Annotated in this window: 53 protein-coding genes and 1 pseudogene (1 of these 54 running past the window's edge); 29 read left to right on the top strand and 25 right to left on the bottom strand. The window is 72.9% G+C overall.

Annotation, left to right across the window (positions count from 1 at the left end; all coding sequences use genetic code 11):
* Window positions 1-11: 11 nt before the first annotated feature.
* Window positions 12-1025, top strand: a pseudogene (locus tag Sru01_RS35555) (AfsR/SARP family transcriptional regulator); the annotation flags it as partial.
* A 2046-nt stretch (window positions 1026-3071) separates the two neighbouring features.
* Here Sru01_RS35555 and Sru01_RS35550 read toward each other — a convergent pair.
* From Sru01_RS35550 to Sru01_RS12850, 3 genes are read right to left on the bottom strand one after another with little or no spacing between them, the layout of a single operon-like run.
* Window positions 3072-3911, bottom strand: a complete 840-nt coding sequence (locus tag Sru01_RS35550) for an ABC transporter permease (RefSeq protein ID WP_239137364.1) — start codon at window positions 3909-3911, stop codon at window positions 3072-3074.
* Window positions 3908-4936, bottom strand: a complete 1029-nt coding sequence (locus tag Sru01_RS12855) for an ATP-binding cassette domain-containing protein (RefSeq protein ID WP_203984513.1) — start codon at window positions 4934-4936, stop codon at window positions 3908-3910. The genes Sru01_RS35550 and Sru01_RS12855 overlap by 4 nt, the downstream gene beginning before the upstream one ends.
* Before the next feature lie 46 nt (window positions 4937-4982).
* The gene (locus tag Sru01_RS12850; protein ID WP_203984512.1) at window positions 4983-6626 is read right to left on the bottom strand and encodes an ABC-F family ATP-binding cassette domain-containing protein; all 1644 of its coding nucleotides are present in this window, start codon (window positions 6624-6626) and stop codon (window positions 4983-4985) included.
* 119 nt (window positions 6627-6745) lie between these two features.
* Here Sru01_RS12850 and Sru01_RS12845 point away from each other — a divergent pair, with 119 nt between their 5' ends.
* Window positions 6746-7468 (top strand): TetR/AcrR family transcriptional regulator, encoded by a 723-nt coding sequence (locus Sru01_RS12845; RefSeq protein WP_203984511.1) that lies wholly within the window; start codon window positions 6746-6748, stop codon window positions 7466-7468.
* A 196-nt stretch (window positions 7469-7664) separates the two neighbouring features.
* Here the strand turns inward: Sru01_RS12845 and Sru01_RS12840 are convergent, their stop codons facing one another.
* From Sru01_RS12840 to Sru01_RS12830, 3 genes are all read right to left on the bottom strand, one after another.
* Window positions 7665-8627 (bottom strand): DMT family transporter, encoded by a 963-nt coding sequence (locus Sru01_RS12840; protein ID WP_373869517.1) that lies wholly within the window; start codon window positions 8625-8627, stop codon window positions 7665-7667.
* Window positions 8628-8830: 203 nt separating this feature from the next.
* Window positions 8831-9256 carry a hypothetical protein gene (locus tag Sru01_RS12835; protein WP_203984510.1) on the bottom strand — a complete coding sequence of 142 codons (426 nt, stop codon included), beginning with the start codon at window positions 9254-9256 and terminating at the stop codon, window positions 8831-8833.
* Complete coding sequence (locus Sru01_RS12830) at window positions 9253-9507, bottom strand: hypothetical protein (RefSeq protein WP_203984509.1); 255 nt, start codon at window positions 9505-9507, stop codon at window positions 9253-9255. The genes Sru01_RS12835 and Sru01_RS12830 overlap by 4 nt, the downstream gene beginning before the upstream one ends.
* A 226-nt stretch (window positions 9508-9733) precedes the next feature.
* On the opposite strand from Sru01_RS12830, the gene Sru01_RS12825 reads away from it, so the two are divergent.
* Both Sru01_RS12825 and Sru01_RS12820 read left to right on the top strand, forming a co-directional pair.
* The gene (locus tag Sru01_RS12825) at window positions 9734-10315 is read left to right on the top strand and encodes a TetR/AcrR family transcriptional regulator (RefSeq protein ID WP_203984507.1); all 582 of its coding nucleotides are present in this window, start codon (window positions 9734-9736) and stop codon (window positions 10313-10315) included.
* 22 nt (window positions 10316-10337) lie between these two features.
* Window positions 10338-11423, top strand: a complete 1086-nt coding sequence (locus Sru01_RS12820; RefSeq protein WP_203984506.1) for an alpha/beta hydrolase family protein — start codon at window positions 10338-10340, stop codon at window positions 11421-11423.
* Here the strand turns inward: Sru01_RS12820 and Sru01_RS12815 are convergent.
* On the bottom strand, window positions 11407-11565 hold the full coding sequence (locus Sru01_RS12815; protein ID WP_203984505.1) for a hypothetical protein: 159 nt from the start codon (window positions 11563-11565) through the stop codon (window positions 11407-11409). The two genes, Sru01_RS12820 and Sru01_RS12815, sit on opposite strands and share 17 nt — an antisense overlap.
* Before the next feature lie 282 nt (window positions 11566-11847).
* On the opposite strand from Sru01_RS12815, the gene Sru01_RS12810 reads away from it, so the two are divergent.
* A complete protein-coding gene (locus Sru01_RS12810) occupies window positions 11848-12474 on the top strand; it encodes a DUF6461 domain-containing protein (protein WP_203984504.1) in 627 nt (208 codons plus the stop codon).
* 89 nt (window positions 12475-12563) lie between these two features.
* Here Sru01_RS12810 and Sru01_RS12805 read toward each other — a convergent pair whose 3' ends face one another.
* Complete coding sequence (locus tag Sru01_RS12805) at window positions 12564-14210, bottom strand: bifunctional NAD(P)/FAD-dependent oxidoreductase/class I SAM-dependent methyltransferase (RefSeq protein WP_203984503.1); 1647 nt, start codon at window positions 14208-14210, stop codon at window positions 12564-12566.
* A gap of 75 nt (window positions 14211-14285) precedes the next feature.
* Here Sru01_RS12805 and Sru01_RS12800 point away from each other — a divergent pair, with 75 nt between their 5' ends.
* The 3 genes from Sru01_RS12800 to Sru01_RS12790 all read left to right on the top strand — a co-directional run bounded on the left by Sru01_RS12800 (window position 14286) and on the right by Sru01_RS12790 (window position 16788).
* Window positions 14286-14843, top strand: coding sequence for a helix-turn-helix domain-containing protein (locus Sru01_RS12800; protein WP_239137363.1), 558 nt, complete (start codon window positions 14286-14288; stop codon window positions 14841-14843).
* Between the two features lie 168 nt (window positions 14844-15011).
* A complete protein-coding gene (locus tag Sru01_RS12795) occupies window positions 15012-16145 on the top strand; it encodes a methyltransferase domain-containing protein (protein WP_203984502.1) in 1134 nt (377 codons plus the stop codon).
* A 211-nt stretch (window positions 16146-16356) separates the two neighbouring features.
* The gene (locus Sru01_RS12790; RefSeq protein WP_203984501.1) at window positions 16357-16788 is read left to right on the top strand and encodes a DUF5980 family protein; all 432 of its coding nucleotides are present in this window, start codon (window positions 16357-16359) and stop codon (window positions 16786-16788) included.
* A gap of 133 nt (window positions 16789-16921) precedes the next feature.
* Here Sru01_RS12790 and Sru01_RS12785 read toward each other — a convergent pair whose 3' ends face one another.
* Window positions 16922-17368 (bottom strand): ATP-binding protein, encoded by a 447-nt coding sequence (locus Sru01_RS12785; protein WP_203984500.1) that lies wholly within the window; start codon window positions 17366-17368, stop codon window positions 16922-16924.
* Window positions 17369-17583: 215 nt separating this feature from the next.
* Between Sru01_RS12785 and Sru01_RS12780 the strand changes: the two genes are divergently transcribed.
* Together Sru01_RS12780 and Sru01_RS12775 are read left to right on the top strand one after the other, a co-directional pair.
* Entirely contained in the window at window positions 17584-18360 is a 777-nt protein-coding gene (locus tag Sru01_RS12780) for a helix-turn-helix domain-containing protein (protein ID WP_203984499.1), read from the top strand.
* Window positions 18353-18556: a DUF397 domain-containing protein gene (locus Sru01_RS12775; RefSeq protein ID WP_203984498.1), complete on the top strand. Its 204-nt coding sequence runs from the start codon at window positions 18353-18355 to the stop codon at window positions 18554-18556. The genes Sru01_RS12780 and Sru01_RS12775 overlap by 8 nt, the downstream gene beginning before the upstream one ends.
* 232 nt (window positions 18557-18788) lie before the next feature.
* Here the strand turns inward: Sru01_RS12775 and Sru01_RS12770 are convergent, their stop codons facing one another.
* Window positions 18789-19838, bottom strand: a complete 1050-nt coding sequence (locus Sru01_RS12770; RefSeq protein ID WP_203984497.1) for a polysaccharide deacetylase family protein — start codon at window positions 19836-19838, stop codon at window positions 18789-18791.
* A 469-nt stretch (window positions 19839-20307) separates the two neighbouring features.
* On the opposite strand from Sru01_RS12770, the gene Sru01_RS12765 reads away from it, so the two are divergent.
* A complete protein-coding gene (locus tag Sru01_RS12765) occupies window positions 20308-21180 on the top strand; it encodes a cellulose-binding domain-containing protein (RefSeq protein WP_203984496.1) in 873 nt (290 codons plus the stop codon).
* A gap of 110 nt (window positions 21181-21290) precedes the next feature.
* Here the strand turns inward: Sru01_RS12765 and Sru01_RS12760 are convergent, their stop codons facing one another.
* Together Sru01_RS12760 and Sru01_RS12755 are read right to left on the bottom strand one after the other, a co-directional pair.
* Window positions 21291-21599: a MiAMP1 family antimicrobial peptide gene (locus tag Sru01_RS12760; RefSeq protein WP_203984494.1), complete on the bottom strand. Its 309-nt coding sequence runs from the start codon at window positions 21597-21599 to the stop codon at window positions 21291-21293.
* 53 nt (window positions 21600-21652) lie between these two features.
* Window positions 21653-23206: an FAD-dependent monooxygenase gene (locus tag Sru01_RS12755; protein ID WP_239137362.1), complete on the bottom strand. Its 1554-nt coding sequence runs from the start codon at window positions 23204-23206 to the stop codon at window positions 21653-21655.
* A gap of 76 nt (window positions 23207-23282) precedes the next feature.
* Between Sru01_RS12755 and Sru01_RS12750 the strand changes: the two genes are divergently transcribed.
* Entirely contained in the window at window positions 23283-24029 is a 747-nt protein-coding gene (locus tag Sru01_RS12750) for a TetR/AcrR family transcriptional regulator (RefSeq protein ID WP_203984493.1), read from the top strand.
* Window positions 24030-24038: 9 nt separating this feature from the next.
* Here Sru01_RS12750 and Sru01_RS12745 read toward each other — a convergent pair whose 3' ends face one another.
* On the bottom strand, window positions 24039-24311 hold the full coding sequence (locus Sru01_RS12745) for a DivIVA domain-containing protein (RefSeq protein WP_203984492.1): 273 nt from the start codon (window positions 24309-24311) through the stop codon (window positions 24039-24041).
* Window positions 24312-24455: 144 nt separating this feature from the next.
* On the opposite strand from Sru01_RS12745, the gene Sru01_RS12740 reads away from it, so the two are divergent.
* Both Sru01_RS12740 and Sru01_RS12735 read left to right on the top strand, forming a co-directional pair.
* Window positions 24456-25127, top strand: coding sequence for a TetR family transcriptional regulator (locus tag Sru01_RS12740; protein WP_203984491.1), 672 nt, complete (start codon window positions 24456-24458; stop codon window positions 25125-25127).
* The gene (locus tag Sru01_RS12735) at window positions 25127-26737 is read left to right on the top strand and encodes a hypothetical protein (RefSeq protein WP_203984490.1); all 1611 of its coding nucleotides are present in this window, start codon (window positions 25127-25129) and stop codon (window positions 26735-26737) included. Before Sru01_RS12740 ends, Sru01_RS12735 begins: the two co-directional genes overlap by 1 nt.
* A 48-nt stretch (window positions 26738-26785) precedes the next feature.
* Here the strand turns inward: Sru01_RS12735 and Sru01_RS12730 are convergent, their stop codons facing one another.
* The 4 genes from Sru01_RS12730 to Sru01_RS12715 form a co-directional block, all read right to left on the bottom strand.
* Entirely contained in the window at window positions 26786-27232 is a 447-nt protein-coding gene (locus Sru01_RS12730) for a hypothetical protein (protein WP_203984489.1), read from the bottom strand.
* Window positions 27233-27300: 68 nt separating this feature from the next.
* Window positions 27301-27708, bottom strand: coding sequence for a PIN domain-containing protein (locus Sru01_RS12725; protein WP_203984488.1), 408 nt, complete (start codon window positions 27706-27708; stop codon window positions 27301-27303).
* Complete coding sequence (locus Sru01_RS12720) at window positions 27693-27953, bottom strand: type II toxin-antitoxin system Phd/YefM family antitoxin (protein ID WP_203984486.1); 261 nt, start codon at window positions 27951-27953, stop codon at window positions 27693-27695. Before Sru01_RS12720 ends, Sru01_RS12725 begins: the two co-directional genes overlap by 16 nt.
* Before the next feature lie 115 nt (window positions 27954-28068).
* Window positions 28069-28482 carry a VOC family protein gene (locus tag Sru01_RS12715; RefSeq protein ID WP_203984485.1) on the bottom strand — a complete coding sequence of 138 codons (414 nt, stop codon included), beginning with the start codon at window positions 28480-28482 and terminating at the stop codon, window positions 28069-28071.
* Between the two features lie 49 nt (window positions 28483-28531).
* Between Sru01_RS12715 and Sru01_RS12710 the strand changes: the two genes are divergently transcribed.
* Window positions 28532-28993, top strand: a complete 462-nt coding sequence (locus Sru01_RS12710) for a MarR family winged helix-turn-helix transcriptional regulator (RefSeq protein WP_203984483.1) — start codon at window positions 28532-28534, stop codon at window positions 28991-28993.
* A gap of 167 nt (window positions 28994-29160) precedes the next feature.
* On the opposite strand, the gene Sru01_RS12705 is transcribed toward Sru01_RS12710, so the two are convergent.
* From Sru01_RS12705 to Sru01_RS12675, 7 genes are all read right to left on the bottom strand, one after another.
* A complete protein-coding gene (locus Sru01_RS12705) occupies window positions 29161-30516 on the bottom strand; it encodes a glycoside hydrolase family 6 protein (RefSeq protein ID WP_203984482.1) in 1356 nt (451 codons plus the stop codon).
* 173 nt (window positions 30517-30689) lie between these two features.
* A complete protein-coding gene (locus tag Sru01_RS12700; RefSeq protein ID WP_203984481.1) occupies window positions 30690-32864 on the bottom strand; it encodes a DEAD/DEAH box helicase in 2175 nt (724 codons plus the stop codon).
* A gap of 137 nt (window positions 32865-33001) precedes the next feature.
* Window positions 33002-33877 carry an SAM-dependent methyltransferase gene (locus Sru01_RS12695; protein WP_203984480.1) on the bottom strand — a complete coding sequence of 292 codons (876 nt, stop codon included), beginning with the start codon at window positions 33875-33877 and terminating at the stop codon, window positions 33002-33004.
* Complete coding sequence (locus Sru01_RS12690; protein ID WP_203984479.1) at window positions 33874-34314, bottom strand: nuclear transport factor 2 family protein; 441 nt, start codon at window positions 34312-34314, stop codon at window positions 33874-33876. Before Sru01_RS12690 ends, Sru01_RS12695 begins: the two co-directional genes overlap by 4 nt.
* Window positions 34315-34381: 67 nt before the next feature.
* Window positions 34382-35416, bottom strand: a complete 1035-nt coding sequence (locus tag Sru01_RS12685) for a polyprenyl synthetase family protein (RefSeq protein WP_203984478.1) — start codon at window positions 35414-35416, stop codon at window positions 34382-34384.
* Window positions 35417-35478: 62 nt separating this feature from the next.
* Complete coding sequence (locus tag Sru01_RS12680) at window positions 35479-36585, bottom strand: terpene synthase family protein (protein ID WP_203984477.1); 1107 nt, start codon at window positions 36583-36585, stop codon at window positions 35479-35481.
* Window positions 36582-37841: a cytochrome P450 gene (locus Sru01_RS12675; protein ID WP_203984475.1), complete on the bottom strand. Its 1260-nt coding sequence runs from the start codon at window positions 37839-37841 to the stop codon at window positions 36582-36584. Before Sru01_RS12675 ends, Sru01_RS12680 begins: the two co-directional genes overlap by 4 nt.
* Window positions 37842-38769: 928 nt before the next feature.
* Between Sru01_RS12675 and Sru01_RS12670 the strand changes: the two genes are divergently transcribed.
* The 5 genes from Sru01_RS12670 to Sru01_RS12650 all read left to right on the top strand — a co-directional run bounded on the left by Sru01_RS12670 (window position 38770) and on the right by Sru01_RS12650 (window position 46312).
* Entirely contained in the window at window positions 38770-40227 is a 1458-nt protein-coding gene (locus Sru01_RS12670) for a multicopper oxidase family protein (RefSeq protein ID WP_203984473.1), read from the top strand.
* A gap of 87 nt (window positions 40228-40314) precedes the next feature.
* The gene (locus Sru01_RS12665; RefSeq protein ID WP_203984472.1) at window positions 40315-41925 is read left to right on the top strand and encodes an ABC-F family ATP-binding cassette domain-containing protein; all 1611 of its coding nucleotides are present in this window, start codon (window positions 40315-40317) and stop codon (window positions 41923-41925) included.
* A 113-nt stretch (window positions 41926-42038) separates the two neighbouring features.
* Window positions 42039-42860 (top strand): hypothetical protein, encoded by an 822-nt coding sequence (locus Sru01_RS12660; protein WP_239137361.1) that lies wholly within the window; start codon window positions 42039-42041, stop codon window positions 42858-42860.
* 85 nt (window positions 42861-42945) lie between these two features.
* Window positions 42946-44046 (top strand): saccharopine dehydrogenase family protein, encoded by a 1101-nt coding sequence (locus Sru01_RS12655; RefSeq protein WP_203984471.1) that lies wholly within the window; start codon window positions 42946-42948, stop codon window positions 44044-44046.
* 553 nt (window positions 44047-44599) lie between these two features.
* Window positions 44600-46312 carry a sigma-70 family RNA polymerase sigma factor gene (locus tag Sru01_RS12650; protein ID WP_203984470.1) on the top strand — a complete coding sequence of 571 codons (1713 nt, stop codon included), beginning with the start codon at window positions 44600-44602 and terminating at the stop codon, window positions 46310-46312.
* Window positions 46313-46517: 205 nt separating this feature from the next.
* On the opposite strand, the gene Sru01_RS12645 is transcribed toward Sru01_RS12650, so the two are convergent.
* Complete coding sequence (locus Sru01_RS12645; protein ID WP_203984469.1) at window positions 46518-47045, bottom strand: inorganic diphosphatase; 528 nt, start codon at window positions 47043-47045, stop codon at window positions 46518-46520.
* 98 nt (window positions 47046-47143) lie between these two features.
* Between Sru01_RS12645 and dacB the strand changes: the two genes are divergently transcribed.
* From dacB to folB, 9 genes are all read left to right on the top strand, one after another.
* Entirely contained in the window at window positions 47144-48541 is a 1398-nt protein-coding gene (gene dacB / locus Sru01_RS12640) for a D-alanyl-D-alanine carboxypeptidase/D-alanyl-D-alanine endopeptidase (RefSeq protein ID WP_203984468.1), read from the top strand.
* Window positions 48542-48569: 28 nt separating this feature from the next.
* Entirely contained in the window at window positions 48570-49745 is a 1176-nt protein-coding gene (locus Sru01_RS12635) for an Rv3626c family coenzyme F420 biosynthesis-associated protein (protein WP_203984466.1), read from the top strand.
* A gap of 247 nt (window positions 49746-49992) precedes the next feature.
* Window positions 49993-51135 (top strand): tRNA lysidine(34) synthetase TilS, encoded by a 1143-nt coding sequence (gene tilS / locus Sru01_RS12630; protein ID WP_203984465.1) that lies wholly within the window; start codon window positions 49993-49995, stop codon window positions 51133-51135.
* A 13-nt stretch (window positions 51136-51148) separates the two neighbouring features.
* A complete protein-coding gene (gene hpt, locus Sru01_RS12625) occupies window positions 51149-51706 on the top strand; it encodes a hypoxanthine phosphoribosyltransferase (protein WP_239137360.1) in 558 nt (185 codons plus the stop codon).
* Window positions 51707-51989: 283 nt separating this feature from the next.
* On the top strand, window positions 51990-54032 hold the full coding sequence (ftsH, locus tag Sru01_RS12620) for an ATP-dependent zinc metalloprotease FtsH (RefSeq protein ID WP_203984464.1): 2043 nt from the start codon (window positions 51990-51992) through the stop codon (window positions 54030-54032).
* Between the two features lie 4 nt (window positions 54033-54036).
* Window positions 54037-54624, top strand: coding sequence for a GTP cyclohydrolase I FolE (folE, locus tag Sru01_RS12615; RefSeq protein ID WP_203984463.1), 588 nt, complete (start codon window positions 54037-54039; stop codon window positions 54622-54624).
* A gap of 145 nt (window positions 54625-54769) precedes the next feature.
* Window positions 54770-55627 carry a dihydropteroate synthase gene (gene folP, locus Sru01_RS12610; RefSeq protein WP_239137359.1) on the top strand — a complete coding sequence of 286 codons (858 nt, stop codon included), beginning with the start codon at window positions 54770-54772 and terminating at the stop codon, window positions 55625-55627.
* Window positions 55624-56061: a nuclear transport factor 2 family protein gene (locus tag Sru01_RS12605; RefSeq protein WP_203984462.1), complete on the top strand. Its 438-nt coding sequence runs from the start codon at window positions 55624-55626 to the stop codon at window positions 56059-56061. The genes folP and Sru01_RS12605 overlap by 4 nt, the downstream gene beginning before the upstream one ends.
* A gap of 7 nt (window positions 56062-56068) precedes the next feature.
* Window positions 56069-56302 carry the 5' portion of a dihydroneopterin aldolase gene (folB, locus tag Sru01_RS12600; protein WP_203984461.1) on the top strand. It continues 132 nt past the right edge of the window, so the window shows 234 of its 366 coding nt (coding positions 1-234); it begins with the start codon at window positions 56069-56071; the stop codon falls past the right edge of the window.

The following is a 56302-nucleotide window of genomic DNA, read 5'->3' as shown; positions in this document are numbered from 1 at the left end:
CCGTGCTCGCCATGCACGGGCGCGCGGGGATCGGTGAGGAACGCCTGGTCGAGGAGCTGTGGCCGGACGAGGCGCCGGCCAACCCGGCCAAGGCGCTGCAGGTGGTCGTCTCGCGGACCAGGGCGGCGACCTGCGCAGACGCCGTGGTGCGGCTGCCGCGCGGCTACCGGCTCGGCCTGCCCGCCGAGCAGGTGGACGCGCTGCTGCTCGACGCGCTGGTGGAGCAGGCCCGGGCCGCGCTCGGCGTGGGCGACACCGCGCTCGCGCGCAGCCGCGCGGAGGAGGCCATCGGCCTGGCCGGCGGCCTGGACGGCGCCACCGGCCCGCTCGCCGAGCTGCGCGGCGCCGCGGCGCGGCGGGTCACCGAGGCGCGCCGGGTGGCGGCGATCGCCCGCGGCCGCAGCGGCGCGCACGAGAGCGCGCTGCCGCTGCTGGAGGCGGCCGCGGCCGACCGGCCGTATGACGAGGAACTGCTCGGCTGCCTGCTGCGCAGCGAGGCCGCGGTCCGGGGTGCCGCCGCAGCGCTGGAACGCTACGAGCGGTACCGCGCGGAGGTGGCCGACCGGCTGGGCGCCGGTCCGGGGCCCGAGCTGGCCAGGGTGCACGCCGAGCTGCTGGTCGCCGACCGGCCGGTGCGGGACGGCATCCTGTTCGACGGTTCCTCACTGCTCGGCCGGGACGGCGACATCCGCGCGGTGCACGCCCTGCTGGAGACCGATCGGGTGGTGTCCATCGTCGGCCCCGGCGGGCTGGGCAAGACGCGGCTGGCCCACGTCGTCGGGCGGAACGCCGCGCAGCCGGTGGCGCACTTCGTCGAGCTGGTCGGCGTCTCCTCGCCGGAGGGCGTGGTCGGCGAGGTCGGCTCGGTGCTCGGGGTGCGCGACTCGGTCAGCGGGCGGCGGGCCCTGACTCCCGGGCAGCGTTCCGACGTGCGGGCCCGGATCGCCCAGCACCTGGACCAGGCTCCGGCGCTGCTGATCCTGGACAATTGCGAGCACGTGATCGAGGCGGTCGCCGACCTGGTGGCGTTCCTGACCGTGACGACCCGCGCCCTGCGGGTGCTGGTCACCTCGCGCGCCCCGCTGTCGATCCCCGCCGAACGCGTCTACCCGCTGGGCGAGCTGCCCGCCGGGGACGCGGCCGAGCTGTTCCGCCAGCGGGCCACCGCCGCCCGCCCGGGCGTGCGGATCGACGAGGCGGCGGTCGCGGAGATCGTCGCCCGCCTGGACGGGCTGCCGCTCGCCGTCGAGCTGGCCGCGGCCAAGGTACGGGTGATGTCGGTGCCGGAGATCGCCCGGCGGCTGGCCGACCGGTTCGCCCTGCTGCGCGGCGGTAACCGGACCGCCCCCGACCGGCACCGGACGCTGCTCGCGGTCATCGACTGGTCGTGGAACCTGCTGGCCGAGCCGGAGCGGCGGGCGCTGCGCTGGATGTCGCTGTTCGGCGACGGTTTCACGCTGGCCGCCGCCGAGCAGGTGCTCGGCCCGGACGCGCTGCACGCGGTGGACGCGCTGGCCGAGCAGTCGATGCTGAGCGTCCGGGAGACGGCGTACGGGCTGCGCTACCGGATGCTGGAGACCGTCCGGGAGTTCGGGCGGCTTCGGCTGGCGGAGGCGGGCGAGGAGGCGCCGGCCCGGGCGGCGCAGCGGGACTGGGCGACTTCGTACGCCCTGGAACACGCCGCCGCCATGTTCAGCCCGGCACAATACGCGGCGGTGGACGCGCTGCACGCCGAGGAGGGCAACCTCGCCGACCTGCTCCGGCAGGCGCTCGCCGATTCCGACCCCGGCACGGTGGTCCGGTTGCTGACCGGGGTCGGCGCGCTGTGGTCGATCCGCGGCGACCACTCCCGGATCCTGGTGCACTGGGAGGCGATCAGCCAGGTGATCGCCGGTTGGACGCCACCACCGTCCCTGGTCGAGGAGACCCGGACCTCGCTGCTGATCCTGTTCATGAACGTGGTCGTCATCATCGACCAGCGCAACAGCCCGCTGCGCGATCTGCTCCGCACGCTGCCCACCGGTGAGCGGACCGATCCCCGGGTGGCGGCGATGGTCATGGTGCTGCTCGCCTGTGACGGGTTCGACAACGAGTCCGACATGCGCACCCGGCTGGCGGAGCTGAGCCGCAGCGCCGACCCCGAGCTGGCGCTGGCGGCGACCCAGATGAGCGTGCACGTCATGGAGAACGCGGCGGACGTGACCGGGGCGATCGAGGCCGCCGAGCGGACGCTGGCGATGCTGCCCGCCGACCAGGGGCCGTGGCTCGGCGCCATCATGCACGCCATCCTGGCCCACCTGGTCATCAAGGGCGGCGACCTGGCGCGGGCGGCCGGGCACGCGCGGACCGCGATCCCGGTGCTGAGCCGGCTCGGCGCCATCGACGACGAGACCCAGCTGCGCATGGTGCTGCTGTTCTGCGCGCTCGCCGACGGCGATCTCGGCGCGGCCGAGGCGGAGTTCGCCCGGATCTCCCGGATCAACGACGGCAGGGCGGTGCTCGGCGGGGTGGCGATGGCCTCGGTGTGCGCGGCCGAGCTGGCGCTGGCCCGCGGCGAGACCGCCGCCGCGCTGGCGGAGTACCGCCGGGCCATCCGGCGGGCCCGTGACGTCCGGCTGCCCGGCATGCAGGACGTGGAGTTCACCCCGTGGATGATCATGACGATCTCCGTCGCCCTGACGGCGCACGCCTATCACGCGCGGCCGCAGGACGCGGAGTACGCCGAGGAGCTGTTCGCCAAGGCCCGGGCCTTCGACATGTTCGGCGCGGACAACCCGTTCCTCGACCTTCCGCTGTGCGGCTCGATGCTCTTCGCGCTCGGTGCCTGGGGGCTGCTGCGGGAGGCCATGCCCCCGCGCGACGCGATCGGGCTGCTGGTGGTGGCCGAGCGGTTCGCCTACAACCGGCACATGCCGAGCATGGCGCTCGAGCGGATCGAACCGCACGCCGAGCGGGCCGCGCCCGGGGTGCTGGCCGAGATACGGGCCGGATACGCCGACCGGCGCGGCATCGACCTGCTCGACGAGGCGCGCGGCCTCCTCGAGCAGGTCTCCAGCCGGACCGGGCGGGGCTCACATGTGGCGCCGCTTGTAGCTGCGCACCGACAGCGGGGCGAAGATCACGATGACCACCAGGCAGGCCAGCAGCGTCCAGGCCACCTCACCGCTGACGTTGGCGTCGTTGGCGAGGTCGCGGGCCGCCGTGACCAGGTGTGAGACCGGGTTCACCCGGACGAACGCCGCCAGCCACCCGGGCAGCGTCTCCACCGGGACGAAGGCGTTGGACAGGAACGTCAGCGGGAACAGGATCATCATCGAGATGCCCTGCACGGCCTGGGCGCTGCGGGCGATCGTGCCGACCCAGGTGAACGCCCAGGCCAGCGACCAGCCGGTGACGACCGCCAGCAGGATCGCGGCGAGCACGCCGCCCACGCCGCCGCCCGGGCGGTAACCCATCAGCAGGCCGGTGACGAAGGTCAGAGTGGCCGCGATCGCGTAGCGCAGCAGGTCGGCCACCATCGGCCCGGCCAGCGGCGCGATCCGGGCGATCGGCAGCGACTTGAACCGGTCGAAGACCCCCTTCTCCATGTCCTCGCGGAGCTGGGTGCCGGTGGCCATGCACGTCGTCAACACGGTCTGCGCGACGATGCCGGGGATCATCAGCGGGAGGTAGCTCGCCACGTCGCCGGCGACGGCGCCGCCGAAGATGAAGGCGAACATCGCGGTGAACAGCAGTGGCTGCAGCGCCACGTCGAAGAACTGCTCGGGATTGCGGCGCATCTTCTTCAGCGCGCGCCACGCCATCATCAGTGTCTGCCCGAACGTCTCTCCCAGGGAGACGTGCCGCCGGGCGGCCGCCACCCGCTCGGCGGCCCGCACCGTCTCGCGGGTGGGGGTGATCAGGGTGCTCATCGGCCGTCCTCCTCCGTTCCGGTCTCGTCGCGGTCGGTCCCGTGGCCGGTGAGGGCGAGGAACACCTCGTCCAGGCTGGGCTTGGCCACGCTCACCGAGGCGACCGACACCCCGGCGGTGCGCAGCCCGATGAGCACGTCCGCCGCCAGATCGGCCCGGTCGAGGGCTACGTTGAGGCGGCCCCGCTCCGGGCTGAGGACCGGGTCCACGCCGAGGACCCGCCGGACGACCGCCACGGCGTCCGGCGCGTCGCCCGGCTCGGCGAGCACCAGCTGCAGTGCGGAGTTCCCGACCGTGGTCTTCAGCTCGTCGGGGGTGCCCTCGGCGACCTTGCGGCCGTGGTCGATGACGGCGACCCGGTCGGCGAGCTGGTCGGCCTCGTCCAGGTACTGCGTGGTGAGCAGCACGGTGCAGCCGTCGGCGACCAGGCCGCGGATGGTGTCCCACATCTGGCCGCGGGTGCGGGGATCGAGGCCGGTGGTCGGCTCGTCCAGGAAGATCAGCGGTGGCCGGGTGATCAGGCTGGCGGCCAGGTCGAGGCGCCGCCGCATGCCGCCGGAGAACTGCGCGAGCGGCTTGTTCGCCGCCTCCGCCAGGCCGAACTGGTCCAGCAGTTCGGTGGCGATGCGCCGGGCCCGCTGCGGGGCGACGCCCTGCAGCCGACTGAACAGCCAGAGGTTCTCCCGGGCGGTCAGGTTCTCGTCCACCGACGCGTACTGCCCGGTGACGCCGACCAGCTGGCGGATCACGTGCGGGTTTCCGGCCACGTCCACCCCGAAGATCTCGGCCCGGCCGGCATCGATCTTCAACAGGGTGGCCAGCATCCGCAGCATGGTGGTCTTGCCGGCCCCGTTCGGGCCGAGCACGCCGAAGATCTCGCCGGGACGCACCTCAAGGTCGATCCCGTCGACGGCCCGGTGCTCGCCGAACGCCTTCACCAGCCCCGCGACCCGCACGGCCGGCTCGACGCCTTCGCCGGGGGCCGGGCCGCCGCCCCCGGTGCGTCCAAGTTCTGTGATGCTCATGGCCCCACTCTGGGCGCCCCCGGTTTCACCGCACCCTCACCCGGTTTCACTCCTTGCCGGCGGCCACAGCGCGGCCGGGGCCGGTCTCCTCCCAGATCGGGTCGTCGCTCTCCTGGACCGTCCCGCCGGCTCCGAAGATGAGGAAGCGGTCGAAGTCGGCGGCGAACCAGCGGTCGTGGGTGACGGCCAGCACGGTGCCGGCGAAGCCCGCCAGCCCTGCCTGAAGGGCCTCGGCACTGGCCAGGTCGAGGTTGTCGGTCGGCTCGTCGAGCAGCAGCAGGGTCGCCCCGGACAGCTCCAGCAGCAGGATCTGCAGCCGGGCCTGCTGCCCGCCGGACAGGGTCTCGAACCGCTGTCCGGCGGCCGGGGCCAGCTCGTAGCGGGCGAGCGCGGCCATGGCGTCGTTCAGCGTGAGGGCGTATCCGGAGGTCACCAGCTCGGCGGGGGTACGGCCGTGCAGGTCGGGCCGGTCGTGGGTCTGCGCGAAGTGGCCGGGTACCACTCTGGCGCCCAGCGTGACGGAACCGCGGTGCCGGACCGCGGGCACCGTGCCGTCCGCCGCCCCGGCCAGCGCTCGCAGGAAGTGCGACTTGCCGGAACCGTTCGCCCCCAGCACGCCGACCCGCTCGCCGTACCAGATCTCGGCGTCGAACGCCCGGGTCAGCCCGGTGAGTTCCAGGCCCTGGCAGACGACGGCGCGCTTGCCGGTCCGGCCGCCGCGCAGCCGCATCCGGACGTTCTGCGGCCGGGGCGGCCGCTCCGGCGGCCCGGCCTCCTCGAACCGGGACAGCCGGGTGCGGGCGGCCCGGTAGGCGCTGGACAGCGCGTCGTTGCTGGCGGCGGTCTGCCGCAGCGTCTGGACCAGCCGCCGGAGTTTGGCGTGTTCCTCGTCCCAGCGGCGGCGCCGTTCCGCCAGGCGGTCGATGCGGTCCTGCCGGCCCTGGGCGTAGGTGGCGAACCCCCCGCCGTGCACCCACACGCCGCGCGACTCCACGGTCACGATCCGGTCGGTGGCGGTGGCCAGCAGGTGCCGGTCGTGCGATACCAGCAGCACGGTCTTGGTGGCGGTGCGCAGCCGGTCCTCCAGCCACCGCTTGGTGGGCACGTCGAGGTAGTTGTCCGGCTCGTCCAGCAGCAGCACCTGGTCCGGGCCGCGGAACAGGGCCTCCAGCACGAGGCGTTTCTGCTCGCCACCGGACAGGGTGCTGACCGGGCGGTCGCGGACCGCGTCGAACGGCAGGCCGAGGGCGGCCGTGGTGCAGGTGTCCCACACCACCTCCATGTCGTAGCCGCCGGCGTCGGCGTAGTCGCCGATGGCCTGCGCGTAGGCGAGCTGGGTGGCCTCGTCGTCGCGGCCGGCCAGGGCCGACTCCGCGCGGGCCAGGGCCGCGGCGGCGGCCCGGACCTGGTCGGGGGCCACCGACAGCAGCAGCGCGTGCAGGCTCCGGTCGTCGCGGACGGTGCCGATGAACTGCCGCATCACCCCGAGGCCGCCCGAGCGGACCACCCGGCCGCCGTCCGGCCGCAGATCGCCGGCGATCAGCCGGAGCAGGGTGGTCTTGCCCGCGCCGTTCGGCCCGACCAGCCCGGCCTTGACGCCGTCGCCGACCCGGAACGAGACCTCGTGCAGCAGCAGTCGCCCGTCCGGCAGCAGGTAGGTCAGCCCGTCCACCTCGATGTGCCCCGCCACCGCGCTCCCCTCGGCCGGTCCGGCGATGTATCCGGACCATTGTTCGAGTCACCGGATCATTGGTCCGGTTGGTCGATCACCATACTAGACTCCGGTGAGCGGGCGATGTGGAGGACGGGATGGCGACGAAGAGCACCGGCTCGGCCGGCGAGGTGTGGCTGCGGCCGCCGGGGCGGGCGGCCCGCGAGGCCCCGCTCAGCCGGGACCGGATCGTGGCGGCGGCCGTCGCCCTGCTGGACGAGGAGGGCGCGGCCCGGCTGACCATGCGCCGGCTCGCCGAGCGCCTCGGCACCGGCTCCACCACGCTGTACTGGCACGTCAAGACCAAGGACGACGTCCTGGACCTCGCCCTCGACGCGATCTTCGAAGGGGTGGAGATCCCGGACGGCCCGGACTGGCGGGCCGGCGTCACCGCGCTGATCGGCGGATGGCGGGCGGTGCTGCTGGCGCATCCCTGGTCGGCGGCGCTGCTCGGCCGCCCGATGCTCGGCCCCAACGTGCTGGCTCGCAGCGAGTTCCTGTACGCCGCCTTGGTGCGCGCCGGGGTTACCGGGCCGGCGCTGACCGCCGCCGCCTACGGCCTGTCCAACTTCGTCATCGGCTCGGCGCTCATGCAGGCCACCTGGACCGCCGGCGCCGAGCAGGACACCCGCCGCGCCGCCCGGGAGCACGTCCGTGCTCAGCGCGACCGCTACCCGGTCCTCGCCGCGCACGGCCCGCAGGCCGGCGCGGCGGACTGGGACACCGCCTTCACGCTCGGTCTCACCTGGTTGCTGGACGGCGTCCAGGCCGGTGCCACCGGCACGCCCGGCTCCGGCGGCCGCGGCCCGGAACCGTCCTAGGGTCTCCTGTTCCACGCGCCACCGGCTCCGGTGGCCACCGGTGGGAGCGTCCCAGCCGCGCATCCTGGTCCGCGGGCCACCGGGGCCCGGTCCGCGCCGAGCGGCCGTGCGCTCCGGTCCGGCCTCGTCGGGCCCGGACCGGAGCGGGGCCGGCCGCACGGGATCGCCGGTGGACGCCCGTCGCCTCAAGCGGGGATCAGTGCCGCCTGTTTCGCTCCCGGGTGGGGACGGCCAGCAGGACCAGGCCGAACGTGAGCACGGCCAGCCCGCACCAGGAGACGGCCGGCAGGCGTTCCCCCAGCACGGTCACCCCCAGGACGGCGGCCACCGCGGGCTCCCCGAGGGTCAGCGAGGTGGCCACCGGTGCCGGCGTGCGGCGCAGCCCGTACCCGAACAGCCGGTAGCACAGCAGCACGGTGACCAGCGCGAGATACCCGGCGACCGCCGCGCCGCGCCCGGTGGCGAGCCAGTGCGGGCCGGCGAGCAGCACCACCGGCAGCACGAGCAGCCCGGCGCCGCCGAACAGCACGCCCATCACCGCGTCGGAGGAATGCCCGCGGGTGATGAACCTGCCGCCGATCAGCGCGTACCCGGCGTACGACAGTCCGCTGGCGGCGGCGAGCAGCACGCCGGTCAGGTCGATCGGGGTGGCCTGCCCGGTGAGCCCGGGACCCAGCACCAGCAGGGCGCAGCCGAGCACGGCGGCCGCGGTGGCGGTGGTCCAGCGTGCGGTGGGCCGCGCCCGGCCGATGATCCAGGCCAGCAGCCCGGTGAAGACCGGCGCGCCACCCAGTGCGATCACCGTGGCCACCGCCACGCCGGTCCGGGCCACCGCCGGGTAGAAGGTGACCGGATACCCGGCCACGGTCAGCGCGCCGAGGAGGAGCAGCCACCGCTCGCCGCGGGTGCAGGCGGCGAGCAGGGCGCGGGCGCCGCGTGAGGTGAGGAACAGCAGGATGCCGCCGAGGGCGAGACCGGCACAGCCGACGGCCGCCGCCGGTGCGCCGGCCGGCGCCTGGGACGCGACGGTCCCGGTGGTGCCCCACAGCACGGCGGCGGTGAGGATGGGCACGGGGCCGCCGAGCAGGCCGGCGCGCGCGGGACGCGGGCCGGCGGTCGCCGGGCGCGCGGAAGTACGAGATGTCGTGCGATTCAGCACAGTCGTGATCTTTCATCGTGAGCTCGTCAGGGACCTGATCCGTGACGGGCGCACGACGGCGTCCTCGGACCGCCCAGCGGGCCGGTCGAGGTCGACGATCGAGACGGAGGTGCCGTGCGCCCGGTCAGGCGCGCGGCGGCGGCAGCACGACGTGCCAGTGAGTGCTCACCCGGCGAGCGTACCCGGCCGGGGCGTCACCGGGATCAGTCGTCCAGATCGTGGATATGCACGAGTTCCAGGCGCCAGGGCAGGTGCGCCTTCACCGCCTCCCAGCGCGGCGTGCTCATCGTCAGGATCGGCCAGTCGAGATGCTGAGCGACGGCGATCGTGTGCGCGGCGGCCATGTCCGGCGGCTGCTCCATCTGGGCCAGCACCTCCGACAGGCGCTCGGCCTCGGCGGCCGAGGCGATGACCTCCAGATGGATGTTCTCCAGCGCCTCCATCATGCCCCGGATCAGCCGGCGCTGGTCGGGCGACAGCATCGCCTCGGCCGTCGCCAGGGCGATGGCCGGCACCCCGGTGCGTACCCGCCCCTGATCCAACATGAGGATGAACCGGTGCAGGTCCAGATCGAACCGGCCGAGTTCGATCAGGACGGTGTCGTCCAGGACATATCCGAACGGGATCACCGGCGCGCCTCGCGCTCCCGGAGCACCCTGGCGGCGTTCTCCGCCCGGCGGGCCGCGCGGGCCATGCCCGCCTCGTCGGCCTCGGCCGCCTGGACGGTCTCCAGATACGCCAGCCGGGCACGGGTCTTCTCCACCTCGTGCCGGGCGATGAGCTCGGTGAGAACGTCGGCCAGCGTGGTCCCGCGGCCCCGTTCGTCGGCGATGGCGTTCAGCCGGTCACGCAGGCTCTTGGGTACCTTGATCGTCGTCATCTCCGCTGGCATACCGGGAGACTACTCGGTATTCGGTCGGCATGACAGGTACTTCCGGTCAGGCGCGACAATCGCTATCGAAGCCTGGAAGCGTGCCGGATCCGGCACGTCGTTCCCGTCCTCCTCCGGCCGCTCCGGGCCTGGTGCGTAGTGATCGCGGTAGCCGGATGGGTGGCCGGCCCGATCGAGGTGTACGACGTACACCTCCATGGTTTACTGTGTATACATGCCGATTTCCGAGACCGCGCGGAAGATAGCCGACACCGCGCAGGCCATCCTGGTGAGCGAGGGCGCCCGGGCGGTGACCATGCGACGGGTCGCCGACGAGGTCGGGGTGTCCCCGATGGCGACCTACAAGCACTACCCCAATCGCGACGCGCTGCTGGACGCCGTCGCCCACCGGGCCTTCCGGGAACTCGCCGACGGGTGGGGACGCCGCTGCCCGGACGGTCCCTGGGCGGACCGGCTGTCCGGCCTGATGCACGACTTCCTGGACTTCGCGCTGGGACGGCCGCACCTGTACACGTTCCTCATGACCGAGCGGCGGGAACGCGCCCGCCGGTTCCCCGAGGACTTCGCCGGCGGCGGATCACCGGCCTTCACCCAGGTCGTCGCGCTCGCCGAGGAGGGCATCCGGGCCGGGGCACTGCGCGCGGACGACCCGCTGGAGGTGGCCCTCGCCCTGACGTCGCCGGTCCAGGGGCTGGTGCAACTCTACCACGGTGGCCGGATCGGCCTGGACGAGGCCGGCTTCCGGCGGCTGTGCGAGCGTACGGTGCGGAGGGTCCTCGATGGCGTCCATGTCTGAGCGGCTGAGGCGGAGATTACGGGTGACGGCCGTCGCGGTCCTCACCGTCACGGTCGCGGCGGCGGGGTTCGGCGCCTGGACCGCCGCCGACCAGGCGACGAAGGTCGAGCACTACGGGGCGTACAACACCTACGTGCTCGCCGCCCGAGGCGGTCTGGTCACCCTGACCCGGACCCCCGACACCGGCAAGCCGGGCACGTACTGGCTGGAGTGGACCGGCGCCTACTCCATGCTCGGCGACATCGTGTCCCAGGCGCCGGACCGGGTGACCCGGCGGGTGCTGCGCGGCCCGACGCCGTCCCAGGGCACCCCGGGCTGGTTCGGCAACGTCCCGCCCGGCGACCCGAAGGTCGCGTGGGGCATCGACCACACCGAGGTCATGGTGCCCACCGAGCTCGGGCCGGCGCCCGCCTGGTACGTGCCCGGCAAGGGCTCCACCTGGGTGGTCGCCGTACACGGCCAGAACGGGCGCCGGAAGGCCGAGCTGAAGGTGCTGCCCGTCGTACATGGACTCGGGCTGCCGTTCCTGGACATCAGCTACCGCAACGACGAGGGCGCGCCGCCCTCGCCCGACGGGCTGATCCACCTGGGCGACTCCGAATGGCGCGATCTGGCCGCCGCCGTGCGCCACGCCCAGACCCTGGGCGCGCGCCGGTTCATCCTGTACGGCACCTCGATGGGCGGCCAGATCATCGGCCAGTTCCTGGCCCGGTCACCGCTCGCGAGCCTGGTCGACCGGGTCGTGCTGGACGCCGCCATGATCGACGTGCGGATGACCGCCGAGCAGGCCGCCCGGAACCACCACCTGCCCGCCTTCATGACGGCCCTGGCCAAGCCGATCATCGAGTGGCGTACCGGGATCGACACCGACCGGCTCAGCCTGATCCACCACCCGCCCAGGATCAGGCCGCCGCTGCTGCTGATCCACACCGTCCCGGACACCGACCACCCGATCCAGGAACCCCGCGACCTGATCACCGTCGCCCGGCGCCTCGGCTGGGACGCCCGGCTGGCGGAGTTCGCGGAAGGGCAGCACACCGAGGCCTGGAACGTGGACCGCCCCCGCTACGACCGCCTCATCAACGACTTCCTCACCCGCCGGCCCTAGCGGCCGCTTCTTGCGCGGGATGCGCGGTTCTGATGAATTCCAGGGCGACGGCGTGCAAGGCCTTCACCTGGGTGAGCGTCAGCCGGTCGATGAGGCGATGCAGATCGGCGTACGCGTCGGATCCCGCGCTCATGGTGACCACGTTACTGATCGTGCGCCATAGCGCATGGCAAACCTCATAGAGCGACAGATTTGTCCTAGCCTGCCGGTACCTTGATCGCTATAGCGATCACGTGAACGGCCTCGACCGTCAGGCAGGAACGCCCGTCCGTGGGAGCCGGACGGTGGAGCCGGCCGCATGCACCGACGCGGCGCCCGGCGGCCCGGCCACCGGTGGAATTCCGTTTTGCAACGTCTTCAGAAACGAGCAGGACACTCCCTAACCCGCGGGCGTCTTACCGGACGCCCCTGTCGAGAGGCGACCATGCAGTCACGGAGCCATCTGCACGACCTTCTGGTCGCGACCATCTTCACCGAAGGACTCGATGCCGAGGTGGACGAGATGGACGAGAAGGACCTGTGGACACTGGGATTCAGCGCCGTCTGGATCAAAGGCGCCGGCATCGACGCCCTTGCCCCGGCCTTCTCCCTGGACCTCATCACCCGTACCCCTTGCTACCTGAGCGAGCTCCTCGAACGCCACTACGACGACGAATCACTCTGGGTGGCCGAGGTCAACGGCTGGATCGGCATCGTGCCGGCGCGTGACGACGATGCGTTCCTGCTGTCCATCACCGAGGCCGGCCGTGAGGCCCTCAGCCTCAGCATGGGCATCACGGGCCATGACTACTTCAAGTACGCGCGCGATGGGCGCATGGTCGTCTCCTTCGAGCCGACCTGTCCAGAGCTACGGTTCGGCGACGATCCGCACGCGCTCGACCATCTGATGGACGGGCTGCGCTTTCAGATCAGTGAGTTCGGCGGCCCCGATGCCGTGGAACCGGACGAGAGCATCAGCTCCGCCCTGGCGCTGATCGGGCGGATCACCGAAACCGACATCGCCACCGACTGGTTCCAGGCCCGGCACTCACGCATCCGCCCCACCTCTTGACGGCTCCCACCAAGGCATCGAGCGTGCTGCCGGCCAGGTCCGCCGGCACGATGGTGCCGTCCGGTGAGCGGCTCGTACCGCACGGCCGATCAGACGACCGCTCGCCGGGTCGCGCGCAGCACGACGTCGCTGACGTGGTGGGTGCTGGCGGCGCCCGGGGGCCGTGGCCGGGTCTCGTGGATCTCGACCTGCCAGGTGCCGGGGTCGGCGGTGAGTGCGGCGGCGACCTCGTCGACCCCGACGAACGCCTCAGGGTCGTACATCCGGGTCTGGGTCGCCACGTCCGCCGGCTCGCGCAGCGGAGTGAGGTCATGATGCACGACCAGCAACGTGCCGCCGGAGGCGACGGCGGCGAGCAGGTTGCGCAGACCGCGCTGGTCGGGCGTGCGCTTGAAAGAACCGTACTGCAGCGAGACCAGGTCGAAGGTCTCGGTGCCGAAGGGGGCGGGATCGTTGGCGTCGCCGCGCACGAGGGTGACGTCGAGTCCCCGGCGCCCGGCTTCGGCGCGGACTCGCTCGAGCGCGTTGCCGGAGATGTCGGTGGCGGTCACCTTCCAGCCGTGCTCGGCCAGCCAGAGGGCGTCGGCGCCCTCGCCGGTTCCGACGTCGAGCGCCCGGCCGGGGGGCAGCGCGGTGACCTCGTGGACGAGCGTTCCGTTGGGGTTGGCGCTCCACACCCGGTCGCGGCCCCCGTAGCGCTGGTCCCAGTCGGCCTCCTCGCCCGAATGGCGCACGGCCGCGCGCAGATCCTCCTCGGCGAGGCTGAAGGAGATCATGGCGCCGACCTGGCTGCCCTGGGCGGCCGACGGCAGCACCTGCAGGCTCGGGTCGGTGATGTTGCCGGCCGCGTAGACCCCCGGTACGGCGGTCTCACCGCGCGGATCGACGGTGAGGACATCGCCCGCGCCGGTCGGGTGCGGGGTGGCGGCGAGCCCGACCCCGGACAGCACGCCGGCGCGTGCCCGGAACCGCGGGCCGACCACGACGGCGTCGGCCTCAAGGACACGATCGTCGCCGAGCTCGACCGCGGACACCGCGCCGTCCGGCCCGGTGCGGACCCGGCGGACCTCGCCGCGCTCGACGGTGACGCCGGAGGCGGCGAGGGCTTCGACGGCACCCTCGTCGAGCCCGGCCGGGTCGTGCAGCACGACGGTCAACCGGTCGGTCAGGTGGCGGAACAGCGGGGCCGGGTGGAGTCCCCAGGGATGCGTGACGATCTGCACCAGGCGCTGGTCGCGCACCTCGAAGCCGTGGCAGAACGGGCAGTGGATCACACCGCGCCCCCATCCCTCGGCGACGCCGTCGATCGCCGGCAGCTCGTCTGACAGACCGGTCGCGGCGAGGACGCGGCGGGCCACCAGCGCGTGCCCGCCGGTGAGGTCGAGCCGGAACCGGCCGTCATCGCGACGGTGTACCCCGACGACCCGGCCGGAGAGCACCTCCCCACCGTGCCTGCGAACCTCCTCGCGTCCGGCGACCCTCAGCTCGCCGGGCGCGATGCCCTCGTGCCCCAAGAAGCCGTGCATGTGCGCGGCCGGGGCGTTGCGCGGGGTGCCGTCGTCGACCACGATGACGCCGCGCCGCTGGCGGGAGATCTGCAGGGCGGCGGCGAGTCCCGCCGCCGAGCCGCCGATCACGGCGACGTCGCAATGACGCTCAAGAGTGGAGTGGTGCGCATGGCCGACGTGCTGCTCAGCGTGCCCTGAACGGGGTGTCTGCGTGGGGTGGTCTCTCATGGTCTCGACGGTACAGCGCCCGGCGGTCTTGGCAAGCAGACTTGCAGAATCTGCAAGGCGTGCCATGATGGAGGCGTGAATGGAGTCACCGATATCGAGGCCCTGGCGCGCTCGCGGCTGCGCAGCATGCGCACCACCCTGGGGTACTCCCTCGACGAGCTGGCCGAGCGCACCAACCTCAGCCCGTCCACCATCAGCCGCGTCGAGACGGGCAAGCGCACGCTGAGCATCGACGTGCTCGTGCCGCTGGCCAACGCGCTGCAGATGAGTCTCGATGTGCTCTTCGAGGCGCCCACCGACGACGACGTCGTCATCCGTCCGGTCGCGCACAGCAGCGGCACCCGGACGACGTGGCCGCTGAGCCGTCCGGACGGCCGCATGGTCGCGGTGAAGATGCGGCTCGAGCCGTCCGACGTGTCGCCCGGCCAGCGGGTACACCCGGGCCACGACTGGTTCCTCGTGCTCGAGGGACGAGTGCGGCTGTGGCTGGGTGAGCGGCAGATCGACGTCGACGCGGGGGAGGCGGCGGAGTTCGCGACCATGGTCCCGCACGCGTTCACCGCCCTGGACGGCCCGGCCGAGTTGATCATGGTTTTCGACCGCGACGGACAGCGCGCCCACGTCCACCAGTGAGCGGTGCGCCAGCTGAAGCCGCGGGTCCCTGGTGCGCGGCGTTCGGGATCACACCTGCCGACCATCCCGTTCGGCCAGGCCACGTGCTTGTGGGTCCCGCTCGTCGAGATCGGCCGATGCCGTCCCTGCCTGGCCTGCTCGTGGGGCTCGGCAGAGGAGACTGAGCTCATGGACTGGCAACCTCATGCCCAGCGTCTCGCCGGTCGGGTCACCCACGCCGGGTCACGGTGGCGGGACGCCGTCGCCGGCACGCCTCGTCACCGGTTCGTGCCCGCCTGGTGGACCTGGAGCGAGAGCCACTGGGAGCGCCGGTACGGCCCGGCCGACGAGGACGCGTGGCTGGCCGCGGCCTACCGGGACCGCACGCTGGTCACCCGGGTCGGCACGCTGCACGCCGACCGGGCCGGCACGGATGACCAACCGGCCGGGCGGCCGACCTCCTCCAGCACGCTGCCGACCCTCGTGGTGCAGATGTACCGGCACGCCCGCATCGGTGAGAAGGACACCGTGCTCGACGTCGGCACCGGCTCCGGGTACGGCACCGCCCTGCTGTGCCACCGGTTCGGCGCCGACCAGGTGACCAGCATCGACGTGGACGACCACCTGGCGATTGCCGCCGGGGAGCGGCTGGCCGAGATCGGTTACCACCCGCGCGTCTCGGCGGTGGACGCCACCGGCGAGATCCCGGGGACGTTCGATCGGATCGTGGCGATGGTGTCGGTGCGGCCCATCCCCGCCTCGTGGCTGAGCGCGCTCAACCCGGGTGGCCGGCTTACGACCACCATCGCCGGGACCTCGCTCATCGTGTCCGCCACCAAGACCCACGACGGGGGCGCCGCCGGCCAGGTGGAACGCGACTGGGCGATGTTCATGAAGACCAGGACGGGCGCCGACTACCCGCCGGGCCTGGCCGACTTGATGGAGTCCGCGTTCACAGTTGACGGTGAGGACATCTCCACCGGCCGGTTCCCCGTGATCGACATCGAGGAGAACGCCTGGGAACTGCGGTCCATGGTGGAGGTGATGGCACCCGGCGTCGAGCACGGCTACCGGGAGGCCGGCGATACCCGGATCGCGGCCCTGGTCCATCCGGACGGGTCCTGGGCGCGGGCCGAGCAGACCGGCCGCGATCTTCCGACCGTGCACCAGGGCGGGCCACGCCGCCTGTGGGACCTCGTCGAGGCGGCTCGTGACCAATGGCTGTGGGAAGGGTCGCTGCCGCTGTACGGGGCGAACGTCCGCGTCACCCCCGACGGGACGATCCATCTCCGGCGCGGCCGGTGGAAGGCCACCATCAGCTGACCTGCAGTATGGGCAGGGAAGCGCTGCGGCCGTCAGGACGTCATTGGCGCGCTGAACTGTGTGCGTAATCGCCGGGTGAGTGAGTTCAAGCCCGACTGCCGGTTCCGCGGGGCGTCTCACAGTGCGGTGGGTTGCTTCTCAAGATACTTGAAACGGTCAATAATGCGCCTGACGGTGAACATCCACCGCGCAAACGTTTCAGGAGGTAGCCGTGAGATCGACTGAACGTATTCTCAGACTGTTACTCGGGGTGGCTGCCGGGCTGGTGCTGGCGTTGGCCGGCGCCCTGCCGGCCGGCGCGGCCACGAAGACGGCCTCGTCGACCTGGACGCTGCTCGACATCGGCCAGCGGATCTGCGTCTCCCCGCAGTACGGCCACCCGGGAACGTACTTCCTGGTGCCCATGAGCGGAAGCTGGACGACGACCCTCTCGACCGGCATCAAGAACCTGCCCCCCGGTTCCACCAGCGTGGGCGGCAACCCGATCCTGCCCGGCTCCAACCACGACGGGACGATTCTGGCGCTCGTCCAGGTGACGGTGGCCCCGGCGCCGGTCGGGGTGTACACCCCCGACCTGTGGGTCTCGGACGGCACGGAGACCCAGACCGTCCCGGTGACCATCGAGTTCCGGCAGGGCTGCTGACCGCCAGCGGATAACAGCCGACCCGTACCGCGCCCGGTTCGAAAACCGCCGTTCCGGCACGAGAGGCCCGCCTTCCGGAATTCCTGGGCGGGCCTCTCGTGTTGTCCGACCGTCCGGCGTCGCGCTTCCGCGCTCATCCGGCACCCGGCGCGCATCCGGTGCCTGCCTGAGAGGTCCGGTCGCCGCTGCCGCGCTGGTAGGCGACCTGGAACCAGAGGGTGCGGCCGGTGGCGTGCCGGCGGACGGCCCAGCGATGGGCCAGCATGTGCACGATGTGCAGGCCCCGCCCGCCCTCGCCGGACTCGTCGTCCCGCAGGTGCGGCCCGTCTCCGCCGCCCGCGTCCACCACGTCGACGTGGACGAAGTCGTGGCAGTCGGCCAGAACGACGGTGATCTTCCCGCCGTGCGCCGAGTCCGAGTGGACGATGGAATTCGTCACCACTTCGGATACCAGCAGCGTCACATCGTCCAGCGCCGGGTGGGTTTGGCCGAGTTTATCGCTCACGAAAGTCCGTGCGAGTCCGGCCGATTCCGGAGTCCCCTTCAGCTCGATGGCGCCGAGCAGCCTTCCCTTTCGCATCCGCCCGCCCTCTCGTCCGTCGTAATGGCCGCCCTGTCCTGGCGACTTCGCCTTATCAGGCTGGCGACGGAGAGCTACCATCGATAGACGTTCCGGCTCACGGACCACCACAATCCTGTGAGCATACGTGAACGCGCTACGATTCCCCCGGCTTGGATGGATGGTGCGGTTTGTCTCGTGTGCGAGAAATAGACCCTAACGAGTCGCCGCGTGCCTTGTTCGCCTTCGAGCTGCGCCGATTCCGGGCGGCCGCCGGGCTCACCCAGGACGCTCTCGGTGCGCGGATGAAGTTCTCCGGGTCGCAGGTCGCCATGGTCGAGACGATGCGGCGTTCACCGTCCGAAGAGTTCGCTCGCGAGTGCGACAACGCCCTGGGGCTGGACGGTGTAATGCTGGGCTTCTACACGCGAACCCTCTGGAAGGAAGCCCCCGAGCACATCCGTCCGTTCCTGGAAGAGGAGCAGGATGCCAGCGGGTTGCGCACTTGGGAGCCGGTGATCGTGCCTGGTCTGTTCCAGACGGAGGCGTACGCACGGGAGATCCTCGGCTCGTCTCCCGGCGTAACAGCGGAGAAGCTGGAGGAACGCCTCGCGAACCGTATGCATCGGCAGGCTATCCTGCGGCGTGCAGATGCGCCCGACCTAATCGTTATCATGGATGAGGTCGTTATCCAGCGAGTTATCGGAAGTGCCACATTAACCTGCGCGCAGCTCACATACCTGCTTGAAGTTTCCCGTCATCCTATGGTGACCATACAAATAGTCCCGTTCGCGTCCTCTGCGCACTGTGGGATGGTCGGTGGTTTCATCGTAGCGGAGCGAAATGGGGTTCCTCAGGCAGCGTATGTTGAAGGGCAGCCGCACGGGCGGACTCTGTACGATCGGGCGAGGTTGGTCCGGCTCATGCAGCGATATGACGCGATCAGGGCCGAAGCTCTACCGTCCAGACAGTCGCTCAGGCTAATCGAGGAAGCGGTGAAGACCTATGCGTGATCTTCGGAACGCTGAATGGCGCAAGAGCAGTTACAGCGGCGACGAGGGCGGTAACTGCGTCGAGGTGGCGGCGAACGTGGCCGGGGTCGTGGGGGTCAGGGACAGCAAGGTTCCGGGCGGGGCGGCGCTGGCCGTCGCGCCGGAAGCCTGGGCGGCCTTCGTCGGCGGGGTGAAGAGCGGCGCGCTGGCCGGCTGATCGCGGACGCGCGGGCGGCCGTCCTGGTGAGCGGCCGGGGTCCGCAGGTATCCGATCGAGGGCGGGGTGGCCGGCGCCGCCGCGGTCGCCCGGAAGGTGGCGTGCGCGGTCGGGGCCGGCCACCCCGGGAGGAACCCTGCTTCCTCCGCGGAGTCCGCTTCGCCCGGGAGCCGCCGGCGAAGCGGACGTAGAGGCCGGCCCGGCCGGTCGGGTGCCGGCCGGGCGAGGGGTGTCAGCTCGCGCTGCAGCTGGCGGTGGGCCAGTTCCAGTTGCCGTTCGGCTGGATGGTGAGGCCCCAGTTGTTGCCGCTGCCGTTCGGCCGGGCGACGAGCACCTGCGAGCTCGGGTAACTGGCGCTGACGTTCCAGGTGGTCATCACCCGCGCGGGCGACGGCAGGGTCAGCGTCACCGTCCAGTTGCTGGACCCGGAGACCGCGACGTTGAGGTTGTAGCGATCACCCCAGCGCTGGCCGGCCGACAGCGTCGCGGTGCAGGAGCCGCCGGGCGGCGGGCCGGACGGGGAGCCGGACGGTGACGGGCTGGACGGGGGCGGGCTGCTGCCGCCGTCGGGGGCGACGGCCCGGCCGGTGGCCGGGGAGATCATGCCGGCGCACATGTTCCGGGACCGCAGGTTCGCCGCGATCTGCGGGATCGCCTGGACGGTGGTGGAGTACTGGTCGTGCATCAGGATGATCTGGCCGTTCTGCAGCCGGCCCGCGGCCTGCACGATCTGCGCGGTGCTCGCGCCGTTCCAGTCCTGCGAGTCGACGTCCCAGATGATCTCGGTGAGGCCGAGCTGCTGGGCGATGGACTTCACGGTGCCGTTCGTCGAGCCGTAGGGCGGCCGGTACAGCTTGGGCGCCGTCCCGGTGGCCTGCTGGATGGCCTGCTGGGTGCGCTGCAGCTCGGACTGGACCTGCGAGCTGCTCAGCTGGGTCAGGTAGGGGTGGGTGTAGCTGTGGTTGCCGATCCACATGCCGGCGTCCTGCTGGGCGCGGACCAGTGACTGGTTGTTCTGCGCGTTCTGCCCGATGTTGAAGAACGTCGCGCGCAGGCCGTTCGACCGGAGCGTGTTCAGCAGGTTGTTGGTGTTGTTCGGGTTGGGCCCGTCGTCGTAGGTCAGCCCGACGTAACCGCCGCTGCAGTCGGCGGCGCGGGCCGGGGACGACAGGCCCGCGAGCAGCCCGGCGCCAAGGACGCCGGCCGCGCCCGCGACCAGGGCCCTGCGGACGGCGGACGGACGCCGGCGGGGACTGCCAGGCGGGACGACACTGTCGATCATGTCTGTTCCTCCACTGGAACGCTGATCGCCGAGATGGCATGGGTGCGGCGGGCCGGCCTGCGCAGGAGTCTGGACATCCGCTCGAAATATGTCAATGAATGGGTGAAACATTTCGGCTGGATGAACCGTTAAAGCAGGCGATTGCCTTGGTGGATGCCGATGAAAGATTCGGCCCGGTCATAGCAGGCAGCGGAGCAACCGAGCACACCGAACATCGACGACCCGCCCGCGCCTGAGTCCGCTGCTGCGGGGGACCGGCCCCGGAGGGGGACCGGTCGCTCGCCAGGGCGTGCGGGTGATCACCTGAAAGATTCATCCGGTCGCCGATGGTGACGGGGGTGCCGCGGGCCGCCACCTGCCCGCACTCCACCGGCCGGTCCGGTCGCCCGGGCCCGCCGTTGACCGGCCGCGGTTCCCCTTCCACGCTCGTGCCGGGACGGTTTCCGGCAAGGCAGGTGAGGGGGAGTTCATGAAGGGACGATGGGCCGCGGCGTGGGCCGTCGCGACGGCGGTCGCCGCGGCCTTCCTGGTGCCGGCGGTGGCGAGCGCCGCCGACGGCCAGGCCGTGCGCGGGGTGACCACGACGACGCCGCCGGGCAGTCCGAGCCCGTCGCCGACGCTGGGGTGGCCGTGTTACGACCCGCGGACCCCGCCGCCTAGCAGCCCGCCGCTGACGCCACCCACCGCGCCGGGCACGCCGGAACTGGTGAGCGCCATCAACATCTACGTGCGCCTGCGCTGGGCGCCCGCCAGCGACCCGGACGGGCTCGCCTGCTACCAGGTGTACGAGGACAAGGGCAACGGGACCAAGGTCAAGGTCGCCACCTTCGGGCCGGACGTCACCGAGGGACAGTTCACCGTGGCCTGGCCGCCGGGCTATGAGCCGAAGCGGATCGCCACCCTGTACGTGGTGGCCGTGGACCGGTGGGGTGCCGACAGCCCGCCGTCCGGGTCGATCCAGGTCACCATCTACAACGACGTCCTCCCGCCGCCCAGCCCTTCCCCGTCGCCCACTCCGACGCCGTCGGTCGCCTGCAAGGTGACGTACAACACCTATGACTGGTTCGGCGGTATGACGGCGTACATGTCCATCGCCAACACCGGGACGACGGCGATCCACGGCTGGGGGCTCACCTTCACCTTCCCGGACCCGGGTCAGCGCCTGACCTCCGGCTGGCAGGCGGACTGGTCGCAGACCGGTTCGGCGGTGTCGGCCAACGCGCTGTCGTGGAACCGCGACATCGCCCCCGGTGGCAGCGTCACCCTGGGCTTCACCGCGACGAACACCGGCGCCAACCCCGCGCCGACCTCCTTCAAGCTCAACGGGGCCACCTGCCGGTGACCTCGCCCGCCGGGCGACCTGCCCGGCCGGGGACGCGCTAAAGGCCCGGCGCCCGGTGGTCCGGGCGCCGGGCCTGGCGCGCTCGACGACGCCCGGGCGCCGCCGGATGGTCAGCAGACGATGAAGATGCTCTGCCAGCCGACCGGGGTGCGCTGCTCGGCGTAGCGGTTGGACGCCAGCTCGAAGTGCATCACGCCTTCGGCGTTCGGCTGGTTGTACATCCGCCCGCTCTGACCGTCGCCGTACCACTTGTACGACCCGTGGAACGGGATGTTGGACGTCCCGCACTTGTCGATGGTCACCGACCGGCCGCTGAAGCCGGGGCCCTCGTAGGCCACGTACTGCGAGGCGAAGGCGGCGCTGCCCATGATCGCGACCAGTGCGGCGGTGGCGGCGGAGACGAAGGCGACTCGTTTCATGTCGGTCCTCTCGGAGGTTGCGGCTGTTTACCGAGAGTATGTTTACCGTGACTCTAGGTAAGCGAAACCTGCGATGTGTCGGGTGATGATGGCGTACTCGCGCCGTACAGTGCCGTCCAGTACTCGATCACCTGGTCCGCGGTCCCGGGGTGCGCGGCGAGTCCCACGTATCCGTCCGGGCGGACCAGCATGAGGGTGCCGCCGGCCGCGTCGTAGCCGGCGTGGGCGTGCCCGTCGCCGTCCAGCACGGCGGCCCCGCCGGCGGGCTCGCCTGGCCGGACCACGGTGTGCGCGCGCAGCGCGGGGCCGTACCGCTCGCCGAGGGCCGCCACGGTGCCGGCCTGCGCCGCGCCGAAGCCGAGCAAGGTCCAGTGCGGGCCGCGGAACAGGTCGAACAGCCGGCCGGGCCGGCCGCCCGGCATGGTCACCGGCGCGTCCGGGGCCCGGTCGCCGGCCCGCACCGCCCCGGGCTCGGCCCGGTCGTCGCGGGACAGCGAGCCGCCGCGGTAGCCGAGGGTGAGCTGGTGCACCTCGGGCCCGCGTACGTGGGCGTCGGCGTCGCCGCGCCGGTGCTTGTCCAGCAGCCGGGTGCTGAGGTCCAGTGCGGCCCGGGCCGCCGCCATCCGCTCCGGCTGGTAGCTGTCGAGAAGTGGCGGCGAAGGGGTGGCGAGCTTCCAGCCGAGGTTGTAGGCGTCCTGGATGCCGGTGTTCATGCCCTGGCCGCCGGTGGGCGGGTGCACGTGGCCGGCGTCCCCGGCCAGGAACACCCGGCCGTCCCGGAAGCGCTCGGCCAGCCGGGTGTTGGCCCGCCAGGTGGTGTGCCAAGTGACCTCGCGCACCACGATGTCCGCCCGGCCGGACAGCTCGGTGATCTGGCGCTGCAGGTGGTCGCGGATCGGCTCGGCGGCGTTCTCCGGCGGCCGGGTGGTGACGACGAACAGCTCGCTGCCCGCCAGCGGGATCAGCGCGACCACGCCGTCTCCGGCCTGCCAGATCCGGCCGTGGTCGCGGCTCACCCCGTCCACCCGGGCGTCCGCGAAGAGCACGGTGCCGCTGTCGTCGGTCTCGCCGGGGAAGGGGACGCCGAGCCGCTTGCGCACGGTGCTGCGCGCGCCGTCCGCGCCCACCAGGTACCGGGCCCGGACGTTCTCGGCCGCCCCCGCGGTGGCCAGGACCGCCGTGACGCCGTCCTCGTCCTGGGTGAAGTCGCCCAGCTCGGTGGCCGTCTCCACCCGCCCGCCGAGGGCGGCCAGCCGGTCACGCAGGATCCGCTCGGTGTGGAACTGCGGCACGAACCAGAGGTTCGGGTACGGCACGGCCGGTGTGGGCTCGGCGGGCTCGCTCATCCGGCCGGTCCACACGACCTCCCTGCCCTGGTAGGCGCGTATCTCGGTGCCGAGGTCGCCGGCGGCCAGGATCGGGTCGATGATCCCGAGGTCGTCGAACACCTCCAGAGTGCGCGGCTGCACGCCGTCGGCGCGTGATCCGCCGGGGAACCGGTCCGCCCGGTCGACGATGCGGAACCGGACGCCGCGCCGAGCCAGCTCGCAGGCCAGCGTCAGCCCGGTCGGGCCGGCGCCGGCGATGAGCACCTCGATGTCGGTCATGACACCACCCATCTGTTCGTACGACGTACCTATCTTTGGTACGGCGTACGAAAAACGGTAACGGTACAGTGTACGAATGGCAAGCGGTGATGATCAGGCGCTGATCTGGACCCGGCCGGCGCCGGGCAGCCGCCGGCCGAAGTTCACCCGCGACCAGATAGCGGCGGCCGCGCTGGCCATCGCGGACACCGAGGGCTTCGCCGCCGTCTCGATGCGCCGGATCGCCGCCGAGCTGGGCGCCGGCACGATGACGCTGTACTACTACGTCCGCAACAAGGACGAGCTGGTCGCGCTGATGGACGACGCGATCATGGGTCAGGTGCTGATCCCGGCCGGCGAGTTCCCGGACCACTGGTACCACGCGCTCACCGAGGTGGCGCTGCGCACCTGGGACGTGCTGATGCGCCACCCCTGGGCGCTGCACTCCCTGCAGAACGCGCAGCCCGGCCCGAACGGCATGCGGCACTTCGAGCAGTCACTGGCCGCGCTGACCGGCACCACGCTGGGCACGGCGGAGAAGTTCGCGCTGCTGGCGCTGGTGGACGACTACGTGCACGGCAATGTGCTGCGCGCCGCGGAGATGTCCACGGCGAACGAGACCTTCACCGACGAGATGTTCCAGGCCACCCGGCGGTACGCCGAGGCGCTGTACGCCACCGGCGAGTTCCCGCACACCGAGGCCCTGTTCGGCGGCCAGGACCCGGTCGAGGTGTTCGCCGGCCTGCTGGCCGGCCGCTCCGCCCGCGACCGCTTCCGCCACGGCCTCGACGTCCTGCTGGACGGCGCCGCCACCCGGATGGGACTCCCGCTACCGGGCCGTTGAACGGCGCCCTCATCCCTCCAGCAGCCGGGCGCACTCCTCCAGCGCGTCGTCGACCTGGTGGCGGTCATAGCCGCGGACCTTGCGCTTGAACGTGACGCCCCGGATGAAGTCCGCCGTGACCCGTTCCTGGTCGTCGGCCGTACCGGCGAAGGTCTTCTCCACCCGGTGGATCAGATGGTGGACCGCGTGGTGGTCATAGCCGCCGAGCACCACGTCGAACTCGAAGGCGGGCGGCGGTCCCGAGGGGAGGTTCGCGGCCTCCGGCCCGTGCGCATGATCCATGCGGTCGACCATGACACGGGCGGGATGGGCTCCTCAAGAGGTGAGCCGAGGTGAGGCCTTCGCCGGTGCGTTCTCGATCGTATTGAGCGGACGCTCAAAATCGATTAGCCTTGCTTGAGCGATCGCTTAAACGGGGGGGGCAGGGTGGCCGGGCAGGCGGGAGACACCAAGGGGCGCCTCGTCGCGGCCACCATCGAGACGCTGCGCTCGCGGGGCATCGCGGGGGTGTCGGCCCGCACCATCGCCGCCGAGGCGGCGGTGAACCAGGCGCTGATCTTCTACCACTTCGGCAGCGTCGACCGGCTGCTGGCCGAGGCGTGCACCACCGCGGCGGCCGAGCGGGTGGCGGCCTACCACGAGCGGTTCGCCGGCGTGCGGTCGCTGCGCGAGCTGCTCGCCGTCGGGCGCGAACTGCACGCGGCCGAGCGGGACGCGGGGAACGTCATGGTGCTCGCGCAGGTGCTGGCCGGGGCGCAGCGCGATCCGGCGCTGGCCGCGGCGGCGGGCGCGGCGCTGCGCCTGTGGACCCGGGAGCTGGAAGGCGTCCTGGACCGGGTGCTGGCCGGGACGCCGCTGGCGGAGATCGCCGACGTGCCGGGGCTGGCGCACGCGGTGGCGGCCGCCTTCATCGGCATCGAGCTATACGAGGGGGCCGACCCGGCGGCGGCCGGCGCCGCGCTCGCCGCCCTCGACCACCTCGGCGCCCTGCTGGACGTGCTCGACGGGCTCGGCCCGCTCGCCACCCGGGCCGTGAACACCGCGCTGCGCCGCGCCAGGCCGGCCCGGCGGCCGCCGACCCCGGGGAGGGCGGGCTGATGCCGGACTGGACCTACCACCCGCTGCGTGGCCTGGCCGGCGCGCTGCTGGGCGAGCGGCACTCCCAGCGGCTGGCGCTGCGGGCGCTGGCCGGCCTGAGCTCGCTCCCCGGCGGCCGCCGGCTGATCCGCGGCGCCTTCGCCCACACCGCGCCGCCGGCCGAGCTGGCCGGGACCGTCGCGGGCGTCGCCGTCCCGGCGCGGATCGGCGCGCTGGTGTCGCCGGCGACGGCCCGCGACGCGGTGCGCGCGCTGTCCGTCCAGGGTGCCGGACTGATCGTGGTGGCCCCGGTCGGCCGGGAGGACGTCGAACTCGTCCGCCGGGCCGCCGCGGGCCGGCGGTGCGCCGTCCTGGCGCGGACCGACGATCCGGCGGTGGCCGCGGCGCTCGCGCCGCACGTCGACGCCGTGCTGGCGGACGACGCGGAGCTGGCCGTCCTGGACGACCCGGCCGTCGCCGCCGCGCTGGCCGCGCTGGATGATCCGCGTAAGGCCGTGCTGGCGACTCCGGCGGTGTTGCTGGCGGCCGGGCCGGGCTGGTTCCAGCGGGTCGCCGAGGCGGCCACGCCGGTCGGACCGGCTCCCGGCCGGACCGGGGCCGGCGATGGCCTCCGGCACCGGCCCGCCTGGTGGTGGGGGACCTGGGTGGGCGCCGGCCTGGCCGCCGCGGGCCTGGGTGCGGCCGCCATCACGCTCGGCCCGGTCCTGCTCTGGTACGACCAGGACTTCCTCGGCCTCGACGTCCACCGGCTGCACGACGCGAACCGGCACCTGGTCGGCTTCCTGCGGCACGACCGGCTCACCATGGCCGGCACGATGGTGGCCCTCGGCGTCCTCTACGTCGGGCTGGCGGCCGGCGGGATCCGCTCCGGCGCGCGGTGGGCGCGCGACGCCTACCTGGCCTCCGGGATCGTCGGCTTCCTCACCCTGTTCTACTTCCTGCGCTTCGGGTTCGTGGAGCCGCTGCACACCGCGGCGGCCATCGTGCTGTTCGCCATGTTCGTGCCGGCCGTCCGCCGCACGCCGGACCGGCTGCGGCGGGCCGTGATGGCGGAGGGACCGGAGTCCGAGCGGCGCAGATCGCTGACCGGCCAGCTGCTCCTGATCGTCACCGGGGCGGGGTTGTCGATCGGCGGCGTGGTGATCTCGTTCGTGGCGCTCACCCGGGTGTTCGTGCCGAGCGACCTGGTCTTCCTGGGCACCACACACGCCGGCCTGCACGGGACGAGCCCGCGGCTGCCGGCGTTCGTCGCGCACGACCGGGCGGGGTTCGGCGGTGCGCTGCTGGCCACCGGGATCGCGGTCACCCTGCTCAGCGCCTGGGGGTGGCGCCGCGGGCACGCCTGGGTCTGGTGGTCGCTGGCCGGGGCCGCGGCGGCCGGTTACCTGCCGCCGGTGCTGGTGCACTGGGGGATCGGCTACACCGACTTCTGGCACCTGGCACCGGTGTACCTCGGGATGCTGCTGACGGCCGCCGCGCTGGTCCTCGCCCGGCCGTATCTCTGCGCCCGCCCGGCGGAGCCGGCCGGCCGGACCCGGCACGGTACCGACCACCAGGCCGGCGGATCGGCGTCCCGATTCCGGGTCGGGGTCCGTCCGCCCGCCCGGTGAGGCCGAACGGGTCACCGGGAGATTCGCCCGCGCGGTGCGGCGGGCGGGTCACACGGAGAGCAGCGCCGCCAGGAACAGCGCCAGCAGGAGGGTCAGCATGATGACGAGGAGCACCAGGAGCGGGATGAAGCACCCCTTCCCGTTCCAGGGCTGCGGCGCCGGGCCGAGAGCGCCCCGGGCGTAGGCCCACAGCGGGGCGCGGTACTCGACGTCGAGGGCCATGGCGGGCTGCAGCCAGATGGTCAGGTCCGCCGGGCCGATCCGCTGGGGCATGACGTACGGCAGATGGACATGCAGGTGGTACTGGCCCGGCGGGAGCGGGATCACGTTCCGGCCCCACCGGCCGAGCATCGGGTACCCGTTCAGGATGATCATCGGCGAGATCATCCTGAGCATGAAGCCGAGCGCGTGCCGCCTGATGTCGAGGACGAGATGCCCCGGCGGACCGGGCGGCGGCTGCTGCTGCCACTGGGCAGGCGGGACAGGCGGCTGCATGGCGGAAATGCTAGGGCATGTCCGGCAAGATCAAGCTATGGGGAATCAGGAGACGGTGGTTCGTTCGATCAGCGAGGAACCACCTGAGCGTGGACCCCGGGCAGGTCGTCGAAGGCGGCCGACGCGTCCATCGTGATCACTGTTCGGGCGGTGGTCGCGGCCGTTGCCGCGATCAGCAGATCATAGGCGCCACGTGACTTACCTTCTTTTCGGACATGTGCCATGAGGCGGGCGTGGACCCTAGCCACATCCGTCGTGTACTCCTCCACGGGGATGAGAGCAAGAACCTCATCCACAAAGGCCTGTCGAGCGGACCGCCGGGCGGAATCGGCTAGTTCCACCCCTACAAGCAGTTCGGCCACGGTGATCGCCGCTATCGCGACGTCGTCCGCGTCCCCGATCACCGTGTCCACGGTCGCCTTCCCTCGTTCGGCCGCGATCAGAACCCCGGTGTCCAGAATCAGGCGTCGGGCCATGTGGCCCTCATTTCGTCCTCGATCACCTCGCGGGCCACCGCGACATCGGTCCCGAAGTCAGCGTCCAATGTCCCGGCACTCCGGGCCAGGAATGCCTTTACCATACGACCCGGTGCGGTGGGCGCCGGACCGATCACGGCGATCTGTTTTCCGCCCCGGGTCACCACGATCGTCTCGCCGTGCTCGGCGTCGTCGAGTACGGCGGCGAAGCTTCGCGACGCTTCGGTGGCGGTCATCACCTTCATGGCATCAGATTATCTGATGAAGAGCGATCTCGCTGCCCGGCTACGCCTTCGGGCGTGATGTCCTGCCGCAGGCCGGTCCCGCCTCGCCGAGCCGTCCGGCGGACGCGGTCGGCTCTCAGGGGGTTCGGTAGGACTGGAATTCGACGAGGTTGCCATCGGGGTCGCGGAGGTGGGCGGTGCGGGCGGTGGGGCCGAATTCGGGCCGGTCGGCGGGCGGCACGGCGATCTCGCCGCCGTGCGCCGCCGCCACCGCGGCCGCCCGTTCCACGTCGTGTACCTTGATCACCAGCATCACCGCCGGGCTCGCCGTGCCGTCCCCGCCGGACAGGTCCAGGCCGGTGACCTTCGCCATGAGGCCGCGGTCCAGCAGGGCGAGCACCCCCTCGGTGCCCTGATCCCAGCTCGCGTACGGCCCGTCCTCGGTGCCGCCGGCGCGGTGCGCTCCGATGCACGCGGTCAGCACGCCGTCGTAGAAGCGGAAGCAGTCGGCGAACCGGGTGGTGAGCAGCCGGGGGTACAGAGCGTCCATCACATTCCTTGGTGAGTACCAATGATTGGGCGACACCTATGCTGCCATCATGACCGAAGTGCCACAACTGCCGCCCTCGCTGCTCGGCATCACCGCGTTCCTGCTCGCCAAGGTGGGGCTGGCCGGCCGGCGGCGGATGGGAGAGCGGCTCCGCGGCCACGGCATCGGCCTGTGGGATCTCGCCGTGCTCGCCGCGCTGGCGGACTTCGGTCCGGCCTCCCAGCGGGAGCTGGGGGAACGGCTGGGCATCGACCAGAGCGATCTGGTGGCCGTCATGGACGTGCTGGTGCCGCTGGAGCTCGTCGAGCGCACCCGGGACGCCGCCGACCGGCGCCGCTACCGGGTGGCCGTCACCCCGGCCGGGCGGGCCACCCTGGCGGCGGCCACCACCGAGGCCACGGGCGTGCGGGACGAGGTGCTGTCGGCACTGGACGAGCAGGAGCGCGCGCTGCTGCACGCGCTGGTCCGCAAGGCGTACGCGGGCCTGGACCCACGGGCGCGAGAAGGCTGAACCCGCGGGCGGCAGGAAGGCCGAACCTGTGGGGTGCGAGAAGGATGAAGCCGCGGGGCCGGGCCCGGCCCCGCGGCGGGTTCCGCGCCGCGAACGCGGCCGGGCCCCCGCGAGATACGCGGGGGCCCGGCGGGCGGAGGACCGTCAGGAGATCCTCGGCGGGGGTGTCAGGAGGTGGTGCAGGTGAACGAGCCGGGGCTGCCAGAGCCGCTGGCGGTGAAGCCGAAGCTCGCCGTCGCGCCGGAGCCGAGGTTGCCGTTCCAGCTCACGTTGTTGACCGAGACGTTGCCGCTGTTGCCGGACAGGTTGCCGTTCCACAGCTGGGTGATCGTCGTCCCGCCGGTATTGAACTGGACCTTCCAGCCGTTGATGGACGAACTCCCGTTGTTCTTCACCGTCACGTCACCCTGGTAGCCGCCCTGCCACTGGCTCACCGACTTGAAGGTCGCGGTGCAGCCCGAGCCCGGCGGCGGGCCGCTCGGGGTGGGCGTCGGGGTCGGGGTGGGGGTGACGGGCGGGGTGGGAGTGGGGGTGGGCGTCGGGTTCGGGCCACCGGTGGGCGGCGGCGCCGCGATGGCCAGGTCGTAGGCGCGCTGCGGGACGAACTGGCCGGCCGGGGCGATGCAGCCGTCCGACTCGCCCGGCGGCTTCACCCACAGGAAGGCGTCGATCGCCGAGTCGCCGGTGTTGGTGGTGCTCCAGTTGCCGGTGGCGCGGCCGCCGGGGTCGCACCACTCGCTGCCGGCCGGCCCGTTGCCGTTGCGGCTGGTGTCGATGACGGCCTTCAGGTTGCCGTTGCCGATGGCGGACAGCACGCTCTTGGCGTACGACACCAGGCCGGGCGTGGACCGGTAGTTGGAGACGTTGACGGCGATGCCGTTCGCGCTGTTGGAGATGTCCGCGCCGCGCAGCCGGTTCGCGGCGTCCGACGGCGACACCCAGGCGTCGTGGCCGATGTCGAAGTACACCTTGACCTGGGAGGAGGTGGACCGGAACTTCTTGCCGGCGTAGGCCATGGAGGCCTGCACCTCGGCCTGCTGCGAGGAGTTCATGCAGTTGGGCATGATCGCCAGGGCGTCCGGCTCCAGGATGATGGTCGCCGGCCGGCCGCCGAGCCCGGCCGCCACCTGGTCGATCCACGCCCGGTACGAGGCGTGGTCGGGGGCGCCGCCCGCGCTGGGCCCGCCGCAGTCCCGGTTCGGCATCTCGTAGACGACCACGATCGGGATCTTGCCCGCTGCCGCCGCGGCGCCGACGTAGGAGTCGACCTGGCCGCGCACCGTCGAGGGGTTGTAGCTGGCGAACCATCTGCCCTGCGGCACGGCGGCGATCCGGTCCCGGATCACCGAGGCCTTGCTGTCTCCGGGGTTGGCCGCCACCCACTTGGCCGCGTTGGTCTGCGGGTCGGTGTAGAAGACCGAGTCGGCGGCCTGGGCGGGCGAGGAGATGAGGGCGGCCGCTCCCGCGGCCGTCGCGAGCGCCACCGTGAGGAGGGCCGCCGGAAGGGGCCGTCTACGAGCCATGACTACTCCTGTCCAATCCGATGTGGGAGCGCTCCCACCATGCCTCGGATCGTAGGGAGCCGTCACCTCGCCCATAAGGGCCCAGGGCCGCGCGAGCCATGAGCGGCCCCATCGGCGCAGGAAGAGTCGCACATCCGATGTTTCCGGCAGGTGAAACTTTCAACATTCCCACGTCACATCGTCGCGTCGCCGGGCACTCCGGCGCGGCCCAAGGTCAGCCGGCGCTGCTCCTCCTCGACGATCTGCCGGGCGATCGCCTGCTCGGAGATGTCGACCGCGTCCGGCGCCGCCTCCGCCAGGTCGCTGCGCCGCGCGTAAGCGTCGAAGAGCCGGGTCTTGGTCCGCAGGATCTCCAGCATGCGCTGGTCGACGCTGTCGGCGGCCAGCAGCCGGTGCACCTGCACCTTGCGCACCTGGCCCATCCGGTGCGCCCGGGCCACCGCCTGGCTCTCCATCGTCGGCTTGACCTGGGGTTCGCACAGGATCACCACCGAGGCCGCCTGCAGGTTCAGCCCGGTGCCGCCCGCCTGGATCTGGGCGAGCAGCACGGCGTGCCCGTCCGCCGCGCCGAAGTCGTCCACCACCTGCTGGCGCCGCCCCGGGCTCAGATCGCCGGAGATCGGCCCGTACGCCGGCCCGTCCAGCGTCTGGCCGACGGTGGCGAGCACGTCGCGGAAAAAGGAGAAGACCACCACCTTGAGCCCGGTGCCCGCCGCCTCGGCCACCAGCTCGCGCAGCCGCTGCAGCTTGGCGGACGTCTCCGGCCGCGCGTAGGCGGCCCGGCGCATCGCCATGAAGTTGCCGGCCGCCACCGCCGCCCGGTACGCCGTGGTGTCGGCCGCGCTGAACTCCTCCCACTCGTCCACCTGCACCAGGTCGGGCAGCTCGGTGAGAACGTCCTGCTGGTTGCGCCGCAGGTAGACCGGGGCGACGGCCCGGCGGAACGCCTGGGCGCCGGCCGCCGCGTCGCTGCCGCGGACCGCCTGCACGAGATCGGGATCCAGGTGGGCGACCAGCGCCCGGAACTCCTCGACCCGGTTCTCCATCGGCGTGCCGGTGAGGAAGAGCACCCGGTCGGCGTGCCGGCAGCAGGCGGCGACGGCCTGCGAGCGGCGGGTCGCCGGGTTCTTCACGTAGTGCGCCTCGTCCACCACCAGCATCGCCGGGACGAGCGCGTCCGGCACCTGGAGCCGGTGCAGCGCGTCGATCGTGGTGACCGCGACACCGCCCAGGCGGACCCACTCGGCCAGCGCGGCCGCCCGGTCCGGGCCGTGCAGCCGGAAGGCGGCCAGCGAGCTGCGCGTCTCGATCTCCCGCAGCCAGTTGACCAGCACGCTGGCCGGGCAGGCGACCAGGAAATGGGTGCCGCCGCGCGCCTTCAGATGGGCGATCGCGGCGATGGCCTGCACCGTCTTGCCCAGCCCCATCTCGTCGCCGAGGATGACCCGGCGCTGCACCACCGCGAACCGGGCGCCGAACGACTGGTAACCGCGCAGCGACACCCGCAGGTGGGTGTCGTCCAGCGGCTGCTCCTGCACCCGCGCGGAGATCTCCTCGGGCAGGAACCCCTCGGCGGCGGCCCGGTCGGGCTCCAGCGCGGCGAACTCGGCGAGCAGGTTGTAGTACTCCGGCGGGCGCAGCTCGAAGTCCGACCACGCCTCGATGGTGGAGGCCGGCGGCCGGAGCAGGTCCACCGACGCCTGGGCCAGCACCGTCCGGGTGCCGGCCGCCCGCGCCTCCGCGAGCACCTCCCGGATCCGCGCCAGCGCCTCCCGCGCCGCGCGCCGGCCGGTCCCGCCGGCCAGTAACCTGGCGAGCCGCCCGCGCGCGGGCCGGGCGGCCGGCAGCAGCGCGCCCAGCCGCTCCGCCGCCGCCCGCGCCGCGCCGGCGGCGTGCGACAGCTCCAGACCGGCGCCGACCAGGCGATGCAGCGCGACGAGCAACGCCGTCGTCTCGGCGTCCCGCAGGTCGACGTCGACCCGGATCGGCGCCACCTCCTCGGCCGCGCGGGCGATCTGCCCGGCCGCCGCGTGCAGCTGCGCCGCGCCACGGGCGCTGATCCCCGGCAGCAGTTGCAGGGCGTACGGGGTGGCGTCCAGCACGTCGAGGACGGTGGCGTACCCGGCCTGCTCCAGCACGCCGATCCGCAGCCGCCCCTCGGTAACGTCCTTGAGCCGGGCCACCGGGATCGCGGCCAGTTCGGCCCGCGCCTCCCGCGCGCGCACGACCGACAGCGCGCCGGCCACCTCGGCGCGGGCCCGCTCGTCGTCGGCGAGCAGCCCCCGGGCGGCGGCGAGCAGTTCCCCCGCCTCGGTCAGGATCGCCCGCGCCTCCCGCGCGGAAGGCATGGCCTGCTCCTGCCCGTCCAACGGCTCCCGTCCCTTCGCGCGATCCCGGCGATGCCGGACATCGTCTCAGGGCCCCGGCGACCACCGTGATCCGCTCCCCCTGCCCGCCCGCCGCCCCGGCAAGCCGGCCGGTTCCCTCACCCCGCCCGCTCGGCGGCGGCGATGAGGTAACCCATGCGCTCGAACGCGGCGAAGGACCGGTCCCACAGCTCCATGGGCAGGTCCACCGACTCGACCGGGATCCCGGAGCCGGCCACCAGCCGCTGGAACAGCTCGACCACCCGGTCGGGGGAGTACCGGGTGCGGTCGCTCACGTCGACGATGTCGGTCAGCCGCAGGCCGGCCGCCGCGATCAGCCGCGGGTAGTCGTCGAACCGGGCCAGGGAGTGCACCTCCCACTCGCGCAGGATGCCCTCCAGCACCGCGCGGTCCTCGGCCGTCTCCGGTGGCGTCTCGGAGATGTCGCAGAGCGCGAGCCGGCCGCCGGGCCGCAGCAGCGCGGCGATGTTGCGCAGCACCTGGAGCCGGTCGGGCATGTACAGCATGGACTCCACCGCCCAGACCCGGTCGAAGGACCCCGCGGTGAACGGCGGGTTCATCGCGTCGGCGTACCGGAAGGTGACGCGGTCGGCCACCCCTTCGGCGCGGGCCAGCGCGGTGGCGGCCGCGACGTCCCGCCGGCTGACCGAGATGCCGACGACCTCCACCTCGGCGGCCTGGGCGAGCCGCACGGCCGGCCGGCCCCGGCCGCAGCCCAGGTCCAGCACCCGGTCGCCGGGCCGGGGCCGCAGCATGTCGATCATGTGGTCGGTCAGCCGGTCGGCCGCCTCGGCGAAGGTGCTGTCGTCGTCCGGGCCGAGCCAGTAGCCGAAGTGGACGTTGCCCCCCATCAGGTCGCCGAGCACGTCCCCCTTCTCGTCGAAGAAGCGCCCCACCCGCTCGGCGGTGGTGTCCGGCCCGGCGGCGTCCACCGCGATGGCGGCGGGAACGGAGGTCATGGTGTCGTCGCTCATTCCGGCACCACGCCGATCTGCCGCAGCACGGCGAAGATGTCGTAGTAGTCCGCCTGCCGCCGGACCAGCCCGTCGTCGGAGAACTCCATCAGGCTGAGGCCGCGGTTCTCGATGCGGCTGCCGCGTACCGCGGTCGCCGGCAGGTGCGGGAAGTGGCCGGTCAGCGTGCCGAGCCCGAGCCACGGCACCGCGGCCCGGTTGCCCGAGATGATGGGTTCGGCCAGGTCGACCCGGGTGTCCGGGCAGGCGGCGACCCACCGGTCCATGAATTCCGCCAGCTCGGCGTGGCCCTTGAAGGTCTGCTGGAGCGCGATGTCCTCCAGCGTGCCGTCGTCGGTGAAGCATCGCACGTAGGCGTCGGTGTCATGGTCGTTGAAGGCGGCGAAGCACCGTGCCACGGTGGCGGCCACCAGGTCGTCGATTCGCTGTCGGGTCATCGCACTGCTTTCTGGTCACGGGCTCGGGCCGAGCCCTGGTCCGGATGCGTCGTGGTCCGCGGCGCGGTCACCACCGGCGGTCGGCGAGCTGCGCGGTGAGCTGTTCCAGTTCGGCGCGCGCGTCGGCGGGAATGTCCAGGCTCACCAGGCGCTCCCACGCCATGTCGATGCGCCGCCGCGCCTCGGCGGCGGCGAAGGCGCGCCCGCCGGCCTCCTCCACCAGCGCGGCGGCCAGTTCCAGCGCCCCGCCGTCCAGCGGGCCGGGGGCCGCGTACAGGCGCGCGAGCCGTCCGGACGCCGCGCCGGGCGCCGACAGCGCCGCGACGACGGGGGCGCTCCTCTTGCGCGCCCGCAGATCGGCGCCGACCGGCTTGCCGGTGAGCAGCGGGTCGCCCCAGATGCCGAGCAGGTCGTCCACCAGCTGGAACGCCACCCCGAGATGGGTGCCGAACTCGTGGAACCGCTCGTCCCACCCGGCGGGCGCGTCCGCCGACAGCGCGCCGAGCCGGCAGGCACAGCCCAGCAGCGCGCCGGTCTTGCCCTCCATCATCGCCAGGCACGCGTCGATCGGCGGGGTCTCGGTCTCCGCGAAGCGCAGGTCGTGGCACTGCCCGGCCATCAGGTGGCGCAGGGTGCGGGCGAGGTGGCGGCAGGCGTCTGGCGGCAGGCCGGCATCCGGCGCGGTGAGCACCTCGAAGGCCAGGCCGAACAGGGTGTCGCCCGCCAGGACGGCCATCGGCACGCCGTACCGGGCCCAGACGGTGGGCCGGTGCCGCCGCTCCCGGTCGCCGTCCATGATGTCGTCGTGGATAAGGGAGGCGTTGTGGGTGAACTCGACGGCGACCGCGGCCGGCACGGCGGCCGCCGGGTCGCCGCCCGCGGCCCGCGCGCACAGCAGCGTGAACGCGGGACGCAGCAGCTTGCCGGCGGCCGTGCCGGTGGGCCGGCCGTGCGCGTCGCGCAGGCCCATCTGGTAGGCGCACATGTCGCGCAGCGCGGGTTCCAGGCCGTCGGTCCAGCGGGCCAGCGCGGGCGGCAGCAGCCGCCTGGCGTCGCCGACCGCCCGCGGTACGGCCGGGGCCGCAGGTGTCCCGATGCTCATGGGGCTCGTCAGGCCTTCCTGTGCGGAGGGGTGCGGTGCGGGTGCCGCGCCAGGCGCGGCGGTCAGGCCTGGACGAGGCCGGTGTCGAGGTAGTCCGCCGGCCGGCCGGCGCCGGCCGGGCCGCCGGGGCGGTACCGCTTGGTGCGCGCCGACCAGTCGAGGTTGCCGCGCATCCAGGACCGCATGCCGGCGAAGTTGTTCGCCAGCGCGACCGCGTCGCCGCGGAAGGCGTGCAGCGTCCGGCCCTCCCACTCCCGGAAGTCGCGGATCCGGGTGGAGATCGCCGAGGCGACGTGCGCCACGGACGCGCCGCGGGTCAGGCCGCGGGCGTGCTCCACCACCGCGACCAGGTTGTGGTACTCCCCGACCGACAGTTCCTTCTCCAGGGAGTAGACGTCGTTCGTCCAGCACACGACGTCGCAGGCGGCGCGCAGCGCCTGCTGGTAGGCGGCGTCGGCGTAGGCGGGCGGCGGGACGGGAGTGCGCTCGGCGATCTCGATCAGGTCCATGCAGACGTAGATGGCCCCGGTGTGCCGCCGCTTGTCGATGTAGGCCGGCTCGCCGGGGACCACGCCGCGCGCCCGGTTCTCCGCCTCCCAGGCCGCGGCCAGGCCGCCCGCCACGATGTGGTCGACGAACCGGTCACGCCATCCCGGCGCGGCCCTGGGCAGGGTGCGGTGCCACAGGTCGGCCAGCGCGGTGACGATGGCGGGCACGCCCTCGGCCCGGCCGGCGGGGTCGCCGTCGCCGCCGAGCACCGCGGCCATCTGGGTCATCAACGTCTCCACCCGGCCGGGATCGCGGCCGAAGACGCCGTCGTCGAACTGGTCGTCCAGCAGGAACAGCCAGGCGAACCAGTCCGCGATCAGGTGCAGTCCCGCCTGGTCGGCGGTGGGATAGGTCACCGCCGCGAACCAGCCGAAGTCGGCGTGCTCGAACCGGCGGCGTGCGGCCGGTTTGCGGACCAGGCCGTGGCGCTCGACCCACCCGGACAGGTGCGAGCGGGCGGACGCCAGATGCGGGCTGACCCGGGGCGGGAAGACGTCGAAGGCGCCGGGCAGGATCTCGTCGAGGAAGCGGGTGACGGCGGCGGCGTCCGCCGGGCCGGCCGGGCCGGCCGGGAAGGCCGGGACCGCGGTGCCGGCGAGCCGCCCGGGCGTGGCGGTCACCGCCGGGCCATCCGCGCGTGGATGCCGCCCTTGGGGTGCATCGTGATCAGCGGCTCGATCTCCACGTACCGGCGCTCCTCGGGGATCTCCACCCGGTAGGCCTGCGCCACCATGGCCAGGATCAGCGTCAGCTCGGTCAGCGCGAAGTGCTTGCCGATGCAGTTGCGCGGGCCGCTGGCGAACGGGATGTAGGCGTGGCGGGGGCGCGCATCCACCTGCTCGGGAGTGAAGCGCTCGGGGTCGAAGACGTGCGGGTCGGGCCAGTACTCCGGATGCCGGTGCAGGGTGAACATGTTGAGGTAGACGTCGGACCCCGCCGGGATGCGGTAGCCGCCCATCTCGTCCTCTTCGATGGCCCGGCGCATCGTCTGCCAGGCGGGGGTGTAGAGCCGCAGCGTCTCGTCGACGATCATCCGCGTGTAGACCAGGCGGGGCACGTCGTCGAAGGCCGGCACCCGGCCGCCGAGCACCTCGTCCACCTCGGCGTGCAGCCGGGCCTGCACGTCGGGATGCTGCCCGATCAGGTGGATCAGCCAGGCCACCGAGTTGCTGGTCGTCTCGTACCCGCCGATGATGATGTTGAGGACCTCGCGGTGCAGCTGGAGCGGGGTCATCCCGGTGCCGGTCTCCTCGTCCACCGCGTTCATCAGCGCGGTGAGCAGGTCGAGGTGGTCCTCGTCGCTGTCGATCCGGCTCCGGATGACGTCGGAGACGAAGCCGTCCATCGTGCGGATGATCTCGTTCAGCCGGCGGTGCGGCCGGGTCGGCCAGCTGAGCGGTGGGAACGGGAAGCGGAAGAAGGCCCCGACGATCTGGTTGGCCTCCAGGAACATCTGCTCGATGGCGTCCCCCCGCGCGCCGACCTCGGCGCCGAACAGCGACCGGAAGACGATCCGCATGGCCAGCTGGCCCAGCTCGGTGCTCACGTTGACCACGTCGTCCGGCCCGTACTGCCGGTCCCAGCGCCGGAGCATCCTGGCGGTCTCGTCGGTCATGTTCTCCGCGAAACCGGCCACCTTCGGCCGGTGGAAGGAGGGCTGCATGATGCGGCGCTGCCGCCGCCACGGCTCGCCGCCGACGTTGCCGATGAGCCCGCCGCGCAGGATCGGCTCGACCGCGCGGAACAGGAAGGTGCTCTTGTCGTAGTTCTCGTGGTTGCGCACCAGCACGCGCTCGAAGTAGTCGGGATGGTTCAACATGATCATCTTGATGCCGAGCACCCGGATGGCGACGATGTCACCGTGTGCGTCGATCATGCGTCCGAGGAATCCCACCTGGTCGCGGCGCATTGCGAGTACCCCGCCGAGCTGATGGAGGAGGCCGGTCTCCGGCACCTTCGCAAGCGGCCGGCCCGTCGTGGCGGCCGGACCGCCGGGCCGTGCGGTCCGTGGTTCCGCGGTGGCGATGTTCTTCATGTCACGACCAGCTCTCTGCCGTCAGCGGGCGACGAGGGTGGATGGCGCCGCGGGCGGAGGCGGGCCGGCGAAGCCTCCAACGCGGCGGGTGCGCTGAGCACCTCGATGCCCTTGACCCTCACATCGGGTATTTCGCTCGGCATCTCTTAAATTGCTGCCTTATCGCAAAATGCTGAATTCGTACCCTTAACCGGAAATCTCGGTTTCCCTGGAATGCCATGGCCGCCGCACTCTTCTCTCCGGTAGCCCCACCCTTTTCTGGGGTTGACCCGCCCTCCCACCCCGCCGCCCCCTCCCGCGACCAGCAGGCCGTTCACCCGCACCCGGCCTACCCCGGTTCGGGCGCGCCGGTGTTCTGAGGAGGAGGGCGGAAGTGCGAGGTACGAGCGCTTCCAACCGACGAACGAAGAACGCCGGCTGAAGGCGCCCGAACCCGCGCGCGCGAAGCGCGCGCCAAAAAACACAGCGCGCCCGAGCCGTAACCCCACCGCCTACCCCGTCAAGTGAGAGCAGGAGGTCACCCACCCACGTCGCCCCCCCCCGCGCGTAGCGAGCCGTTCACCCGTAGCCGCCCCCTCCCGGGCCGGTGCCGGCTGAAGGCGCCCGAACCCGCGCGCGCGAAGCGCGCGCCAAAAAACACAGCATTTTGGAGGAAGACAGCGGCGGTAGCCGGTGACAGGTTTTTCTCGGCGGACATTCTCTCCCGTATGTGGACGGAGTCCCCCGAGGCCAGTCGAATCACTGGGCGCGCCGACGAAAAGGGGATCCTGTGCTCAACCGACGACGCATGCTCGCACTCGGCGCCACCGTGGGCGGGGCGATGGCGCTCCCGCTGGTCCGGGCCGCCGCGGTCGGCGCCCAGCAGGGCGAGCCGCCGCACCGGGGCTACCACGTGGGCCGCCGCACCGCGGCCACCGCGGTGCGGGCCGACGTCACCCCGTTCTCGGTCCGGATGCCGGTGCCGCCGGTGCTGCGCCCGGCGAGTTCCGGCCCGGCCGGCGACGTGTACCGGATCCCGGTGCGGGCGGCCACCGCGGAGATCCTGCCCGGGGTGCGCACCCAGGTGCTCGGCTACGGCGGCGGCTTCGGCGGGCCGACCATCCGCGCCCGGGCCGGCCGCCCGGTGCGGATGGTCTACGAGAACACCCTGGACGCGCCGGTCAACGTGCATTTGCACGGCGGCCACGTGCCCGCGGCCAGCGACGGCCATCCGATGGACCTCATCCAGCCCGGCGGGAGCCGCGCCTACGACTACCCGAACACCCAGCGGGGTGCCACGCTCTGGTACCACGACCACAGCCACGGCACCGAGGCCGAGCACGTGTACCGGGGCCTGCACGGCTTCTACCTGATCGAGGGCGAGGACGAGGCGGCGCTGCGGCTGCCCGCCGGCCCGTACGACGTGCCGATCATGCTGCGCGACTCGGCGTTCGACGCCAACGGTGAGCTGATCTTCTTCGGTGACCCGGCGGAGCGCAGCACCTTCCTGGCCAACGGGAAGGTCCAGCCGTACTTCCCGGTGGCCGCGCGCAAGTACCGCTTCCGGCTGCTGAACGCGGGCAACGAGCGGGTGTTCCGGCTGAACCTGGGCGGCGTCGAGATGATCAGGATCGGCTCGGACGGCGGGCTGCTGCCCGCGCCGGTGCCGGTCACCGAGCTGGTGCTCGCCTCGGCGGAGCGGGCCGACATCGTGGTGGACTTCGGCCGGCACCCGGTCGGCACCAGACTGGTGCTGTCCGACGGCACCACGCCGGTGCTGCGGTTCGACGTCGTGGCCCAGGCGCGGGACACCAGCCGGGTGCCCGACCGGCTGCGCCCGATGCCGTCCTTCCCGGCGGCGGCGGTCGAGCGGGACGTGGCGATGAGCTTCGACCTGTCCGGCAGCTTCCCGGTCGGCCTGGTCAACGGCCGCCCGTACGACCCGGACCGGGTGGACTTCCAGGTGAAGCGGGGTACCACCGAGATCTGGCGGGTCATCAACGCCGACACGATCGGCATCGACCACACCTTCCACATGCACCTGGCGCAGTTCGAGGTGCTGGACCGCGACGGGGCGCCGCCGCTGCCGCAGGACGCCGGCCTGAAGGACACCGTGCACGTGCCGCCGGGCGGCTCGGTGCGCGTCCGGGCGACCTTCACCGACCACCTCGGCCGGTACGTCTACCACTGCCACTACCTGGAGCACTCCTCCATCGGCATGATGGGCCAGATGGAGGTCATCGCCTGACGCCCCCGCGCCGGCGGGCGGAAAACGGAATGTCGGCGGGGGCGGCCGGCGGGTAGCCTGCGCGAGGACCTATGGAGGGGAATCGCGGTGGGGCACGTCGAGGTCGCTCATCTGACGTACGTGCTGCCCGACGGGCGGCCGCTGCTGGACGACGTCTCGTTCCGGGTGGGCGAGGGCGTGAAGGCCGCGCTGGTCGGGCCGAACGGCGCGGGTAAGACCACGCTGCTGCGGCTGGTCGCCGGTGACCTGCGCCCGGTCGACGGCAGTGTCGCCTCCTCCGGCGGCCTCGGGGTCATGCGGCAGTTCATCGGCGGCATCCGCGACGGCCGCAGCGTGCACGACCTGCTGCTTTCGGTGGCCCCCGACCGCGTGCGCGACGCGGCGGCCCGGCTGGAGGCGGCCGAGCTCGCCATGATGGAGCGCGACGACGAGAAGACCCAGATGCGGTACGCCCAGGCGATCACCGACTACACCGACGCCGGCGGCTACGAGATCGAGGTGCTCTGGGACACCTGCACCGTCGCCGCGCTCGGCGCGCCCTACGACAACGTCAAGTACCGCGAGGTGAACACGCTGTCCGGCGGCGAGCAGAAGCGGCTGGTGCTGGAGGCGCTGCTGCGCGGCCCCGACCAGACGCTGCTGCTGGACGAGCCGGACAACTACCTGGACGTTCCGGGCAAGGAGTGGCTGGAGCAGGCGCTGCGCGACACCCCGAAGACCGTCCTGCTGGTCTCGCACGACCGGCAGCTGCTGGCCAACGCCGCCGACCGCATCGTCACCGTCGAGTCGGGCGGCGTGTGGGTGCACGGCGGCGGCTTCACGACTTACGCGCAGGCCAGGCGGGAGCGCAACGAGCGGCTGGAGGAGCTGCGCCGCCGCTGGGACGAGGAGCACGCCAAGCTGCGGCGCCTGGTCGTCATGCTGAAGCAGAAGGCCACCTACAACGACGGCATGTCGTCGGCCTACCACGCGGCGCAGACGCGGCTGCGCCGGTTCGAGGAGGCCGGGCCGCCGGAGGAGGCGCCCCGCGACCAGGCGATCAGCATGCGGCTGCGCGGCGGGCGCACCGGCCGGCGGGCGGTCATCTGCGAGGGCCTGGAGCTGACCGGCCTGATGCGGCCGTTCGACCTGGAGATCTGGTACGGCGAGCGGGTCGCGGTGCTCGGCTCCAACGGCTCGGGCAAGTCCCACTTCCTGCGGCTGCTCGCCGGGGAGGACGTCCGGCACGCCGGGACGGGCCGGCTGGGCGCCCGGGTCGTCCCCGGCCACTTCGCCCAGACCCACGCGCGGCCCGAGCTGCGCGGCCGCACGCCGTGCGAGATCGTCATGACCGAGCACGCGCGGCTGAAGAACGAGGCCATGAAGGCGCTGGACCGATACGAGCTGGCCGGTGGGGTCGCCGAGCAGCGGTTCGAGACGCTGTCGGGCGGCCAGCAGGCCCGGTTGCAGATCCTGCTGCTGGAGCTGTCCGGCGCGACGATGCTGCTGCTGGACGAGCCCACCGACAACCTCGACCTGGCCAGCGCGGAGGCCCTGCAGGACGGCCTGGACCGCTTCGAGGGCACCGTGGTCGCGGTCACCCACGACCGGTGGTTCGCCGCCGGGTTCGACCGCTTCCTGGTCTTCGGCGCCGACGGGCGGGTGCGTGAGACGCCCCGCCCGGTGTGGGACGAGGCCCGGGTGGCCCGCCCGCGCTGACCGCGGCGGTTCGGCGGCCGGCGGGCCGGGTGCGGTCCAGACGGGGTTAAAGACTTCGCCGCGGGCACGCGTGTCGCGGGATCGGGCCCGGCCGGGCGGGCTATGACGGCCTTGTGACGCAGCGTAGCCGAAAGACGACGGCCGTCCTGATCGGGATCGGGACGGCGACCGGTGTGCTCCTCGCCGGGTGCGGCGGCGACCGGCAGCACGACCAGGGGGCGCTCAAGCCGCTGGTGGTCCGCGAGCAGGTCTCCTCGGTGGCCCAGGGCACCGGAGGCTACGTGGTGAGCTGGGCTGGGGTGCTGGCCAACCCCAACCGCTGGCACTTCGCCGAGAACGTCGCCGCCACCATGGTGGGCCGGGACGCCGCCGGCAAGGAGGTCGTCCGGATGGAGCAGCCGCTGGACGCGGTGCCGCCGGGCGGGTCGCTCAAGTTCACCGGGCAGGCGACGGCGTCGGTCCGGCCGGCCCAGGTCAAGGTGACCTACCGCCCGGCGCAGTGGCGGCAGGCGGCCCGGGTCCCCTCGGCGTTCGTGCCCTTCCCGGTGACCGCGACCAGCACCGAGAAGCTCGGCAACGGCTCCTACCTGGTCGCCGGGTCGGTGGCCAATCCCTACCAGAAGGCGGCGACCAGCCTGGTGGTGACCGCGCTGCTGCGCGACCGGGCGGGCCGGCTGATCGGCGGCGCCACCACCTACGTGGACGACGTGCGCGCGGGCCGGCCGCGCCGGTTCGTGCTGACCGTGGAGAACCTGGCCGGTGCCGGTCCGGTGGCGCGCGCGGACATCGCGGCGCGCACCTGGGGTTCCAGCGCCCGGCCGTACGAGGAGCTGGCGCTGAGCGGCGCGCTGCCGCCCAGCACCGCCCGACCGCGGACGCCGCCGTTCGCCCGCGATCGCGGGTCGCAGGCGATGCCCGGCGACCGGCGGCAGTGAGCCCGGAGCCGTCCGGCACCAGCACCGGCCGCGGCCGGGCGCACCCCGATGGATCATGTATCGACCCGCGGGTTACGGTGATCGTATGACCTCCGCGCGCATCGTCCTGTTCGGCGCCACCGGATACACCGGCCGGCTCACCGCGGAGGCGCTGCTCGCCCGCGGCGCCCGGCCGGTGCTGGCCGGGCGCGATCCGGACCGGCTGGCGGCGCTGGCGGCGTCGCTGCCGGTCGAACTGCCCACCGCCGTCGCCGACGTCGACCGGCCGGCCGGCGTCCGCCGGCTGGTGGAGCCGGGCACCGTGCTGATCTCCACGGTGGGCCCGTTCGCCCGCTGGGGCGAGCCCGCGGTGACCGCCGCGATCGAGGGCGGCGGCGTCTACCTCGACTCCACCGGCGAGCCCACGTTCATCCGCCGGGTATTCCAGCGGTACGGCCCGGCCGCGGCCGCCGCGGGCGCGAGCCTGGTCACCGCCTTCGGGCACGACTACGTGCCGGGGAACCTCGCCGCGGAGCTGGCGCTGCGCGAGGCCGGCCCGGACGCGGTGCGGGTGGACGTCGGGTACTTCCTGACCGGAGACATGGCCCGCCGGGCGAGCGCCGGCACCCGGGCCTCCGCGCTCGGGATGATCCTTGAGCCGATGTACGGCTTCCGCCAGGGCCGCATCCGCCACGAGTACGGGCGCACCCGCGTCTTCGAGGTGGACGGCCGGCGCCGGCCCGGGCTGTCGGTGGGCGCCTCCGAGCACTTCGCGCTGCCGCGCACGCACGCCGGGCTGCGGGAGGTGAACGTCTACCTCGGCTGGCTGGGGAACCTGACCCGGGCGGCGGCCGCGCTGTCGCGGGCGACGCCGTTCGTGGCGGCGGTGCCGGGCGCCCGGCGGCTCACCGAGGCGGCGGCCGACCGGGTGGTCCGCGCCGGTCGCCGCGGCCGGCCGCCGGTCGCCGCCGGCCCGATCGTGACCCAGGTGGTGGCCGAGGCCTACGACGGGGCGGGCCGCCGGCTGGCGGGGGTGGAGTTGCACGGCGGTGATCCGTACGAGTTCACCGCGGCCATCCTGGCCTGGGGCGCCGTGACGGCGGCCGGGCCGGACCGGCCGGGCGCCGGTGCGCTGGGCCCGGTCGAGGCGTTCGGAGTGGCCGCGCTGGAGCGGGGCTGTGCCGAGGCGGGCCTGCTGGTCGTCTGAGCAGGACGGGAGGGCGGCGTCCGGGCGGGCCGCAGGCGGGCGTCCGGCTGGATCGGCGCTCGGGCGTCTGCGCGGGATCGGCGTACGGGGCGTCTGGGCGGGATCGGCGTACGGGGCGTCTGGGCGGGATCGGCGTACGGGCGTCTGCGCGGGATCGGCGGGCGGGTGGCTCGGCGGGGCCGGTTCGCGGGGCCGGTCCGCGGGCCGGCCGGGCAGCGCAGGCTGTCGGGCCGAAAAACCGCGGACGGCCGGATTTTTCGCGAATTTCGCCGGAGTGATAGCCGTCTAATGGGAAACGTCGGCCTTTGTGGCGAGTGCCGGGCGGCTCGATCCGCCGACCGAAACCCGCGAAACCGGCAGGCCGGACGTATGCTGCCACCTGGGCTTCCCGTCGACCGGGCCGCCTCATGCGGATATGTCCCACTTTAGTTAATATTTAACCGGCCATCAGCTCCGGGCAATGTTGCTGACTTTCGTTACGGTATTAATACAACGGAGGTCATCGGCCGGAAACGCTGGAGCGAACAGTTACCAATCCTTTACTGTCGGTTATATGAATGACAGCGTCCTGGTCGAGGCACTCCGAGCCCGAGACCCTGGTGCCCTCGCTGCCCTCTACGACTCCTACGCCGAAGGGGTCTACCGGTACGCCTGGGCACGGCTGCGCAGTTCCGACGCCGCGCAGGTCGTGCTCCGCGACACCCTGATCGCCGCCGAGGCGCACGTCCACGCGCTGGCCGACCCCGCGCGGTTGCGGGCCTGGCTCTACGCGCTGGCCCGCGGCGAATGCGAGCGCAGGCGCGCGGCCGTCCCGCTCGACGAGCCCGACGAGCCCGACGAGCCCGACGCGCCGGCCGGGGCGCCGCCGGACGGGCCGGGCGGCGCCGGGCGGGTCGCGGTGCACGCCCTGGCCGGGCTGCCCGCCGACGAGCGCGAGGTCCTCGACCTGCTCACCCGGCACGCCATCGCCGAGGAGGACCTGCCGGACGTGCTCGGCGACACCGCCGAGGAGGTGGCGGCGCGCTGCCGGTCCGCCTGCGACCGGCTGCAGGACCTGGTCACCGTCCAGGTCCTGGCCCGCCGCACCCCGCACGAGTGCCCGCAGGTCGCCGAGCTCGCCGGCGGCCGTCCCGGCCCGCCGGACACCGAGACGCGCGACCGGCTGCTTGATCACCTCGACGGGTGCGAGATCTGCGCCCCGCACCGGGAACGCCAGGTGTCGGTGGCCAAGGTCTTCCAGCACGCCCCCGACACCGGCCTGCCCGAGACCCTGCGGGTCCGGGTCATGAGCTGCTTCATCGACCCCGAGCTCGTCCCCTACCGGCGGTTCGTCGCCCGGCGTACCGGGCTGCTCGGCCCGGACGGGTTCCCCGCCCGCCAGACCAAAGGGGGTGGCCGCCGGCCTCAGGCGCTTGCGGGCGCGGTGGCGGCGATGGCGATCATCGTGGGAGCGGTAGTGCTCTTCCTGCAGGTGCGCGGTGCGCGGGACGACCTGTCCCCGACCGCCTACCGGGCGGTGCCCGCGCCGGCCTCGCCCGGCGCACCCGCGTCCGCCGTGCCCGAGGTGACGGCTCCGCCCGCGGTCACCCCGCCCGCCGGGACCCCGTCCCGCACGCCGCCCGCGGCGCCCACCGGTGTGGTGCGGCCGGTGGCCGCGCTCCGCCAGGGGCCCTTCCCCGGTGCGGCGGTGCCCGCCCGTCCGGCGCCTCCGGTGCGGGCGCCGGCACCGACCGCCGGCGTTCCGGTGCCCCGCCAGGTGCCGTCGCCCACGTCCGCCCCGGTGACCCCGCCGCCGGCGGCCCCGACGGCCCCGACGGTCCCACCGGCCCCGCCGGTCACCGTGCCGCCCGCCCCGCCGCCCGTCCCGCCGTCCGGCCCGGCTCCCGGGCCGAGCGCCGTCCCGTCCGCCGGGCCGGTGCCGACGCCGAGCCACCAGCACCGCCCGGTCCCGACGCCGTGCCCGTCGCGCACCCGGGACGCCGCCGCGCCGCCGGCGGCCCGGCACGTCCGCCACCAGGGGCGGCGATCCGCGGCTGAGGCGCCCCGGCCGCGCCCGAACCGGGACGGGACGGCCGGCGGCGCGTCCGCCGCCCCCGGCCCGGCCCGTCCGGCGCCCGCCACCTCTGCCCCGGTCCGTCCGGCGCCCGCCGTCACATCTGCCACATCTGCCCCGGCCGCGCCCGCGGCACCGCCCGCATCCGCGCCCGCGGCGCCCGCCGCACCCGCGCCGGCGGACCCGGCGGCCGGCGCCGCTCCGAGCGGCTGAGCGCCACGAACGCCTGACCGGCCGCCCGCCGGCAAGGGCCGGTCATCGTGCCAGGACGCCCCGTGCCCGGTCCGGCCGGTACGCAGGGTGGTCATCGTGCCCGGACGCGTCACCCCACCCGGCCGCCGGTCAGGGGTGGTCATCGCGCCCGGGCGCGCGGCCGGCCGGCCGGGCCACCGGACCCGGCCGCACCCCGAACGCGTGATCAGTGGGCGGTGCCGGGTTCTCCGGAGCGCTCCACCGCCTCGGCCACCTGGTCGAGGTGGCGCTTGATCGACCGATGGATCTCCAGCTCCGCCTCGACCCGGCCCACCCAGTTCGCCCCCTCGACCGACTTGCCGGGCTCCAGATCCTTGTAGACCTCGAAGAAGTGCTGGATCTCCAGCCGGTCGAACTCCGGGACGTGGTGGATGTCGCGGATGTGCTCCATCCGCGGGTCGGTGGCGGGCACGCACAGGACCTTGTCGTCGCCGCCCTTCTCGTCGGTCATCCGGAACATGCCGACCGCTCGGCAACTGATCAGGCAGCCGGGGAAGGTCGGCTCCTGCAGGAGCACCAGAGCGTCCAGCGGGTCGCCGTCCTCGCCCAGGGTGTTCTCGATGAAACCGTAGTCGGCGGGGTACTGCGTGGAGGTGAAGAGCATCCGGTCCAGCCGGATGCGCCCGCTCACATGATCCACCTCGTACTTGTTGCGTTGTCCTTTCGGGATCTCAACGACAACGTCGAACTCCACTGCGGTTCCTCCGCTCAGGCCACCGGGCATCCCGGTAGGGCATTAATGTCTCGTAGGCGTCTATCCAGGATGACGCATCAGGGGAAGGGGTCGGTGCGGTGGTCCGTCGAGAACGCCTGGCCGCGGTGGGGACGCTCGCCCTGCTCCAGGTGTTCGTCTGCGCCGCCGGGGCGCACCTGCTGTCCGGCGGGCTGGACCGGCCGGCGCCGGTGCCGCCCGCCGCGACCGCCGCCCCCGCGCCGGTCCAGGTCGCGGTGGCGACCGCCGGGCCGGTGCTGGCACCGGGCGGCGGCGGGCCGGTGCCCGGGAAGGGCAGCCTGGCCGGCCGGCTGGGCCGGGCGATGAAGGACCCGGCGCTCGGCGGCGACGTCGGCGGCGTGGTCGTGGACGCGGCGAGCGGCGAGGTGCTGTTCGGCGCCCGGGCCGACGCCGCGATCACTCCCGCCTCCACCACCAAGGTCGCGACCGCGGTCGCCGCGCTCACCTCGCTGGGCCCGGACGCCAAGCTCGCCACCCGGGTCGTCCTCGCCAAGTCCGGCATGATCGTGCTGGTCGGCGGCGGCGACCCGACCTTGGCCGGCCCCAAGGCCAGGGCGGACGGCTATCCGCGGCGGGCGTCGCTGGCCACGCTGGCGGCCCGCACCGCGCGGGCGCTGCGCGCCTCGGGCGTCACCTCGGTGCGGCTGGGCTACGACGATTCGCTGTTCTCCGGGCCGCGGACCGCGCCCGGCTGGAAGCCCGGCTACATCCCCGAGGGCAGCGTGGCCCCGGTCACCGCGCTGATGATCGACGAGGGCCGCGAGCACCCCGGACGCTCGGCCCGGCAGGCCGACCCGTCGCGGTCGGCGGCGGCGGCGTTCGCGTCCCTGCTCGCCCGCGACGGCGTCAAGGTGGGCCGGTCGCCCGCCCGGGCGAAGGCTCCGGCGGGCGCGCGGGAGATCGCCCGGGTCGCGTCGCCGCCGGTGTACGAGCTGGTCGAGCACATGCTGACCGAGAGCGACAACGACCTCGCCGAGGCGCTGGCCCACCAGATCGCGATCAAGGAGGGCCGGCCGGCCGGCTTCACCGGCGGGGCGCGGGCCACCGAGGCCGTGCTGCGCGACCTCGGGGTGGGGCGGGGCGTCTCGCTGAACGACGGCAGCGGCCTGTCGACCCGCAACCGGATCAGCCCGATGGCGCTGGCCCGCATGGTGGCGCTGGCCGCCTCCCCCGGCCGGCCCCGGCTGCGCGCGGCGATCAGCGGCCTGCCGGTGGCCGGATTCACCGGCACGCTCGGTGGCAGATATGACAAAGACCCGACAAAACCTGCGGCGGGCGTGGTGCGCGCCAAAACGGGCACGCTCAACGGCGTGAACACCCTCACCGGCCTGGCCAGGACGGCCGACGGCCGGGTGGTCTCCTTCGCCTTCATGGCCGACGACGTCCAGGACCCGCAGGGCGCGGTACGGGCGCTGGACCGGCTGGCGGCACTGGTCGCCACATGCGGGTGCCCATGAGCTCGTCCCACGACGTACGGTGGTGAACATGCAGGTGATCGACTGGGACCTCGCCGTTTCCACCGGCGTCCGCCTCGTCCGGCCCGGACCTCAGGTCAGCCGGGAAGAGGCCAGACATGCCGTCGGCGAGCTCCGCCGGCTCTCCCGCGAAGCGGAAGGGCACGTGCAGGAGTTCGCGCGGATCGACGGCGCCGCCGAGCCGGAGGAGGCCACCGTGGTCGACCGTCCGGGTTGGATCCGCGCCAACGTAGAGGGGTTCCGGGTCGTCCTGGAGCCGCTCACCGATCGGGTGAACGCCCGGCGGGACCAGATCCCGGCCATCGTGGGCGCCGTCGGCTCCCGGGTGACCGGGGTCGAGGTCGGGGCGGTGCTGGCCTTCCTCGCCAGCCGCGTGCTCGGCCAGTACGAGCTGTTCCTGCCGCCGGACCCGAGCGGGCGGGCGCCCACCGGCCGGCTCACCCTGGTCGCGCCCAACATCGTGCACACCGAGCGCGAGCTGCGGGTCAGCCCGCGCGACTTCCGGCTGTGGGTCTGCCTCCACGAGGAGACCCACCGGGTGCAGTTCACCGGGGTCCCGTGGCTGCGCGAGTACGTCCGCGGCCAGATGACCGAGTTCCTGCTCGCCTCCGACCTCGATCTCGGCACCATGCTGGAGCGCCTGCGCGCCGCGTCCGACGCGGTGGCCGACGCGATCAAGGGCGGCCAGGGCAACCTGATCGACGCCATCCAGACTCCCGAGCAGAAGGAGATCCTCGACCGGCTCACCGCGGTGATGACGCTGGTCGAGGGGCACGGCGACTACGTCATGGACGCGGTCGGCCCGTCGGTGGTGCCGTCGGTGGCCGACATCCGGGCCAAGTTCCAGCACCGCCGCGAGGGCGGTTCCCGGTTCGACCGCACGCTGCGGCGCCTGCTCGGCATCGATTTGAAGATGAAGCAGTACGCCGAGGGGTCGGCGTTCGTCCGCAAGGTCGTGGACGAGGTGGGCATCGACGGGTTCAACCGCGTCTGGGGCTCGCCGACGACGCTGCCGGACCACGAGGAGATCAAGAACCCGGAACGGTGGATCTCCCGCGTCGTCCGAGCCCCCGAACTCCCGCCGGTGAGCGACTCGAACGGCTCGCACGGCTCGAACGGTACGAGCGGTACGAGCGGCGTCGACGGCACGGACGCCCCCGGGGGGCCCCCGTCCGGCGGCGCCTGACCGGCCGGGTCCACGGGCACGTCCCCTTCAGGGCGGCCTCCGGCGGGCGGGTCCCAGCGAAGACGCCTCCAGCGGGCACGTCGCTCAGGGACCGCCTTCCGCCGGGCGGGTCGTGCGCAGACGTCTCCAGCGGGCACCCCCGGACCGCCCCGGATAAGGCGGTCTCGCCGGGCGCTCCTTGGAGGACAGGGCCGGGTTCCGGGAGCGCCGGACCGGCCCGGCCCCGGCGGGGCGGCACACTTGGGGCATGGGCCCGCATCCCGCCGTCGCCGAGATCCGCCGCGCGCTGCGGCTCGCGCTGGCCGACCTGCCGCCGGGCGGCCTGGTGCTCGCCGCGTGCAGCGGCGGGAGCGACTCGCTGGCGCTGGCCGCCTGTCTGGGGTTCGTCGCCCCCCGCCTGGGCCTGCGGGCCGGTTTGCTCACCGTCGACCACGGCCTGCAGGAGGGGTCGGCGGCGCGGGCCCGCGAGGTCGCCGCGCTCGCCGCGTCGTTCGGCCTTTCGCCCGCCGAGGCGCTGACGGTCACGGTGGGCCGGGCCGGCGGCCCGGAGGCGGCCGCCCGGGACGCCCGGTACGCCGCGCTGGGCGCCGCCGCCGGGCGGCTCGGCGCCGTCGCGGTGCTGCTCGGGCACACCCGGGACGACCAGGCCGAGACCGTGCTGCTGCGGCTGGCCCGCGGCAGCGGCACCCGGTCGCTGGCCGGCATGCCCGCGGCGGCCGGCGTCTACCGGCGTCCGCTGCTCGGCGCCGGCCGGGAGAGCACCCGGGCGGCGTGCGCGGCGCTCGGCCTGCGGCCCTGGGAGGACCCGCACAACGCCGACCGGGCCTTCACCCGGGTGCGGGTCCGGCGCGACGTGCTGCCGGCGCTCCAGCGGGCGCTCGGCCCCGGCGTCACCGAGGCGCTCGCCCGCACCGCGGCGCTGTGCCGGGACGACGCCGACGCCCTGGACGCGTGGGCCGAGGCGGCGTACACCGAGGCCCTGCACCCCGGGCCGGCGGACACCGGGCCGGCGGACATCGGGCCGGCGGACACCGGGCCGGCGGACACTAAGGCGACGGACACCGATGCGACGGACACCGAGGCCCTGCATGCCGGGCCGGCGGATACCAAGGCGCCGGAAACCGGGACGGCGGGCGCCGGGGCGGCCGGGACCGGCCACGGGCTGGCGGTGGAGCGGCTGGCCGTGCTGCCCGGCGCGGTGCGCCGCCGGGTGATCCGCCGGGCGGCGCTGGCGGCGGGCGCGGAGGCGTCCGCGCTCGCCGCGGTGCACATCGAGCAGGCGGACCGGCTGGTCACCGCCTGGCACGGGCAGCGCCGCGTGGAGCTACCCGGGGGGGTGGCCGTGGTGAGGCGGTATGGCACCCTGATATTCGCCAGCACCCTCACATGAAGGAAACCCCCAGGTGGACGCAGCCGACATGGGCAACGACCTCGAGAAGGTCCTCATCCCCGAGGAAGAACTCCAGGCGAAGATCAGGGAGCTCGCCGGCCGGATAGACACCGACTACGCGGGCAAGAACCTCCTCATCGTCGGGGTGCTCAAGGGGGCGGTCATGGTCATGGCCGACCTGGCGCGCGCGCTGCACATCGACGTGCAGATGGACTGGATGGCCGTCTCGTCCTACGGCGCGGGCACCAGGTCGTCCGGGGTGGTGCGCACCCTCAAGGACCTGGACACCGACATCGCCGGCCGGCACGTGCTGGTGGTGGAGGACATCATCGACTCCGGGCTGACGCTGTCGTGGCTGATCCACAACCTGCGGTCGCGCGACGCGGCCTCGGTGGAGATCTGCACCCTGCTCCGCAAGCCCGATGCGGTCAAGGTGCCGATCGATGTGAAATATGTCGGTTTCGACATCCCCAATGAATTCGTGATCGGTTACGGGCTGGACTTCGCGGAGCGTTACCGGAACCTGCCCTTCATCGGCACCCTCGCCCCGCATGTCTACGGCGGCGAGTAAGCCCTCAGCGAATTCCCGGCTCGGTGGCCTCGAAGATCGGTCCTTATCGGGTCTCCAGGTGGGGAACACCGGGCAGGCTGACGTACGTTGGTAGAACAAACCCGGTGCCGCCGGGGCAGTGACCCTGCGCGGCGGCCCGGTGTACCTTCGGGTGTCCGAAGGTGCGTTGCTGCCTCCGGGCAGTCGCAGTTGAGGGAGCGGTTAGGGATGCCGCTAACCCCGGGTCCGCCCGGGGCATCAGGCCGTTTCAGGAAGGGACGGGCCCGCAGGGGTTCCGCATCGGATGGATCTCAAGCGATTTACACGTGGGCCACTGCTGTGGATCCTGGGCATCGTCGTGCTGCTCCTTCTCGCCTCCACGTTCTGGAGCGGTAACAGCAACTACGCCCAGCGAGACACCTCCTTCGTCGTCGAGCAGATTCAAAAGGGCAACGTCAACAACGCGGTGGTCGTCGACAAGGACCAGCGCATCGAGATCAAGACGGCCCAGAAGATCGACGGCGAGGACCGCTTCTACTCGTACTGGGTGACCGGCCAGGGCGTCGACCTGGTCAAGCAGCTCCAGGCCCAGAAGGACGCCGGCAAGCTGCCCGGCGGCTACAAGGTCAACGTGCCGACCGAGAACTTCCTGGTCGGCCTGCTGGTGAGCTTCCTGCCCATCGTCGTGATCGTGCTGCTCTTCCTGTTCATCATGAACCAGATGCAGGGCGGCGGCTCCCGGGTGATGAACTTCGGGAAGTCCAAGGCGAAGCTCATCACCAAGGACACCCCCAAGACCACTTTCGCCGACGTCGCGGGCGCCGACGAGGCCATCGAGGAACTCCACGAGATCAAGGAGTTCCTGCAGGCCCCGGCCAAGTTCCAGGCGATCGGCGCGAAGATCCCCAAGGGTGTGCTGCTGTACGGCCCGCCCGGCACCGGCAAGACCCTGCTCGCGCGGGCGGTCGCCGGCGAGGCCGGCGTGCCGTTCTACTCGATCTCCGGCTCCGACTTCGTCGAGATGTTCGTCGGTGTCGGCGCCTCCCGGGTCCGTGACCTGTTCGAGCAGGCCAAGGCCAACGCCCCCGCGATCATCTTCATCGACGAGATCGACGCCGTCGGCCGGCACCGCGGCGCGGGCCTCGGCGGCGGCCACGACGAGCGCGAGCAGACGCTGAACCAGCTGCTGGTCGAGATGGACGGCTTCGACGTCAAGGGCGGCGTGATCCTCATCGCGGCGACCAACCGGCCCGACATCCTCGACCCGGCGCTGCTGCGCCCGGGCCGGTTCGACCGCCAGGTCGTCATCGACCGGCCGGACCTGGAGGGCCGCAAGGGCATCCTGCGCGTGCACGGGCGCGGCAAGCCGTTCGCCCAGGACGTCGACCTCGACGTCATCGCCCGCCGCACCCCGGGGTTCACCGGCGCCGACCTGGCCAACGTGATCAACGAGGCCGCGCTGCTGACCGCCCGCCAGGACCAGAAGCTCATCACGATGAACACCCTCGAGGAGTCCATCGACCGGGTGATGGCGGGTCCGGAGCGTAAGAGCCGGGTCATGTCCGACCAGGAGAAGAAGATCATCGCTTACCACGAGGGCGGTCACGCGCTCGTGGCGCACGCGCTGCCGAACTCCGACCCGGTGCACAAGATCACCATCCTGTCCCGGGGCCGGGCGCTCGGTTACACCATGACCCTCCCCATGGAGGACAAGTTCCTGGCCACCCGGTCGGAGATGCTCGACCAGCTGGCGATGCTGCTCGGCGGGCGCACCGCCGAGGAGCTGGTCTTCCACGAGCCGACCACCGGCGCGGCCAACGACATCGAGAAGGCCACTTCGATCGCCCGGCGCATGGTGACCGAGTACGGCATGAGCGAGCACCTGGGCGCCCGCAAGTTCGGCAGCGGCAACAGCGAGGTGTTCCTCGGCCGCGACATGGGCCACGAGCGCGACTACTCCGAGAAGATCGCCTCGACGATCGACGAGGAGGTCCGCCGGCTGATCGAGGCCGGGCACGACCAGGCCTGGGAGATCCTCGTCGAGTACCGCGACGTGCTCGACAACCTGGTGCTGGAGCTCATGGAGAAGGAGACCCTCTCCCGCGAGCAGGTGCTGCAGATCTTCGCGCCGGTGGTGGTCCGGGAGAAGCGGCCGTCGTACTCCGGGTACGGCAAGCGGCTGCCCTCTGACCGGCCGCCCATCCGCACCCCCAAGGAGGTCGCCGGGAACGGCAACGGCGCGGCGCTGCCCGCGGGCAACGGCAACCCCGCCGGCAACGGCAACCCGGCGGTGCCCGGCCCGCTCGGCGTACAGGACGCCCGGCCGGCACCGCACGACGAGGCGTGACGCGTTGAGCGTCACACCCCTGAAGGTCGACGCGGACCGGATCGAGAAGGCGGTGCGGGAGATCCTGCTCGCCATCGGCGAAGATCCGGACCGCGACGGCCTGCGCGCGACCCCGGCCCGGGTGGCCCGGGCCTACGCCGAACAGTTCGCCGGCCTCGGGCAGACGCCCGAGGACGTGCTGACCACCGTTTTCGACGCCGACCACGACGAGATGGTGCTGGTGAAGGACATCGAGGTGTTCTCCACCTGCGAGCACCATCTCGTCCCGTTCCACGGTGTCGCGCACGTCGGCTACATCCCGAACGAGAAGGGCCAGATCACCGGGCTGTCCAAGCTGGCCCGGCTGGTCGACGTCTACGCCCGCCGCCCGCAGGTCCAGGAGCGGATGACCTCGCAGGTCGCCGACGCGCTGATGGCCGTGCTGGCCCCGCGCGGGGTCATCGTGGTCATCGAGGCCGAGCACCTGTGCATGACCATGCGCGGGGTGCGCAAGCCGGGCGCCAAGACCATCACCTCCGCGGTGCGCGGCGATTTCCGCAACAGCGACCGGACCCGCGCCGAAGCGATGGCCCTCATCCTCGGGCACCACTGATCCCCGGCCCGCCCGGCCCGGGCGTCGCGGCGGCCGGGCCGGCCCGCCGGCCCCGCATGCGGACCGGCCGGGCGGATCCTATTCGTTATCCACAAGCCGGGCCCATGGCGCGGAGCGCCACGGGGTAGCGCCTAGGCTTGACCCCATGACCACACCGACGGTGCCGGGCCTGCCCGACGAGGGCCGTTGCCTGGTCATGGGCGTGGTCAATGTCACGCCCGACTCCTTCTCCGACGGTGGCCGGTGGTTCGACCCGGAGGCGGCGGTGCGCCACGGGCTCGACCTGGTGGCGCAGGGCGCCGACCTGGTCGACGTGGGCGGCGAGTCCACCCGGCCGGGCGCCGTCCGGGTGCCGCCGGACGAGGAGCTGCGCCGGGTCGTCCCGGTCATCCGGGCGCTGGCCGCCGCGGGGGTGCCGGTCAGCGTGGACACCATGCGGGCCGAGGTCGCCGAGGCCGCGGTCGTGGCGGGCGCGCGGCTGGTCAACGACGTCAGCGGCGGGCTGGCCGACCCGGCGATGCCGCGGGTGGTGGCCGCGGCCGGCGTGCCGTACGTGGTCATGCACTGGCGCGGCCACAGCCACGAGATGGACCGCCGGGCGGTCTACTCCGACGTGGTGACCGAGGTCGCCGAGGAGCTGCGCAAGCGGGTCGACTCGGTGCTGGCCGAAGGGGTGGCCGAGGACCACGTCGTGATCGATCCCGGTCTCGGCTTCGCCAAGGGCGCCGAGCACAACTGGGCGCTGCTGGCCGGGATGCCGCGGCTCGCCGAGCTCGGGCGTCCCATCATCATCGGCGCGTCGCGCAAGAGGTTCCTCGGCCGGCTGCTGGCCGGCCCGGACGGCGGGCCACGGCCGTTCGACGGTTGTGATGACGCCACCCTGGCGGTGACCGCGCTCGCCGCGCGGGCCGGCGCCTGGTGCGTGCGGGTCCACCATGTGCGTTCCAACGCCGACGCGGTGCGCGTGGCGGCGGCCTGGCAGGAGGCGGAGGAGCCCCGATGAGCACGACGGCGGCCGAGATCGAGAAGCTCAACGAGGCGTTCTACAACTCGATCGAGAGCGGCGATCTGGACCGGATGACCGAGATCTGGGCGGAGGAGACGCCGAACCGGGTGGCCACCTGCGTCCACCCGGGCTGGCCGATGCTCAGCGGGCGGGCCGAGGTACTGCGCTCCTGGGCACTGATCATGGCGAACACGCCGTACATCCAGTTCGTGCTCACCGACGTGCGCACCACGGTGGTCGGCGACGTGGCGGTGCTGACCTGCGTGGAGAACATCCTCACCGCGGCCGACAGCGAGGAGGCCACGTTCGCCGCCGGCCGGGTGGTCGCGACGCACACCTTCGTGCGGGTCGCGGAGGGCTGGCGGCTGTGGTTCTACCACGGCTCCCCGGTGCTGCAGGGGGACGACGACGAGGAGGAGACCGAGGAGTGACCGGGCGATGAGCACCGACACGATCAGCCTGGTCGGGCTGCGCGCCCGCGGCCGGCACGGCTTCCTGCCCGCCGAGCGGGAGCTCGGGCAGGAGTTCGTGGTCGACGTCACGCTGCGTCTGGACACCGCGCCGGCCGCCGCCGCCGACGACCTGGGCCGGACGGTCGACTACGGCGAGCTGGCGGTCCGGCTCGCCCGGGTGGTCGAGGGCGAGCCGGTCGCCCTGATCGAGACGCTGGCC

This window comes from Sphaerisporangium rufum (assembly GCF_016863395.1).
GTDB lineage: Bacteria > Actinomycetota > Actinomycetes > Streptosporangiales > Streptosporangiaceae > Sphaerisporangium > Sphaerisporangium rufum.
This window is presented reverse-complemented; position numbering and strand designations above follow the sequence as displayed.

Coding starts and splice junctions, on each gene's coding strand:
- tilS (WP_203984465.1), top strand. CDS start 49,993: ATGGGCCCGCATCCCGCCGTCGCCGAGATCCGCCGCGCGCTGCGGCTC.
- Sru01_RS12795 (WP_203984502.1), top strand. CDS start 15,012: ATGGACTGGCAACCTCATGCCCAGCGTCTCGCCGGTCGGGTCACCCAC.
- Sru01_RS12685 (WP_203984478.1), bottom strand. CDS start 35,416: ATGAGCATCGGGACACCTGCGGCCCCGGCCGTACCGCGGGCGGTCGGC.
- Sru01_RS12845 (WP_203984511.1), top strand. CDS start 6,746: ATGGCGACGAAGAGCACCGGCTCGGCCGGCGAGGTGTGGCTGCGGCCG.
- Sru01_RS12715 (WP_203984485.1), bottom strand. CDS start 28,482: ATGGACGCTCTGTACCCCCGGCTGCTCACCACCCGGTTCGCCGACTGC.
- Sru01_RS12635 (WP_203984466.1), top strand. CDS start 48,570: ATGCAGGTGATCGACTGGGACCTCGCCGTTTCCACCGGCGTCCGCCTC.
- Sru01_RS12675 (WP_203984475.1), bottom strand. CDS start 37,841: ATGATCGACGCACACGGTGACATCGTCGCCATCCGGGTGCTCGGCATC.
- Sru01_RS12690 (WP_203984479.1), bottom strand. CDS start 34,314: ATGACCCGACAGCGAATCGACGACCTGGTGGCCGCCACCGTGGCACGG.
- Sru01_RS12735 (WP_203984490.1), top strand. CDS start 25,127: ATGCCGGACTGGACCTACCACCCGCTGCGTGGCCTGGCCGGCGCGCTG.
- Sru01_RS35550 (WP_239137364.1), bottom strand. CDS start 3,911: ATGAGCACCCTGATCACCCCCACCCGCGAGACGGTGCGGGCCGCCGAG.
- Sru01_RS12825 (WP_203984507.1), top strand. CDS start 9,734: ATGCCGATTTCCGAGACCGCGCGGAAGATAGCCGACACCGCGCAGGCC.
- Sru01_RS12705 (WP_203984482.1), bottom strand. CDS start 30,516: ATGGCTCGTAGACGGCCCCTTCCGGCGGCCCTCCTCACGGTGGCGCTC.
- Sru01_RS12725 (WP_203984488.1), bottom strand. CDS start 27,708: ATGGCCCGACGCCTGATTCTGGACACCGGGGTTCTGATCGCGGCCGAA.
- Sru01_RS12750 (WP_203984493.1), top strand. CDS start 23,283: ATGGCAAGCGGTGATGATCAGGCGCTGATCTGGACCCGGCCGGCGCCG.
- Sru01_RS12745 (WP_203984492.1), bottom strand. CDS start 24,311: ATGGATCATGCGCACGGGCCGGAGGCCGCGAACCTCCCCTCGGGACCG.
- Sru01_RS12605 (WP_203984462.1), top strand. CDS start 55,624: ATGAGCACGACGGCGGCCGAGATCGAGAAGCTCAACGAGGCGTTCTAC.
- Sru01_RS12805 (WP_203984503.1), bottom strand. CDS start 14,210: ATGAGAGACCACCCCACGCAGACACCCCGTTCAGGGCACGCTGAGCAG.
- Sru01_RS12855 (WP_203984513.1), bottom strand. CDS start 4,936: ATGAGCATCACAGAACTTGGACGCACCGGGGGCGGCGGCCCGGCCCCC.
- Sru01_RS12775 (WP_203984498.1), top strand. CDS start 18,353: ATGCGTGATCTTCGGAACGCTGAATGGCGCAAGAGCAGTTACAGCGGC.
- Sru01_RS12695 (WP_203984480.1), bottom strand. CDS start 33,877: ATGAGCGACGACACCATGACCTCCGTTCCCGCCGCCATCGCGGTGGAC.
- Sru01_RS12755 (WP_239137362.1), bottom strand. CDS start 23,206: ATGACCGACATCGAGGTGCTCATCGCCGGCGCCGGCCCGACCGGGCTG.
- Sru01_RS12655 (WP_203984471.1), top strand. CDS start 42,946: ATGACCTCCGCGCGCATCGTCCTGTTCGGCGCCACCGGATACACCGGC.
- Sru01_RS12710 (WP_203984483.1), top strand. CDS start 28,532: ATGACCGAAGTGCCACAACTGCCGCCCTCGCTGCTCGGCATCACCGCG.
- Sru01_RS12720 (WP_203984486.1), bottom strand. CDS start 27,953: ATGAAGGTGATGACCGCCACCGAAGCGTCGCGAAGCTTCGCCGCCGTA.
- ftsH (WP_203984464.1), top strand. CDS start 51,990: ATGGATCTCAAGCGATTTACACGTGGGCCACTGCTGTGGATCCTGGGC.
- Sru01_RS12730 (WP_203984489.1), bottom strand. CDS start 27,232: ATGCAGCCGCCTGTCCCGCCTGCCCAGTGGCAGCAGCAGCCGCCGCCC.
- folP (WP_239137359.1), top strand. CDS start 54,770: ATGACCACACCGACGGTGCCGGGCCTGCCCGACGAGGGCCGTTGCCTG.
- Sru01_RS12785 (WP_203984500.1), bottom strand. CDS start 17,368: ATGCGAAAGGGAAGGCTGCTCGGCGCCATCGAGCTGAAGGGGACTCCG.
- Sru01_RS12765 (WP_203984496.1), top strand. CDS start 20,308: ATGAAGGGACGATGGGCCGCGGCGTGGGCCGTCGCGACGGCGGTCGCC.
- Sru01_RS12810 (WP_203984504.1), top strand. CDS start 11,848: ATGCAGTCACGGAGCCATCTGCACGACCTTCTGGTCGCGACCATCTTC.
- Sru01_RS12650 (WP_203984470.1), top strand. CDS start 44,600: ATGAATGACAGCGTCCTGGTCGAGGCACTCCGAGCCCGAGACCCTGGT.
- Sru01_RS12770 (WP_203984497.1), bottom strand. CDS start 19,838: ATGATCGACAGTGTCGTCCCGCCTGGCAGTCCCCGCCGGCGTCCGTCC.
- Sru01_RS12830 (WP_203984509.1), bottom strand. CDS start 9,507: ATGACGACGATCAAGGTACCCAAGAGCCTGCGTGACCGGCTGAACGCC.
- Sru01_RS12700 (WP_203984481.1), bottom strand. CDS start 32,864: ATGCCTTCCGCGCGGGAGGCGCGGGCGATCCTGACCGAGGCGGGGGAA.
- Sru01_RS12760 (WP_203984494.1), bottom strand. CDS start 21,599: ATGAAACGAGTCGCCTTCGTCTCCGCCGCCACCGCCGCACTGGTCGCG.